This is a genomic window from Agrobacterium pusense (assembly GCF_900102105.1).
Classification (GTDB): domain Bacteria; phylum Pseudomonadota; class Alphaproteobacteria; order Rhizobiales; family Rhizobiaceae; genus Agrobacterium; species Agrobacterium pusense.
In genome coordinates this window covers 788016-843997 of record NZ_FNBB01000001.1, presented here as the reverse complement: position 1 = coordinate 843997, position 55982 = coordinate 788016, and the positions used below count along the sequence as shown (strand labels likewise).

The 55982-nt window shown below is 59.3% G+C and carries 56 protein-coding genes (2 of these 56 cut by a window edge); 20 read left to right on the top strand and 36 right to left on the bottom strand.

Going from position 1 to position 55982, the window contains the following annotated elements:
- The 6 genes in view from BLU28_RS04260 to deoA are tightly spaced (at most 31 nt apart) and all read left to right on the top strand, a layout consistent with a single transcriptional unit that may run on beyond the window.
- Positions 1–486: the final stretch of an ABC transporter permease gene (locus tag BLU28_RS04260; RefSeq protein ID WP_004439171.1), read on the top strand. Its footprint begins 618 nt before the window's first position; the window shows 486 of its 1104 coding nt (coding positions 619–1104); its start codon lies off the left edge, out of view; it ends in the stop codon at positions 484–486.
- A 6-nt stretch (positions 487–492) separates the two neighbouring features.
- Positions 493–1464 (top strand): ABC transporter permease, encoded by a 972-nt coding sequence (locus tag BLU28_RS04255; protein ID WP_004439173.1) that lies wholly within the window; start codon positions 493–495, stop codon positions 1462–1464.
- 31 nt (positions 1465–1495) lie between these two features.
- Positions 1496–1885, top strand: a complete 390-nt coding sequence (locus tag BLU28_RS04250; protein ID WP_220366944.1) for a cytidine deaminase — start codon at positions 1496–1498, stop codon at positions 1883–1885.
- Positions 1885–2685 (top strand): purine-nucleoside phosphorylase, encoded by an 801-nt coding sequence (locus BLU28_RS04245; protein ID WP_006699811.1) that lies wholly within the window; start codon positions 1885–1887, stop codon positions 2683–2685. Before BLU28_RS04250 ends, BLU28_RS04245 begins: the two co-directional genes overlap by 1 nt.
- Before the next feature lie 2 nt (positions 2686–2687).
- Complete coding sequence (gene deoC / locus BLU28_RS04240; RefSeq protein ID WP_035206516.1) at positions 2688–3461, top strand: deoxyribose-phosphate aldolase; 774 nt, start codon at positions 2688–2690, stop codon at positions 3459–3461.
- Positions 3458–4774 carry a thymidine phosphorylase gene (deoA, locus tag BLU28_RS04235; RefSeq protein WP_004439181.1) on the top strand — a complete coding sequence of 439 codons (1317 nt, stop codon included), beginning with the start codon at positions 3458–3460 and terminating at the stop codon, positions 4772–4774. Before deoC ends, deoA begins: the two co-directional genes overlap by 4 nt.
- On the opposite strand, the gene BLU28_RS04230 is transcribed toward deoA, so the two are convergent.
- The 9 genes from BLU28_RS04230 to cyoA all read right to left on the bottom strand — a co-directional run bounded on the left by BLU28_RS04230 (position 4767) and on the right by cyoA (position 13565).
- Entirely contained in the window at positions 4767–5288 is a 522-nt protein-coding gene (locus tag BLU28_RS04230) for a TIGR02281 family clan AA aspartic protease (protein ID WP_004439183.1), read from the bottom strand. The two genes, deoA and BLU28_RS04230, sit on opposite strands and share 8 nt — an antisense overlap.
- Before the next feature lie 131 nt (positions 5289–5419).
- Complete coding sequence (gene upp / locus BLU28_RS04225) at positions 5420–6049, bottom strand: uracil phosphoribosyltransferase (RefSeq protein ID WP_004439188.1); 630 nt, start codon at positions 6047–6049, stop codon at positions 5420–5422.
- A 95-nt stretch (positions 6050–6144) separates the two neighbouring features.
- Positions 6145–7122, bottom strand: coding sequence for an adenosine deaminase (locus BLU28_RS04220; RefSeq protein WP_077986536.1), 978 nt, complete (start codon positions 7120–7122; stop codon positions 6145–6147).
- Complete coding sequence (locus BLU28_RS04215; RefSeq protein ID WP_004439192.1) at positions 7119–8339, bottom strand: phosphopentomutase; 1221 nt, start codon at positions 8337–8339, stop codon at positions 7119–7121. The genes BLU28_RS04220 and BLU28_RS04215 overlap by 4 nt, the downstream gene beginning before the upstream one ends.
- Before the next feature lie 113 nt (positions 8340–8452).
- Positions 8453–9214 (bottom strand): SURF1 family protein, encoded by a 762-nt coding sequence (locus tag BLU28_RS04210; RefSeq protein WP_077986537.1) that lies wholly within the window; start codon positions 9212–9214, stop codon positions 8453–8455.
- 173 nt (positions 9215–9387) lie between these two features.
- Positions 9388–9783 (bottom strand): cytochrome o ubiquinol oxidase subunit IV, encoded by a 396-nt coding sequence (gene cyoD, locus BLU28_RS04205; protein ID WP_004439196.1) that lies wholly within the window; start codon positions 9781–9783, stop codon positions 9388–9390.
- On the bottom strand, positions 9783–10409 hold the full coding sequence (cyoC, locus tag BLU28_RS04200; RefSeq protein ID WP_006699805.1) for a cytochrome o ubiquinol oxidase subunit III: 627 nt from the start codon (positions 10407–10409) through the stop codon (positions 9783–9785). The genes cyoD and cyoC overlap by 1 nt, the downstream gene beginning before the upstream one ends.
- A gap of 6 nt (positions 10410–10415) precedes the next feature.
- Complete coding sequence (gene cyoB / locus BLU28_RS04195; RefSeq protein ID WP_004439200.1) at positions 10416–12419, bottom strand: cytochrome o ubiquinol oxidase subunit I; 2004 nt, start codon at positions 12417–12419, stop codon at positions 10416–10418.
- Between the two features lie 72 nt (positions 12420–12491).
- Positions 12492–13565, bottom strand: coding sequence for a ubiquinol oxidase subunit II (gene cyoA / locus BLU28_RS04190; protein WP_034496355.1), 1074 nt, complete (start codon positions 13563–13565; stop codon positions 12492–12494).
- A gap of 306 nt (positions 13566–13871) precedes the next feature.
- Between cyoA and BLU28_RS04185 the strand changes: the two genes are divergently transcribed.
- From BLU28_RS04185 to BLU28_RS04175, 3 genes are all read left to right on the top strand, one after another.
- Entirely contained in the window at positions 13872–15200 is a 1329-nt protein-coding gene (locus BLU28_RS04185) for an MFS transporter (protein ID WP_077986538.1), read from the top strand.
- Positions 15201–15603: 403 nt separating this feature from the next.
- The gene (locus tag BLU28_RS04180) at positions 15604–21108 is read left to right on the top strand and encodes a glutamate synthase-related protein (protein ID WP_077986539.1); all 5505 of its coding nucleotides are present in this window, start codon (positions 15604–15606) and stop codon (positions 21106–21108) included.
- On the top strand, positions 21105–22874 hold the full coding sequence (locus tag BLU28_RS04175) for a diflavin oxidoreductase (RefSeq protein ID WP_077986540.1): 1770 nt from the start codon (positions 21105–21107) through the stop codon (positions 22872–22874). The genes BLU28_RS04180 and BLU28_RS04175 overlap by 4 nt, the downstream gene beginning before the upstream one ends.
- A 36-nt stretch (positions 22875–22910) precedes the next feature.
- Here BLU28_RS04175 and BLU28_RS04170 read toward each other — a convergent pair whose 3' ends face one another.
- The 5 genes from BLU28_RS04170 to fabA all read right to left on the bottom strand — a co-directional run bounded on the left by BLU28_RS04170 (position 22911) and on the right by fabA (position 26911).
- A complete protein-coding gene (locus BLU28_RS04170; RefSeq protein ID WP_092651198.1) occupies positions 22911–23501 on the bottom strand; it encodes a TadE/TadG family type IV pilus assembly protein in 591 nt (196 codons plus the stop codon).
- A complete protein-coding gene (locus BLU28_RS04165) occupies positions 23501–24097 on the bottom strand; it encodes a TadE/TadG family type IV pilus assembly protein (protein WP_004439213.1) in 597 nt (198 codons plus the stop codon). Before BLU28_RS04165 ends, BLU28_RS04170 begins: the two co-directional genes overlap by 1 nt.
- A 186-nt stretch (positions 24098–24283) precedes the next feature.
- Positions 24284–25090, bottom strand: a complete 807-nt coding sequence (gene fabI, locus BLU28_RS04160) for an enoyl-ACP reductase FabI (protein ID WP_022555382.1) — start codon at positions 25088–25090, stop codon at positions 24284–24286.
- 6 nt (positions 25091–25096) lie between these two features.
- Positions 25097–26320: a beta-ketoacyl-ACP synthase I gene (fabB, locus tag BLU28_RS04155; RefSeq protein WP_006699799.1), complete on the bottom strand. Its 1224-nt coding sequence runs from the start codon at positions 26318–26320 to the stop codon at positions 25097–25099.
- A gap of 75 nt (positions 26321–26395) precedes the next feature.
- Positions 26396–26911, bottom strand: a complete 516-nt coding sequence (gene fabA, locus BLU28_RS04150; protein ID WP_003507274.1) for a 3-hydroxyacyl-[acyl-carrier-protein] dehydratase FabA — start codon at positions 26909–26911, stop codon at positions 26396–26398.
- 316 nt (positions 26912–27227) lie between these two features.
- Here fabA and irrA point away from each other — a divergent pair, with 316 nt between their 5' ends.
- Positions 27228–27647: an iron response transcriptional regulator IrrA gene (irrA, locus tag BLU28_RS04140; RefSeq protein ID WP_003493135.1), complete on the top strand. Its 420-nt coding sequence runs from the start codon at positions 27228–27230 to the stop codon at positions 27645–27647.
- Positions 27648–27722: 75 nt separating this feature from the next.
- On the opposite strand, the gene BLU28_RS04135 is transcribed toward irrA, so the two are convergent.
- Positions 27723–28361, bottom strand: coding sequence for a trimeric intracellular cation channel family protein (locus BLU28_RS04135; RefSeq protein WP_035206534.1), 639 nt, complete (start codon positions 28359–28361; stop codon positions 27723–27725).
- A gap of 77 nt (positions 28362–28438) precedes the next feature.
- Here BLU28_RS04135 and BLU28_RS04130 point away from each other — a divergent pair, with 77 nt between their 5' ends.
- Complete coding sequence (locus BLU28_RS04130; RefSeq protein ID WP_006699798.1) at positions 28439–28957, top strand: hypothetical protein; 519 nt, start codon at positions 28439–28441, stop codon at positions 28955–28957.
- Between the two features lie 12 nt (positions 28958–28969).
- On the opposite strand, the gene BLU28_RS04125 is transcribed toward BLU28_RS04130, so the two are convergent.
- A complete protein-coding gene (locus tag BLU28_RS04125) occupies positions 28970–29680 on the bottom strand; it encodes a YoaK family protein (RefSeq protein WP_077986541.1) in 711 nt (236 codons plus the stop codon).
- 205 nt (positions 29681–29885) lie between these two features.
- On the opposite strand from BLU28_RS04125, the gene BLU28_RS04120 reads away from it, so the two are divergent.
- From BLU28_RS04120 to BLU28_RS04085, 8 genes are all read left to right on the top strand, one after another.
- Entirely contained in the window at positions 29886–30827 is a 942-nt protein-coding gene (locus BLU28_RS04120) for an ABC transporter substrate-binding protein (protein WP_072493808.1), read from the top strand.
- Positions 30828–30961: 134 nt separating this feature from the next.
- Complete coding sequence (locus BLU28_RS04115; RefSeq protein ID WP_004439228.1) at positions 30962–31735, top strand: ABC transporter permease; 774 nt, start codon at positions 30962–30964, stop codon at positions 31733–31735.
- Positions 31735–32520 (top strand): ABC transporter ATP-binding protein, encoded by a 786-nt coding sequence (locus BLU28_RS04110; RefSeq protein WP_060942479.1) that lies wholly within the window; start codon positions 31735–31737, stop codon positions 32518–32520. Before BLU28_RS04115 ends, BLU28_RS04110 begins: the two co-directional genes overlap by 1 nt.
- A 34-nt stretch (positions 32521–32554) precedes the next feature.
- A complete protein-coding gene (gene hutC, locus BLU28_RS04105; protein ID WP_035206541.1) occupies positions 32555–33292 on the top strand; it encodes a histidine utilization repressor in 738 nt (245 codons plus the stop codon).
- 189 nt (positions 33293–33481) lie between these two features.
- A complete protein-coding gene (gene exbB, locus BLU28_RS04100) occupies positions 33482–34639 on the top strand; it encodes a tonB-system energizer ExbB (RefSeq protein WP_168247065.1) in 1158 nt (385 codons plus the stop codon).
- Between the two features lie 6 nt (positions 34640–34645).
- On the top strand, positions 34646–35131 hold the full coding sequence (gene exbD, locus BLU28_RS04095) for a TonB system transport protein ExbD (RefSeq protein ID WP_035206544.1): 486 nt from the start codon (positions 34646–34648) through the stop codon (positions 35129–35131).
- Complete coding sequence (locus tag BLU28_RS04090; RefSeq protein WP_060942480.1) at positions 35128–36057, top strand: TonB family protein; 930 nt, start codon at positions 35128–35130, stop codon at positions 36055–36057. Before exbD ends, BLU28_RS04090 begins: the two co-directional genes overlap by 4 nt.
- A gap of 119 nt (positions 36058–36176) precedes the next feature.
- On the top strand, positions 36177–37166 hold the full coding sequence (locus BLU28_RS04085) for an Ldh family oxidoreductase (RefSeq protein WP_022555390.1): 990 nt from the start codon (positions 36177–36179) through the stop codon (positions 37164–37166).
- Between the two features lie 220 nt (positions 37167–37386).
- On the opposite strand, the gene BLU28_RS04080 is transcribed toward BLU28_RS04085, so the two are convergent.
- The 16 genes from BLU28_RS04080 to phnG all read right to left on the bottom strand — a co-directional run bounded on the left by BLU28_RS04080 (position 37387) and on the right by phnG (position 51703).
- The gene (locus tag BLU28_RS04080; protein WP_035206545.1) at positions 37387–37632 is read right to left on the bottom strand and encodes a response regulator transcription factor; all 246 of its coding nucleotides are present in this window, start codon (positions 37630–37632) and stop codon (positions 37387–37389) included.
- 455 nt (positions 37633–38087) lie between these two features.
- Complete coding sequence (locus tag BLU28_RS04075) at positions 38088–39128, bottom strand: AraC family transcriptional regulator (protein WP_035206547.1); 1041 nt, start codon at positions 39126–39128, stop codon at positions 38088–38090.
- Positions 39129–39214: 86 nt separating this feature from the next.
- On the bottom strand, positions 39215–39811 hold the full coding sequence (phnN, locus tag BLU28_RS04070) for a phosphonate metabolism protein/1,5-bisphosphokinase (PRPP-forming) PhnN (protein ID WP_035206549.1): 597 nt from the start codon (positions 39809–39811) through the stop codon (positions 39215–39217).
- On the bottom strand, positions 39808–40944 hold the full coding sequence (locus BLU28_RS04065; RefSeq protein ID WP_006699787.1) for an alpha-D-ribose 1-methylphosphonate 5-triphosphate diphosphatase: 1137 nt from the start codon (positions 40942–40944) through the stop codon (positions 39808–39810). Before BLU28_RS04065 ends, phnN begins: the two co-directional genes overlap by 4 nt.
- Complete coding sequence (locus BLU28_RS04060) at positions 40941–41630, bottom strand: DUF1045 domain-containing protein (protein WP_077986805.1); 690 nt, start codon at positions 41628–41630, stop codon at positions 40941–40943. Before BLU28_RS04060 ends, BLU28_RS04065 begins: the two co-directional genes overlap by 4 nt.
- A gap of 283 nt (positions 41631–41913) precedes the next feature.
- Positions 41914–43263, bottom strand: a complete 1350-nt coding sequence (phnE, locus tag BLU28_RS04055) for a phosphonate ABC transporter, permease protein PhnE (protein WP_077986543.1) — start codon at positions 43261–43263, stop codon at positions 41914–41916.
- Positions 43263–44249: a phosphonate ABC transporter, permease protein PhnE gene (gene phnE / locus BLU28_RS04050; protein ID WP_004439242.1), complete on the bottom strand. Its 987-nt coding sequence runs from the start codon at positions 44247–44249 to the stop codon at positions 43263–43265. The genes phnE (BLU28_RS04055) and phnE (BLU28_RS04050) overlap by 1 nt, the downstream gene beginning before the upstream one ends.
- Before the next feature lie 70 nt (positions 44250–44319).
- Complete coding sequence (gene phnD, locus BLU28_RS04045; protein ID WP_004439243.1) at positions 44320–45225, bottom strand: phosphonate ABC transporter substrate-binding protein; 906 nt, start codon at positions 45223–45225, stop codon at positions 44320–44322.
- A gap of 86 nt (positions 45226–45311) precedes the next feature.
- Complete coding sequence (phnC, locus tag BLU28_RS04040; RefSeq protein ID WP_006699785.1) at positions 45312–46172, bottom strand: phosphonate ABC transporter ATP-binding protein; 861 nt, start codon at positions 46170–46172, stop codon at positions 45312–45314.
- Positions 46173–46387: 215 nt separating this feature from the next.
- Entirely contained in the window at positions 46388–47005 is a 618-nt protein-coding gene (locus BLU28_RS04035) for a transferase hexapeptide repeat family protein (RefSeq protein ID WP_035206552.1), read from the bottom strand.
- Positions 47002–47709, bottom strand: coding sequence for a phosphonate C-P lyase system protein PhnL (phnL, locus tag BLU28_RS04030; protein WP_004439247.1), 708 nt, complete (start codon positions 47707–47709; stop codon positions 47002–47004). Before phnL ends, BLU28_RS04035 begins: the two co-directional genes overlap by 4 nt.
- 4 nt (positions 47710–47713) lie before the next feature.
- Positions 47714–48490: a phosphonate C-P lyase system protein PhnK gene (phnK, locus tag BLU28_RS04025; protein WP_004439249.1), complete on the bottom strand. Its 777-nt coding sequence runs from the start codon at positions 48488–48490 to the stop codon at positions 47714–47716.
- Positions 48487–49389 (bottom strand): alpha-D-ribose 1-methylphosphonate 5-phosphate C-P-lyase PhnJ, encoded by a 903-nt coding sequence (locus BLU28_RS04020; RefSeq protein WP_077986544.1) that lies wholly within the window; start codon positions 49387–49389, stop codon positions 48487–48489. Before BLU28_RS04020 ends, phnK begins: the two co-directional genes overlap by 4 nt.
- Before the next feature lie 133 nt (positions 49390–49522).
- The gene (locus tag BLU28_RS04015) at positions 49523–50632 is read right to left on the bottom strand and encodes a carbon-phosphorus lyase complex subunit (RefSeq protein WP_077986545.1); all 1110 of its coding nucleotides are present in this window, start codon (positions 50630–50632) and stop codon (positions 49523–49525) included.
- 1 nt (position 50633) lies between these two features.
- Positions 50634–51242 (bottom strand): phosphonate C-P lyase system protein PhnH, encoded by a 609-nt coding sequence (gene phnH, locus BLU28_RS04010; RefSeq protein WP_035206557.1) that lies wholly within the window; start codon positions 51240–51242, stop codon positions 50634–50636.
- On the bottom strand, positions 51242–51703 hold the full coding sequence (gene phnG, locus BLU28_RS04005; RefSeq protein ID WP_004439260.1) for a phosphonate C-P lyase system protein PhnG: 462 nt from the start codon (positions 51701–51703) through the stop codon (positions 51242–51244). The genes phnH and phnG overlap by 1 nt, the downstream gene beginning before the upstream one ends.
- 82 nt (positions 51704–51785) lie before the next feature.
- Between phnG and phnF the strand changes: the two genes are divergently transcribed.
- Positions 51786–52523: a phosphonate metabolism transcriptional regulator PhnF gene (gene phnF / locus BLU28_RS04000; protein WP_035206558.1), complete on the top strand. Its 738-nt coding sequence runs from the start codon at positions 51786–51788 to the stop codon at positions 52521–52523.
- Between the two features lie 21 nt (positions 52524–52544).
- Here phnF and dapB read toward each other — a convergent pair whose 3' ends face one another.
- The 4 genes from dapB to mepA all read right to left on the bottom strand — a co-directional run.
- Positions 52545–53372, bottom strand: a complete 828-nt coding sequence (gene dapB, locus BLU28_RS03995; protein ID WP_035206559.1) for a 4-hydroxy-tetrahydrodipicolinate reductase — start codon at positions 53370–53372, stop codon at positions 52545–52547.
- 126 nt (positions 53373–53498) lie between these two features.
- Positions 53499–54521 carry a glucokinase gene (locus BLU28_RS03990; RefSeq protein ID WP_035206560.1) on the bottom strand — a complete coding sequence of 341 codons (1023 nt, stop codon included), beginning with the start codon at positions 54519–54521 and terminating at the stop codon, positions 53499–53501.
- Between the two features lie 22 nt (positions 54522–54543).
- On the bottom strand, positions 54544–54927 hold the full coding sequence (locus BLU28_RS03985; protein WP_004439265.1) for a methylglyoxal synthase: 384 nt from the start codon (positions 54925–54927) through the stop codon (positions 54544–54546).
- A 99-nt stretch (positions 54928–55026) separates the two neighbouring features.
- Positions 55027–55982, bottom strand: the 3' portion of a protein-coding gene (gene mepA / locus BLU28_RS03980; RefSeq protein ID WP_006699777.1) for a penicillin-insensitive murein endopeptidase. The gene runs 100 nt beyond the window's last position; 956 of the gene's 1056 nt are visible here — the last part of the coding sequence; the start codon falls outside the window, past its right edge — the gene reads right to left on this strand; its stop codon occupies positions 55027–55029.

Genomic DNA, 55982 nt, shown 5'->3' with positions numbered 1-55982 from the left:
AACGTCTCCTTCCTGATAGCGTTGGTGATGTGTTTTCTGGTCTGGGTGCTCATCTGGCGCACCAAGCTCGGTTATGAAATGCGCACGCTCGGCATCAGCCCCTCCGCCGCCATTTATGCCGGTATTCCCTATGCACGCACCGTCATCATCGCCATGCTCATCTCAGGCGGTCTGGCGGGCATGATGGCGCTGAACCCGGTTATGGGCGCGTCGGCCCGTCTGCAGGTGGAATTCGTCGCCGGTGCGGGCTTCGTCGGTATCGCCGTGTCGCTGATGGGCCGAAGCCATCCGCTCGGCATCATCTTCGCGGCATTGCTGTTCGGCATTCTCTATCAGGGCGGCGCAGACCTTTCCTTCGAGATGCCCAACATTACCCGCGAGATGATCGTGGTCATTCAGGGTCTTGTGATCCTTTTCGCCGGCGCGCTGGAATATATGTACCGGCCTGCAATCGTCCGCATTTACCAGCGTCTGGCAAAGGGGTGAGCTGATATGGATTTCTTCGATATGCTGGTCAGCATTCTGGGCTCGACCGTTCGTCTCACCATTCCGCTTCTCTTTACCGCACTGGCCGGGCTCTTTTCCGAGCGGGCCGGCGTGTTCGATATCGGCCTTGAGGGCAAGATGCTGGCAGCGGCCTTCGCTTCCGCCTGCGTTGCCTATATCACGGCGAATCCCTGGGCCGGCCTCTTGGCCGGTATTGCCGTCTCGATCCTGTTCTCGCTGATCCACGGCTTTGCTGTCATCACCAATCGCGGCAACCAGATCGTGTCGGGCGTGGCGTTGAACTTCATTGCCGCCGGCCTGACCGTGGTGCTGGGACAGGCCTGGTTCGGCCAGGGCGGACGCACACCGCAGCTTCCGGGCGAGGGGCGTTTTGCCCCGATCATCCTGCCCGGTGCTGATGCCATGCGCGAGGTTCCCTTCATCGGCCCGCTCTATGCAAACGTCATTTCCGGCAACAACATCCTCACCTATCTTGCCTTCCTGGCGGTGCCGCTGTCCTGGTGGGTGCTTTACCGAACGCGTTTCGGCCTGCGCCTGCGCGCGGTCGGTGAAAATCCAGGCGCTGTCGATACGGCTGGTATCTCGGTGACATGGATGCGCTTCCGCGCTGTCATTGTCGCCGGTTTTCTCTGCGGTTTTTCGGGCGCCTATCTTGCTGTGGCTCAATCCGCTGCCTTCATCGCCAACATGTCGGCGGGCAAGGGCTACATCGCGCTAGCGGCGTTGATATTTGCGAAATGGAAGCCGGTGCCGGTCATGTTCGCCTGCCTTCTGTTCGGTTTTCTGGATGCTGTCGCGAACTTCATGCAGGGTAAATCCGTGCCTGGCATCGGCGAAGTGCCGGTGCAGATATTCCAGGCCATGCCCTATATTCTGACCTGCATCCTGCTTGCGGGTTTCATCGGCGTTGCCAAGCCCCCGAAGGCCGGTGGTGTTGCTTATGCGAAGGAGCGTTAACCCCATGTCCTCCGACCCGAAATACGATCCGCTGGCCCATTCCTTGTTTGAGGCGGCAGTAGAGGCCATGGCCTTCGCCTATGCCCCCTATTCAAAATTTCCGGTCGGTGCGGCAATCCGCGCCGAAGACGGCAAGATCTACAAGGGCGCCAATATCGAGAACATCTCCTTCCCGCAGGGCTGGTGCGCAGAACCATCAGCCATCAGCGCCATGATCATGGGCGGGGCGAAAAAGATCAATGAAGTCGCCGTTATCGCCGAGAAGCTGCCGCTCTGCTCTCCTTGTGGCGGCTGCCGCCAGAAGATCGCCGAGTTCGCCACGCCGGAGACAAAGATCTATCTTTGTGATGAAACCGGCGTCCAGAAGGTCATGACCATGGAAGAGCTGCTACCCTCCGTCTTCAAGACCGAGCTGCCCTGATGACCGACGGTTTGATCGACATTCTGGTGGACCGCCTGAACGGCCTCATGCCGCGCGTCGCCATCGTGCTTGGCTCCGGCCTGGGATCGCTGGTGGAAGAGGTGAGCGAGCCGATCCGTATTCCTTACGCCGAGCTGCCTGGCTTTCCCGCTGGCGGCGTTTCCGGCCATGCGGGCGAACTGGTGGCTGGTTATCTCGGCGGTGAGCCCGTCATGATGCTGTCGGGTCGGGTCCATTTCTACGAAAAGGGTGATCCCGCAGCGATGCGCCCGGTCATCGAAGCGCTCGCCGGCCTGGGGGTGCAGTCGCTCATCCTCACCAATTCGGCGGGCTCGGTCAGGCAGGATATGCCACCCGGCTCCGTCATGCAGATCACCGATCACATCAATTATTCCGGCATGAACCCGCTGATCGGCGAAGAAAGCGACCGCCGCTTCGTCGGCATGACGACGGCTTATGATCCTGATCTTATGCTTGCCATGCGCAATGCCGCCATCCGTGCGACGGTGCCATTGTTCGGCGGTGTCTATATGTGGTTCTCTGGCCCCAGCTTCGAGACACCGGCGGAAATCCGCATGGCGCGGCTGCTGGGGGCGGATGCCGTGGGCATGTCTACCGTGCCGGAAGTCATCCTTGCGCGCTTTTTCGGGATGCGCGTCGCTGCCGCATCGGTTATTACCAATTACGGTGCCGGCATGACCGGCGCGGAACTGAGCCATGAAGAAACCAAGGACATGGCTCCCGTGGGTGGCAAAAGGCTTGCCGCCATTCTGAAGGAAATGATCGCAGGAGGAGCGTGACCATGGAACTCCAGCGTCCGCGCGAAGCGGCTGCCCTCACTTTGTCCTTGCTGGACCTCACCAACCTCAAGGAAGACTGCACGCCACAGCAGATCGCCGCGCTCTGCCAGCGGGCGCATACGGAGTTTGGCAATACGGCCGCCATCTGCATCTGGCCGCGTTTCGTGGCGCAGGCGCGCGCCGCCTTCGGAAAGGACCACACGATCCGCATTGCAACGGTCGTCAATTTTCCGTCGGGTGATCTTGATGTCGCAACCGTGGTCGCGGAAACCGAGGTGGCGATCCGCGACGGTGCGGATGAAATCGATCTTGTCATTCCCTATCGCAAATTCATCGCGGGCGATGAAACCGCGGTTTCCGACATGGTGGCCGCCGTTCGCAAGGCCTGCGCTACACCCGTGCTGCTCAAGGTCATTCTCGAAACCGGCGAGCTGAAGGACAAGGCCCTGATCCGTCGGGCTTCCGAAATTGCCATTGCCGAAGGCGCCGATTTCATCAAGACCTCGACAGGCAAGGTTGCCGTCAACGCCACGCTGGAGGCGGCTGACATCATGTTGCAGGCGATCCGCGACAGCAAACAGAAGGTGGGCTTCAAGCCGGCCGGCGGGATCGGTACCGTGGAGGACGCGACACTTTACCTGCGGCTGGCGGAAACCATCATGGCGCCGAACTGGGCCATGCCTTCGACGTTCCGTTTCGGCGCTTCAGGTCTCCTTGACGACGTGCTGAACGTTCTGGCCGGCGGAGAGCCCGCCAGGACCGCCAGCGGGTATTGAGCTTGATCCCGCAGGAAACCATCCGCCGCAAACGCGATGGCCTGGCGCTCTCGCCGCAGGAGATCGCCGCATTCATCGAAGCGCTGTCGAAAGACGGCATCTCGGAAGGGCAGGCGGCGGCTTTTGCCATGGCGGTGTTTTTCCGTGGCATGAACCGGGATGAGATGGTGGCATTGACACTTGCCATGCGTGACAGCGGTGATGTCCTGTCCTGGAGTGATATCGGCAGGCCGGTTGCCGACAAGCACTCGACCGGTGGCGTTGGAGACAATGTCTCTCTGATGCTCGCCCCGATCGTAGCCGCCTGTGGTCTCGCTGTGCCGATGATTTCCGGCAGGGGCCTTGGGCATACCGGCGGCACGCTGGACAAGCTGGAAGCGATTCCCGGTTACAATGTCATGCCGGACGAGGTTCTGTTTCGCCGGGCGGTGAAGACGGTCGGCTGTGCCATCATCGGTCAGACGGGTGACCTCGCCCCCGCTGACAGACGCCTCTATGCCATTCGCGATGTGACCGCGACGGTCGATTCCATACCGCTAATTACGGCTTCCATCCTGTCGAAGAAGCTGGCGGCCGGGCTGCAGACGCTTGTGCTTGATGTCAAGGTCGGCAACGGCGCCTTCATGCAAAGCATTGACGATGCACGGACGCTCGCCCGCGCGCTGGTCGATGTGGCTGTTGGCGCAGGTTTGCCGACAACGGCGCTGATAACAGATATGAACCAGCCGCTTGGCGATGCTGCCGGCAATGCCGTTGAAATCGTCAATTGTCTCGATTTTCTGGCTGGTCGCAAGGCTGGCAGCCGTCTGGAAAACGTGGTTCTGTCTTTCGCGGCGGAAATGCTCGTGCAGGCTCAAAAAACGGCCACACTGGAAGAAGGCGCAGCACTGGCGTCGGCCGCCCTCTCCTCCGGCCGGGCAATGGAAATTTTCGCGCGAATGATTTCGGCATTGGGCGGGCCAACGGATTTCGTTGAAAATCCTTTCCTTTATCTGCCGTCCGCGCCAGTCACTCTTCCGGTCCAGGCCGTAAGCAGCGGCTGGCTGACATCCTGCGCAACGCGCGAACTCGGCATCGCCGTCGTCGGACTTGGCGGCGGCAGACGAAAACCCTCGGACAGGATCAATCCCGCCGTTGGTATTTCGAATATCCTGCCGCTTGGGATGAAGGTGGAAAAGGGAGAACCGATTGCCATTGTCCATGCAGCGTCCGGAGAAGACGCAGCCTACGCCATTAAAGCGATAACGGCCTGCTATGGAATCAGCGACGACGCGCCGGAAGTCGCTGCACCCGTTCTCGAGCGGATCACCTGACCAGCCGCATTTCGCCGCCAGAAACCTTGAACGACGATAATTGCTTCAGGAAGCTCATGCCGACCAGCATGTTGCTCAGTGCATTGTCCTTCAGCACCATGGCGTCGACATTCTGCACGCGGATCGTGCCTATCTCCACCCGGTCGAGCTTCACATAGGCGGCCATGGTCTGACCGTTGGCGGTTGAGATCGCGTATTTGAAATCCAGACTGTTGACGCCGTATCCGAGCCGACGTGCAATCGTCTCATTGATGGCAACCGTTGAAGCACCGGTGTCGATAAGTCCGTCGAATGATTTGCCGTTGATACGAAAGGTGGCGTTGAAGTGGCCGCGGGCGTCAGCTTTCAGATTGACTCCGCCCAACGAAACAGGCTGGGGTTTGGCTGCTTCGGCCACAATTTCGGTTTTTGCTACGCTGCTTTCCGGGCGCGGCTGAAATTTGTCCATCAGAACGGGTATTTGCGTGGCGCCGATGGAAAGGCCAACAAGCAGAAAAATCGCGCGCGCCAGCAAGTCTTCACTCCTCCGAGGGCCGGTTACCCCTGGCAAGAATAGACGCAAAACATGCCGAAATCTTAAAAGAAAAAGCCATCCGCCGCTGATCGGGCGGCGAATGGCGTAAAAGGTTAAGCGATGATGAATGGTTACTTGGTGCCGTACATGCGGTCGCCGGCATCACCGAGGCCGGGGACAATGTAACCCTTCTCGTTCAAATGCCTGTCGATCGCGGCGGTGTAGATCGGCACATCGGGATGTGCCTCACGGAAATTCTTGATGCCTTCGGGGGCTGCCAAAAGACACAGGAAGCGGATGTTCTTCGCACCACGCTCCTTCAGCTTTTCCACGGCGGCGATGGAGGAGTTGCCGGTCGCCAGCATGGGGTCGACAACGATGACCAGACGGGCATCGAGGCTTTCCGGAGCTTTGAAATAATATTCGACGGCCTCGAGCGTATCGTGGTCGCGATAGACGCCGACATGGGCAACGCGCGCCGAAGGCACCAGTTCGAGCATGCCTTCCAGAAGGCCGTTGCCTGCGCGCAGGATGGAGGCGAAAACCAGCTTCTTGCCTTCCAGCACCGGTGCCTGAATGGTCTCGAGCGGCGTATCGATGGTTTCCATCGTCATTTCAAGATCGCGCGTCACTTCATAGCAGAGCAGCGTCGAAATCTCCCTGAGCAGGCGGCGGAAGCCGGCTGTGGAGGTTTCCTTCTTGCGCATGATGGTGAGTTTGTGCCGCACCAGCGGATGTTCGATGACTGTGACGCCGTCCATGAAACTGGCCTTCCTTTTTTCTTGTGCCCCTGTAATTGACCGAAAGTCGGCTTTTCGCAAGCCTTCTTCGTGGTTTTACCCTGCCAACAGCTGCATCAGGCGCCGTCGAGTTTTTTAAGCAGCCTTCCGCGCGTTGCCTCGTCAACGAAGGCACATTCCAGTGCGGTGCGGGTCATGCTGTTTATCTCGCCATCGCTGAAGCCGAACTCGTCGGCGGCCAGCGCATATTCTCGTGCAAGTGATGTAAAGAAGAATGGCGGGTCGTCGGAGTTGATGCAGACCCGCACTCCCGCGTCGCTGAGGGCTCTCAGCGGATGGCTGGCGAAGTCGGGATAGACCTTGAGCGCAATATTGGAGCCGGGGCAGACTTCAAGGACTGTTCCGGTTTCGGCGAGCCGTGCAACGAGACCGGCATTCTCGATTGCCCGCACGCCATGCCCGATGCGGGATGGTTTGACGAGATCGAGTGCATCGGCCACGCTTTCCGGCCCGCAAACCTCGCCGGCATGAATGGTCAATCCGAGGCCGGCATCGCGTGCGATATCGAAGGCGCGCGCATAATCGGCGACGCGGCCCATACGCTCCTCGCCCGCCATGTTGAACCCCGTCACCAGCGGATGTTGGGTGCGCGCCGCATATTCGGCCGCGGCGATCACCCGCTCCGGACCGAAGTGCCGTTCGCCGGTGATGATGATGCGGGTTTCGATACCCGTCTTGTCCCTTGCAATCCGGATGCCTTCGGCAATGCCGGCCAGATAAGCGTCGGCGCCAAGCCCGATGCGGTCGCCATGGTCGGGCGAAATGATCAGTTCGCTATAGATCGTATTGGCTTCCGCGAGTTCGGTCAGATAGGCTTCGGTGAGAACGGCATAATCCTCATCCGTCTTGAACACTTGCGCCACCGCATCATAACAACGGATGAATTCGGCGAAATCCGACCATAAATATTGGCCGTTCCGCAGAAAGCTGCTGGTGTCGATTCCGTATTTTTCAGCCTGTTTCGCGACGAGGGCGGGCGGGGCCGCACCTTCGATGTGGCAGTGAATTTCCGCCTTCAGCAAATGCGATGTCAAATGAAGCTCCTGCCGTGAGAACCGGCCTCGATACCTAGATGGTGGGCGATGCTTTCGCCGATATCGGCGTAGCTTGAACGAATGCCGACATCGCGCGAGCGAATGCCCGGGCCGAATGCCATGATCGGCACCCTTTCCCGTGTGTGGTCCGTGCCCCGCCATGTGGGGTCGCAGCCGTGATCGGCGGTAAGAAGAGCGATATCGCCAGGCGCCATCTTGCGGTGGATTTCGGGGATTCGCGCATCGAAAGCCTCAAGGGCGGCGGCGTAACCGGCAACGTCGCGCCGATGGCCATAAAGCATGTCGAAATCGACGAAATTGGTAAAGACGAGATCGCCGTTTTCTGCCTCGTCGATAGCCTGCAGCGTCGCATCCATCAGGGCGGCGTTGCCGTTTGCCTTGATGACGCGTGAAACGCCTTGGTGGGCATAGATATCGCCGATCTTGCCGATGGCGTGCACTTTTCGGCCGGCCTCCACAAGCCGGTCGAGCAGAGTAGGCTCCGGTGGCAGCACGGAAAAATCACGGCGGTTGCCGGTGCGTTCGAAGGTCGCGACCGTTTCGCCGATGAAGGGACGCGCGATGACGCGGCCTATGTTCAGCGGATCGAGCAGCTTGCGTACCGTCTCGCAGAGCGCGATGAGCCGCCCCAGGCCAAAATGCGTTTCGTGCGCGGCAATCTGGAACACGGAATCCGAAGATGTGTAACAGATCGGCTTGCCGCTCCGGATATGTTCTTCGCCGAACCGCGCGATGATCTCGGTGCCGGAAGCATGGCAATTGCCGAGAATGCCCGGAAGATCCGCCTCCTCGCAGATCGCTTTCACCAGTTCCGGCGAAAACGCATCGCCCTCCGTCGGAAAATATCCCCAGTCGAACGTCACCGGCGTCCCCGCGATCTCCCAGTGACCGGACGGAGTGTCCTTGCCCTTCGAAACTTCGCTGGCGCAGCCATGCAGGCCAAAAATGCGTTCCGGCGCCTCCATGCCGGCGGGAATGTCACCACTTGCCTGCCTTGCGATCTCCAGCAGGCCGAGCGAACACATGTTAGGCAGCTTCAGCGGTCCGGACCGTAGTCCCGTTCTGTCAGCTGCACCGGCAGCGCAGAATTCCGCGATGTGACCGAGCGTATTCGCTCCAAGATCGCCATAGTGCTCCGCATCGGGCGCACCGCCGACGCCGAAGGAATCCAGAACGAGAAGAAATGCTCTTGCCATAACTCACCGAAACGAAGCTGCGCCGACGGGCATGTCAGGCCGAACTGTCGTTATAGATCAGCAAAACGTGAAGAAGGAAGGGGTTTTGTGAACCATTCGGTAAAACCGGCCGCTCAATCCTTGCCCTGCTTTGACCTCGGGGCGTTCAGATTGCGCAGCACATACCAGCCCGCCGCGACGACCATGGCCGCGAGAATGTACCAGGTAATGGCGTAGGAGAGATGGTTGTTGGGGAAGGTAAGCATGGTCTTGCCGCCGACCGGCAGACCGCCGGGATTGGGTGCCGCATCGGCATCGACATAAAACGGCGCGACGCCCGAAAGGCCGGAGGCCTGCGATATCTGCGGAATATTGCGGGAGTACCAGCGTCCATTTGCGGGGTCATTGGTGCGGAGGAAAAGCCCGCCTGTTTCGGGGGCACGCATCAGCCCGATGACCTCCGCGCGGCCTGTCGGCTGACCTTCCTGTCGCGATGACGGATCTCGCCTGTCGGACGGGACAAAGCCGCGATTGACGATGATGCTCGTGCCATCATCTCGTCTCAGCGGTGTCATGATCCAGTAACCCGGGCCGAGATCGGTAACGGTATAGACCTGGACCTCTTTCTCGTTGAGGAAAGTGCCCGAAAGTCTCACACGGCGATATTCGTACTCCGTTGGCTCGCCGAGCGCCGGCCACTCCCCGGCGGCGGGCGCATCGGTGGGCTCCGCGTGCACACGGGCCTCGACACGCTCAATCAGGTCGAGCTTCCAGGAAAGTCTTTTGACCTGCCAGGTTCCAAGAGCCAGCAGCAGCCCTGTCAGGGCGACGGTCAGAAACAGAACGACGATGGCTGCGGGGCGAATGCCGCGCTTGGGGGGCGTTGTTTTGGTCATGTCACGGTCCTTGAGAAGCGTGTATGGCGGAGGTGTCGTCCACCCGACCGGGCCTCATCGCCCCGAATGCGCTTCTTCCAGCAGATAACCCCATAAATCGCGCCACGATTCATGGGGTTATGTGTTGGCGCGGAAGGCGGCCTGCCGGGCTTCCGGCAGGCCGCAATTTCTGATCAAGGCAGGTTTTTCACATCTTCGATGTGCAGCGGCATCATGTTCTTGTTCATGTTGTACATGACCCACAGCGAACCGGAGAGCGTGATCAGCAGCACCACGACGGTGAAGATCAGCGCCATGAAGGTCCAGCCGCCTTCCGACTTGGTGTCCATGTGCAGGAAATAAATCATGTGCACGAAGATCTGGATGACGCCGAGGCCCATGATGGCGATGACGAGCAGCGTCTTGTTTTCAAGGACGTCGCCCATGACCAGCCAGAAGGGGATCGCCGTCAGAATGACCGAAAGGATGAAGCCGATCATGTAGCTTTTGAACGTGCCGTGGCTCGCGCCATCATGGTGATGATGGTCGTCGCCATGCGCGTCGTGATGTGCGTGTGCTTCGGAACTCATCAAAGAACTCCCATGAGGTAAACGAAGGAGAAGACGCCGATCCAGATGACGTCGAGGAAGTGCCAGAACATCGACAGGCACATCAGGCGACGCTTGTTCGCCGCGATCAGGCCATGCTTGGCGACCTGCACCATCAGCGTGACGAGCCAGATGATGCCGAAGGTGACGTGCAAACCGTGGGTGCCGACCAGCGCGAAGAACGACGACAGGAAAGCCGAACGGTGCGGACCGGCTCCTTCTTCGATCAGGTGATGGAACTCGTAAAGTTCGACGGCAAGGAAGGCGAGGCCGAAGAGACCGGTGATTCCGAGCCAGACCAGGGTCGTCTTTACCTTCTGCTTTTCCATTTCCAGCATGGCGAAGCCATAGGTGATGGAGGAGAAAAGCAGGAAGCCGGTGTTGATGGCGACGAGCTTGAGATCGAACAGATCCGCGCCCGAAGGTCCGGCCGCATAGCTGCGGCCGAGGACGGCGTAGGTGGCGAAGAGCACGGCGAAAATCAGGCAGTCGCTCATCAGGTAGAGCCAGAAGCCGATCGAAGTGCCGTTCTCCGGATGATGGTCTTCCTTCAGGTAAAAGACCGGTGGTTCAGCGCCGTCGACGCTTTGTGCAGGTGTATGAGCCATGTTTCGTTACGCCTGTTTCGCGAGCAGCTTGGTACGCTCCGCCTCAACCGTGGAGACGTCGGAGGCTGGAATGTAGTATTCGCGATTGTAGTTGAAGGTATGGGCGATCGAGACCGCGACGATGCCGATGAACGACAGAACTGCCAGCCACCAGATGTGCCACACCAGGGCAAAGCCCAGCACCACGCTGATGGCGCTGATGATGACGCCCGAGCCGGTATTCTTCGGCATGTGGATTGGGATGAAGCCTTCCAGCGGGCGGCTGTAACCGCGCTTCTTCATGTCCGTCCAGGCGTCAACATCGTGAATGACGGGCGTGAAGGCGAAATTATACTGCGGCGGCGGCGAAGACGTCGACCATTCCAGCGTGCGGCCATTATAGGGGTCGCCGGTGACGTCACGCAGCTTGTCGCGCTTCAGGAAGCTGACGATGAGCTGGATGACGAAGGAGGCGATGCCGAGCGCGATCAGGAAGGCGCCGAAGGCGGCAATCAGGAACCAGATCTGAAGAGAGTTGTCTTCGAACTGGCTGAGGCGGCGGGTAATGCCCATCAGGCCGAGAATATAGAGCGGCATGAAGGCAAAATAGAAGCCGGTGAACCAGAACCAGAAGGACAGCTTGCCCCAGAACGGATCGAGACGATAGCCGAAGGCCTTCGGGAACCAGTAGACGATGCCGGCGAGAACGCCGAACACCACGCCGCCGATGATCGTGTTGTGGAAGTGGGCGATCAGGAACAGCGAGTTATGCAGCACGAAGTCCGCTGGCGGTACGGCGAGAAGGACGCCGGTCATGCCGCCGATGACGAAGGTGATCATGAAGCCGATCGTCCACAGCATCGGCACGTCGAACTTGATGCGGCCCTTATACATGGTGAAGAGCCAGTTGAAGATCTTCGCACCCGTCGGAATCGAGATGATCATCGTCGTGATGCCGAAGAAGGCATTGACGTTTGCGCCCGAACCCATGGTGAAGAAGTGGTGCAGCCAGACGATATAGGACAGGATGGTGATGACGGCAGTGGCGTAGACCATCGACGCGTAACCGAAGAGGCGCTTGCCCGAGAAGGTGGCGACGATTTCGGAGAAGATACCGAAAGCCGGCAGTACCAGAATATAAACTTCCGGATGGCCCCAGATCCAGATGAGGTTGACATACATCATCGGATTGCCGCCGAGGTCGTTGGTGAAGAAATTCGTACCAGCGTAGCGGTCAAGGGTCAGAAGCGCGAGCGTTGCGGTCAGGATCGGGAAGGATGCCACGATCAGGATGTTCGAACACAGCGACGTCCAGACGAAGATCGGCATACGCATCATGGTCATGCCCGGCGCGCGCATCTTGATGATGGTCACGATCAGGTTGATGCCTGACAGCGTCGTTCCGACACCCGCGATCTGCAAACCCCATATATAATAGTCGACCCCCACTCCCGGGCTTCCGTCGATGCCGGAAAGCGGCGGATAGGCAAGCCAGCCCGTCTGCGCATATTCACCGATGAACAGCGAGATCATGGTGATGACGGCGCCAGCCGTGGTCATCCAGAAGGAGAAATTGTTGAGGAACGGGAATGAAACGTCGCGGGCGCCGATCTGCAGCGGCACGACGAAGTTCATGAGACCGGTGATCATCGGCATGGCCATGAAGAAGATCATGATGACGCCGTGGGCGGTGAATATCTGGTCGTAGTGATGCGGCGGAAGATATCCCTCCGATCCGCCGGAGGCGATGGCCTGCTGCACGCGCATCATGATGGCGTCGGCAAAACCGCGCAGAAGCATGATAAGCGCCAGAATGATGTACATGATACCGATCTTCTTGTGATCGATGCTCGTGAACCATTCATTCCAGAGGTAGCCCCACAGCCTGAAATAGGTGATGGCGCCGACGACGGCGATGCCGCCCAGAGCCACGGCCGCGAAGGTGGCGACAAGAATGGGCTCGTGAAGCGGGATTGACTCCCAGGTTAGCCGTCCGAACAGGAACGACGTTTGATCGGAGTTGACGACCATTTTAGCCTCTTGCGATTCAAAGACGTAAATTCGGCGCGGACAGGCCGCGCCGCAGAATGCCGGGACGTATCGTCAGCCAGCGACTTGTTTGGTTTCCGGCAGCGCCGCAGGTTCGAAAGTCTGGCCTTCGATAGCAGCCGGAGTGGATTGTGGACCGCTGGCGACGCCATAAGGCGCAAGCGGGGTGCAGACGACGGAGTTAAGCGCCTTGGCGATGTCGATGCCTTCCTTGCCGCCGCCGCCATTGGCGTCGATATGCATCATGTCACGCATGCAGAGCTTGTTGGGCTCCACACAACGGTTGAGGATGGCGCTGTAGAGTTCCGGATCGACCGAAGCGAAATATTGCACCGGCTCGCGCTCCGAAGGCTTGGCGAATTCGAGATATTCCTGGCGCCCGAAGCCCTTGCCGCCTTCCTTTGCCTTGGCCACCCACTGGTCGAAGCCCTGCTGGCTGAGGCCGTGGAATTTGAAGCGCATATGCGAGAAGCCGGGGCCGGAGAAGTTGGCCGAGAAGCCGTCATAGACGCCTTCCTTGTTGATCACGGCATGCAGCTTGGTCTGCATGCCGCCCATGGCATAAATCTGGCCGGCCAGTGCTGGAACGAAGAAGGAGTTCATCGCCGTCGTGCCGGTGATCTTGAAATTGATCGGAACATCGACCGGAGCGGCGAATTCATTGACGCTGCCAATGCCGAGTTCAGGGTAGAAGAACAGCCACTTCCAGTCCATGGCCACAACTTCGACGGTGATCGGCTTGATATCGGCGGTGACCTGACGGTTCTCGTCGATGCGCTCCAGCGGCCGATAAGGGTCGAGTCGGTGGGTGGAAATCCAAGTCACGGTACCGAGCATCAGAATGATCGCGACGGGTGCCGACCAGATCACCATCTCAAGGCGCGTGGAATGGTGCCACTCGGGATCGTAATCCTCGGCCTTGGCCGACTCGCGGTACTTCCATGCGAAGAACAGCGTCAGGGCAATGACGGGAACGATGATCAGCAGCATCAAGACCGTGGACGTGATGATAAGATCGCGCTGCTGGATGGCGACGTCGCCCGAGGGATTCATGACAACAAGGTTACAGCCGCTAAGCAGCAGCATTGCCGGAATTGCCAGAAGGGCGGATGGGAGTTTTTTGATCATGCGCACGTTCTTTGAACTCGTACAGTTTGGATTATGCCGCGAATAATTGCCGAACATCATTTTTCAAATGAGGTATATTGTCGCGGTGCAGCGAAATCTTTGCGATGCACCATGTGGCGGTCAAAGCTGCGTTTACAGGCGGAGCGCGTGCATTATCGCATAGGAAGCCCGTGGGGCAAGCCTTTCTTCTCAAACTTCAATTGACGTTACGTAGGGTGCGTGTGACAATCCGTCGCATCGTAACGCAACGGAAGAGGAGCCTGCGCGTTACATGAAATGGTTCGTCCATGACGCAGGAGGAATATTATGAGTTATACGAATGCTGCTTCATCTTTTGGGCAGGCGCCAGAGGCGAACGGACACGGTGCCGGCCCCGTAAAGGTCGATCCGGATCGCATTACGATTGCAGTCATTCTTGCGAGAATGACGGAGTTTTTTGATTTTTTCATTTACGCCATCGCCTCCGCGCTCGTTTTTCCGCATGTCTTCTTCTCTTACGTGGATCCGCTGACGGCCACGCTTTATTCCTTCGCTGTCTTCTCTCTCGCTTTTATCGCAAGGCCGATCGGTTCTCTGATCTTCCTCCAGATCGACCGCAGGTTTGGCCGCGCCGTCAAGCTGATGGCCGCGCTCTTCACGCTCTGCGGTTCCACCATGGCGATCAGCTTCCTTCCATCCTATGCCGAGGCTGGCATGCTGGCCCCCTGCCTGCTGGCGGTTTTTCGTATCGGCCAGGGCCTTGGCCTCGGCGGCGCCTGGGATGGCCTTGTCTCGCTGCTCGCCATGAACGCTCCGCCGAGGCAGCGCGGCTGGTACGCCATGATGCCGCAAATCGGGGCGGCCATGGGTTTTGGCCTCGCCAGCGCCTTCTTCATCGTTTTCGTCACGCAGCTTTCCAGTGCAGAGTTTTTGGCCTGGGGTTGGCGTTTCCCCTTCTTCGTGGCGCTGGCGCTGAACGTGCTTGCGCTCTTTGCCCGCCTTCGCATGATCGTGACGCCGGAATTCCAGGCCATGCTGGAACAGCATGAACTGGAGCCGCGTCCCATGTTCAGAATGCTGCGGTCGCAGTTCCCGGTGGTTGTCACCGGCGCATTCGTGCCGCTGGCGAGCTTTGCGCTCTTCCATCTCGTCACCGTCTTCCCGCTGAGCTGGGTTTCTCTCAACACCAGCCAGCGCGTGTCGGACTTCCTCTTCGTGCAGTTCGTCAGCGCCATCATTGCCGGCGGCATGATTGTCGTTTCTGGTATTCTGGCGGATCGCATAGGGCGGCGGAAACTTCTCGCCATCGCGGCGGTCCTGATTGGTCTCTTCAGCCTTGTGGCCCCCGTTCTCCTCAGTTCCGGTGATATCGGCCGTTATCTTTTTGTGCTGATCGGCTTCTCGCTGCTAGGCCTGTCCTTCGGTCAGGCGGGTGGCGCTCTCGCCTCCCGCTTCAGCCGCGAGTACCGCTACACCGGCGCATCTTTGACCTCGGACATTTCCTGGCTGATCGGTGCCGGCTTCGCGCCGCTCGTGGCGCTCGGGTTTTCGTCCAAATTCGGTCTTTTCGCGGTCGGCATCTACCTCATGTCGGGCGCCCTGTGTACGCTTATTGCCCTCTGGTTTAGCCGCACGCTCGAAATGCCGTCTGAGTGATCTCGGCAATTTAAAAAACTCCTGAAGCAGTCACGCCGCGGAATCCTTTCGGATTTCGCGGCGTTTTTGTTTTTTTATTGCGCCGGATCGATTTTAATCTTGACTTTCCTAATCATGAAATATTACGTAAGCAATACTGACGTAATTCGGCGTATTTTTGCGCTTGAAAATCGACCATCAGGGAACGCGATGCGAACGAACACGATCATTATTTGCGAAAATGCGGCGATTGCCGCCCAGCCGTTTGACGGCCGCAAAACGACCGTTCTCGCCATCAAACGCCGATAGCAGAAGAAGAGGAGCAGCCAGGTCGCCTGCGGCTCCGCCCGCAGAGCGCCGGCTGACGCGCCGGATTCGGGAAAAAGGCGATGCCGCGCGAATTGCGCAATGAGAGGAGAGAGCCTTGAGCGTGACGGAGCAAAAATTCGGCCTTTACGATGCCGCTTTTGAAAAAAGCAGCTGTGGCGTTGGTTTCATCACCCGCAAGGACGGCGTGCAGACTCACGATGTGTTGAAGCGCGGCCACGAGGCGCTCTGCGCGGTCCCGCATCGCGGTGGCATGTCGGCAGAAGGTGTCGGCGATGGTGCCGGGGTGTCGCTGGATTTGTCGCTCTCCTTCTTTCGGAAACTGACTGGCGAACACGGTTTGCAGACCGGCCAGTTCGGCGTCGGCAATTTTTTCCTGCCGCAGAACTCCGCGTTCCATGATGAGGCGGTTGGCATTATCGGCAGCGCGCTGCAGGAGCAGGGATTTTCGGTCCTCACCGTCCGTGATGTACCGGTAAATGACGCGGCCATCCGTGCTGCCGCCATCCCTTACCAGTTGCCGATCCGCCAATGGGTTTTCTCTGCTCCGGCCGAATGCGCAACTCCGGCCGAATTCGACTGGCGTATCCACAAGGCACTGATTGCCATTGAGGCGCTTGCTTATACCGTGCCTGATCTCGCCGGCTTTTATCCGCTCTCGCTCAGCGCCCGCACGCAGGTCCTGAAGGGCCGCCTGAACTCCCATGAGGTGATGCCCTATTTCTGCGACCTGACGGATCCGCGCCATGAAGTGCATACGATGTATTTCCACACGCGGTTCTCCACCAATACCGATCCGCACCCATCCATGGCGCAGCCTTTCCGCCTGATGGCGCATAATGGCGAACTCAACACCGACAAGAAGAACCGCCTGTCGGAAGCGGCAGTCGCCCTGGCGAAGAATGCCAGCATCGTCAGGCCGAAAGGCCAGTCCGATAGCTGCCGTCTGGACCAGACCTTGCAGGCGCGGGTTATGGAGGACGGTCTTGACCTCGTTACCGCTGTGGTCTCGATGATGCCGCCAGCCTGGGAAAACGACGACACCCTGTCGCCGGACGTGAGGGCGATGCTGGAATATTTCTCTCTCTATGAGGAGAAAAATGACGGTCCGGCCGCGCTGATCTTCGGCGACGGCACTATCGTTGGCGCGCGCCTCGATCGGCTTGGCCTGCGCCCGCTACGCACCGTCGAGACGGACGAATATCTCTGCGTCATGTCGGAGGCCGGGCAGATCGCCTTTCCGGCGGAGAGCGTTATCCGGCGCGGCCGCATCGAGGCGGGCGGCATGCTTTATTACGACCACGCCGCGCGCCGCGCCTTTTCCACCGTCGAGGCGCTGGAGCTTCTCGCCGCGCGCCGCGACTATTCATCCCTGCTGCGCGAAGCCCGTGTCATGTTGGAGGATCTGCCGGAAGTGCCAGCGGAAAAGCAGGGCTCACCGCTGCGTTATAATGGTGATCTCAAACGTCACCAGCGTTACGTCGCCTATTCGCACAATCAGGAAAGTTTCAAATTCCTGATGGACCCGATGCTGGCTTCCGGTTCCGAAAAAATTTCGGCGATGGGATACGGCAATGCCATCAACGCGCTTTCCGATCAGGAAGGTGGGGTCGCCAAGTATTTTTCGCAGCGTTTCGCGCAGGTCACCAATCCGCCGCTAGACAGTATTCGCGAAGCTGATGGCATGACGCTACGGGTGGCCCTGGGTGCCAAGCCGAACAGCGGCGCTAAGAAGGCCCGCCAGATCGTCGTGCGCTCGCCAATCCTTAGCCACCTGGACATGCTGCGCATCCGCGAGCAGACCGAGACGCCGATGCGCCGTTTCGAAATGCTCTATGCGCCCGTCTTCGATACAGGGGAGGCCAATGAAGCGGCATTGAGAGAGGCGATAGACGGACTGTGCGCCGAGGTCGCCGCTTTTGCCGCTGGCGAAGGTGGCATTGCCGTGATCACTGACCGGCATGTTTCCGCACGTCGTGCCGCTTTGCCGATGATCATGGTCGTTTCCGCCATCAATCAGCGGCTGATCGAGGAAGGCCTCAGGCTGCGTGTGTCGCTGATCGTCGAAAGTGGACAATTCTCCTCCTCCCATCACATTGCAGCCGGTCTCGGCTTTGGCGCTTCGGCGGTCTATCCGCTCGCCGTGCAGTTCCGCGCCGAGGAGAAATTCGGCAGCGAAGCCGACAAGGCCTTCAAGCGCTTCGCCAAGGCGGCGGAAAAGTCGCTGATGAAGACCATGGGCAAGGTGGGCCTGTGTACGGCGGAAAGCTATATCGGGGGCGAGTTCTTCGAGCCGAACTTCCTCGATACGGAAGATGACGTGCTGAAGCGTTATTTCCCGAATGTGAAAACGCCGGTCGGCGGCGTGAGCTTCGCCGTCATCGCCCAGGCCGTGGCGGACTGGCACCGCAAGGCGCTGTCTGTAAAGGGAGAAAGCGACATTCCGCTGCTCGGTCTTTTCAAGGAGCGTGCCGAAGGGGCCGGCCATTCCTATGGCACGACGGCCGTCCGCGGTTTCGTGGATATGACGGAGGAAAAGATCGGCTTCGACAAGGGAACCGAAAACGAAGAGGCGTTACGTCTCCTGCCGCTCAACCGCTTGGAAGATGCCTTCGGTCTCGACGACGCGGCCTATTATCACACCAGTTTTGACCGGTTGACCCCGGAGGCGATCGATGCCTTCGAGGTGACGACCGGCTACCGCGCATTTGCCCGTATGATGGCGGAAGAAAGAGCACGTCGCCCCGCCGCCCTGCGCGATGTCCTGGAATTGCCGGCGGATGTGACGTTCGCCGGTTCGGCGGAAGAGTTTCGCCGTGAAATGGGTCGGTTTTCCCGCAAGGGCAATAACAGCTTCATGGTACGGGGCTTGCTCTGCGAAGGCGCAGAGGAAGGCGCCTTCCGGCTGCAATTGACCGGCCCGCACGGCCATGAGCTTGCCAGGCTCGCAGCACTTGGCCAATCGCTGATCGATCGCTTCGGCGAGGACATAGTTGGACATTGGCTTGAAGGGGGCGCTCTTCTGGTTCAAGCGAGGGGCGAGGCTTCCGATTACCTCTCGCTTGTTCGCACCGCGCCGGCGAACATTTCGCTCAATGCCGTGCAAAAAGCCAGCGAGATCACCATGACCCTCGCCTCTGGTGCAATGAGCCATGGCGCGCTTGTCGCGGCCGCTCATGAGGCTGTGGCGCATGGCACCAACATGGTTGGCGGCATGTCAAATTCCGGTGAGGGCGGCGAGCATATATCGCGATACGGCACCATTCGCGCCTCGCGCATCAAGCAGTTCGCATCGGGCCGCTTCGGTGTCTGGGCCGGTTATCTTGCCGATCCGATGCTGGAAGAGATCGAGATCAAGATCGGCCAGGGCGCAAAGCCTGGCGAAGGCGGACAATTGCCGTCTCCAAAGGTCACGGTGGAAATCGCCGCCGCGCGTGGCGGTACGCCGGGCGTCGAGCTTGTCTCGCCGCCGCCGCATCATGATACCTATTCCATCGAGGATCTGGCCCAACTCATCCACGATGCCAAGGCAGCCCGCGTGCGGGTCATTGTCAAGCTGGTCTCGTCAGAAGGCATCGGCACGATCGCGGTCGGTGTCGCCAAGGCGGGAGCGGATGTCATCAACGTCGCCGGCAATACCGGCGGCACGGGGGCGGCGGCCGTCACCAGCCTCAAATATACTGGTCGCGCCGCAGAAATCGGCGTTGCCGAGGTGCATCAGGCGCTTTGCGCCACCGGCTTGCGCGCCAAGGTGCTGTTGCGCTGCTCCGGCGCGCACCAGACGGCGAGCGATGTCGTAAAATCGGCTCTTCTCGGCGGGGATAGTTTCGAATTCGGCACCACGGCGCTGATGATGCTGAAATGCGTCATGGCGAAGAACTGCAACATCAAATGCCCGGCCGGTCTCACCACCAATCAGGAGGCGTTTAACGGCGACCCGCGGGCGCTGGCGCAATATCTCATGAACATCGCCCATGAAACGCGCGAGATCCTGGCCGCACTTGGGCTGCGTTCGCTGCGGGAAGCGCGGGGCCGCTCAGATCTTCTTCACCTACTCGATCATCCCGCAAGCGTTGGCCAGCTTGACCTCCGGGAAATGCTAACCGTGGTCGAGGAAGTGAAGATCGACAGCCCGGTCTATATGGAAAAGGACTTCGCGCTGGACGATGCTTTCATCGAACTCGTGCGCTCGGCACTGGTCGACGGCGGGCGCGAGAGCATCGAGCTTGGCGGCAACCGTTTCCTTAACAATTGCAACAAGAGCGTCGGCGGCCAGCTCGCCGTCGATATCGAACGTATGCTGAACCATGAGCTTTCCGACGAAGAGGCGGATGCCCTGCCGGCCGTCAGGCGGGACAGCCGTGGCCGTCGATTTCTGGAAGCGGGTTCCGTGCGCATCGATACATCGGGTTCGGCTGGACAATCCTTTGGCGCTTTCTGCAACGACGGCATGATCATGGTCCATACCGGTACCTGCAATGACGGCGTCGGCAAAAGCGCCTGCGGTGGCACCATCGTCGTGCGTTCTCCCGGCGGCGGTTCGCAGGAGGCGGGCGGGAATGTGCTGGTCGGTAATTTCGCACTGTTCGGCGCAACCGGCGGCCGCACCTTTGTGGAAGGGCAGGCAGGCGACCGTTTTGCGGTGCGCAACTCCGGCGCGACCGCCGTTGTGGAGGGCGTGGGGGATTTTGCCTGCGAATACATGACCAACGGTGCGGTGCTTAACCTCGGCAGTTTTGGCAAGGGCTTCGGCAACGGCATGAGTGGCGGTTTCGTCTATCAATACGACCCCTATGGCGACCTGCCGAAGAAAGTCAGCCACGATTCGATCCTGCTTGGCTCCATCATCGGCGAGGACGAGCAGGCGGCGATCCATCGTCACGCCGTTCACCAGCTTCTGAACTGGCACGCGGTGGAGACTGGCTCAGCGAAGGCCGCATGGCTGCTGGAAAACTGGGAGAGCGAACAGCACAATTTCGTTTACGGCATGCCACGCGCGCTGCTGCTTTATCAGGACAGTGACGAAATTCTCAAGGCCAAGCCGCGCAAGGAATTGCTGGAGGAACTGGCTTCCGCACTTGCTGCCCATCAGCTGCGGAAGTTCAAGCTGGCCTATCGAGATCGCAAGTCCGTATTGAACGGCACCGTGCCGGCCTATGGCCAAACGGATACGGAAGACATGTACGCACTGATCAACAATTACACTGTGTTGAGCATGGCGCAGGCCATCGCCTTGCAGCGATTGCCGATGGCATCGGGTCCTTCCGACGCCGCCATCGAAAAAGCGGTGCGCAATCTCATTCTTACGGAAGATTATGCCCTGATGCAGCGTCTGCTGAAATATGCGCGCGAGGCTCTTTCCGACCATAGCGACGGACAGCTTGCGGTGATGATCGCCGCCAAGCGACTTGATGACTACAAGCAGGCACTGGCGCGCCGCAACATCTGGTCGGTGGACAGTCCAGGCACCTATGGCTGGATCATTCAGCAGAGCCGCAAAAACATCGAGAAGATCGGTCGTCTGCCGGGCTTCGAAGAGCTTTTCGCGGCCCGCGCCATTCCTGACCTAACCGCCGCATCCAGCCAGAACAGGGCAGCATGATGAAGATACCCTACATTCCCGAAGACGCGCCCTTTAACGGCGACCAGCGCGCCTGGCTTGCAGGTTTTTTAGCCGGGCTCCACTCCCGCGCGGCCATTGGCCTGGAGGCATCTGTCGCCGCTGCCGCTCCCGAGACGGCGGCGAGCGTGCTGAACATCCTCTTCGGCACACAGACCGGCAATGCCGAGGCGCTGGCGATGGATATCGCCGCCGCCGCCCGCACGCAGGGTATGCAGCCGGCGGTGATGGCGCTTGACGACGTGTCCATGGAACGCCTCGGTTCGATGAAACGGGTCATTGTCGTGACCTCGACCTATGGCGAGGGTGAAATGCCCGATAATGCGCAGCTATTCTGGGAAGCGCTTGCCGCTGATGGTGCGCCACGACTGGAGGCGATGAATTTCGCCGTGCTGGCGCTGGGTGATACGGGGTATGACGGATTTTGCCAGGCCGGCAAACTCATCGATACGCGCTTTGAGCAGCTCGGCGGCAAACGTATGAAAACGCGGATTGATTGCGATATCGACTTCGAGGACGCTGCCGCCGCCTGGATCGATGAGACCCTGCCCATTGCACTTGCGCTCGATGGCGACCAGGCGGCGACTGTCGTGATGCCTCGTCCGGCCCAACTCCCCAGGCGGGTGACACAGGAATGGAACCGGAAGAATCCCTATCTGGCGCGGCTAAGCGTCAATCACCGTCTTTCCGGTCCGGCTTCATCGAAGGAAATCAGGCATTACGAATTCGATCTCGGGGAAAGCGGCCTCAGCTATGAGGCGGGTGATGCCCTTGGTGTCGTTCCCGTCAACTGCCCGAAACTGGCTGGTGCGTTGCTCGACCATTTCGAGGCGGAAGCCGATAGCGAAGTGGCCGGGCTGGATCGTTCGGTGGGAGACGCATTTCTCCGCATGTTCGAAATCTCGACGCCCTCGCGTGAACTGGTCGCCGAAATCGGCAAGCGCGCGGGTCATGACGAACTGGCGCATGTTCTTGCGAACGGCGACAGGGAGCAGCTGGCCGCCTTTCTCTGGAGCAAGGATATTCTCGACCTGCTCAATCTTGGCGGCAGGCGTCTTTTCGATCTTGCTGAATTCGTGACTTTCCTGAAACCGCTGCAGCATCGGGCTTACTCCATCTCCTCCAGCCCCCTTGCCGCGGGAAACAGCGTGCATCTGACGATCGCCAGCGTGCGTTATCGCGCTCACGACCGCGAGCGCGGCGGCGTGTGCTCCACCTATCTGGCAGATCGGGTGGAGGCAGGGGCGACTGCCGGGGTTTTCGTTTCGCCCAACAAGGCGTTCCGTGTGCCGCAGAACGACGATGCGCCGGTTATCATGGTGGGTCCGGGCACGGGAATAGCGCCGTTCCGGGCCTTCCTGCAGGAACGGCTGGCGCGGGGCGCCACCGGCCGGAACTGGCTGTTTTTTGGTGACCAGCACCGGCAGTCGGACTTCATTTACGAGAGTGAGCTGGGTGAAATGAGCCGTGCGGGCGTGCTGACGCGTCTCGATCTCGCCTTTTCGCGCGATCAGGCGGAAAAGATCTACGTGCAGACGCGCATGCGGCAGAATGGCAAGGCGCTTCATCAGTGGCTCGAAGAGGGGGGCTATTTTTACGTCTGCGGTGACGCGACCCGCATGGCGAAGGACGTAGACGATGCCCTGCACCGGATCATCATTGACGAGGCCGGCCTCTCTGCGGAAGCAGCAAGCGAATATGTCAGCCAGCTGAAGCGCGAAAAGCGCTATCTTCGCGATGTCTACTAGTCGTCAGCGCGAGGGGATCCGGATGCAACGGTGCATTCAGCAATTGCTGCAGACTGTCTCCGCATCGCGCTGCTTGAAGAAATAATCGCGGCCGATGGTGATCGACTTGACGCCCGAGGAGGAGATGTCGGTCATGAACATCAACAGTTCATGCGGGACAGAAAGTTCGACATGGATGAGGAAGCTGTCAGCAATCAGCAGGCGGGTCGGCACCACCACCGCAGAGCCGACCGCATAGGGCCGCTGGTTCTTCTCATCCCAGGACCAGGTGATTTTCGCCTGTTTCTGAGCATCGATCTTGATACCGCTGATCTTCAGCCGGAGACCCTTCGTGCTATAGGGCGCGAAGACTGCGGATGCTACATCCCCCATGCCTGCAAGATAGGTCTTGTCTACAGAACCCGTTTTCGAAATCAGGTCGTTGATAGTCGCGGCGGCGCTGCTTGCCCGCTTGTAGGTATTGTAGCCGATGGTGAGTTCGAAGGACGTCACATAAAGTGCGAGCAATATCGGGAAAATGATCGCGAATTCCACCGCGCCAACACCGCGGCGATCTCTTGCGAAGCGTGAAGCAAGCGCAATGAAACGCAGCCTGCCGTGCGTCACGGCGGCAATCAGACCTGCCATTAGGAGCCCCCGCTTGTCGTGTATTTTTCATTCATGAAAGCGTCGGTCGCGACGATCAGGAAGTGAGAAGGCATCGATCCATCGGCCGGGCGAATTTTTGTAAGATAGGGGCGAATGATATCGGCCGTCACCCGCCAGCGATAATAGACACGCAGCATGTTGATCGTTTCCGGCCCACCCGGCTTGAAGCCGAATTGCGCCGTATCAAGATCGTAATATTCTCCGAAGGCCTTCAAAGGTATGGCGGTGGGGATATCCTTGAAGGTGGTGAAGGAGCGAAGATCGATATAGAGCTTCTGTTCCGTTTTGATCTCATCCGCCGAGCAGGTGATTATCACCGAGACTTCGTTGCAGAAGTTCTTTCGGAAATCTTCTTTCGAAATCGAACTGCTGATCTGCCCCGTCCTCAGCCGCCGGGCCATGCTTTCGGTGGCATTGACGACCACCTGCTCCGCGATCATGGCGATGAAGGTTTCGATGATTGCGAAAACAACCAGGAAATAAGGGATGGCGAGGATCGCGAATTCGATGGCTGCGGTCCCGTCGCGCGAAACTCCGAATTTTTCCAGCAATGGCTTCAGTTTGGCCAGTCGCATGAGGCAGTGTCGATCTCTAAGCATATGCGGCAAGCGCAACCGTTGAATTGTTGCGGACCATAATCAACCGATGTTTAAAATCAGTTACCTCGGTGATTTATACTTTAGTGATTTATGAAAATGACACAGACGCCAAATGAAAAAAGCCCGGCACGGTGCCGGGCTTTAATAAACGAGGGACGGTGATTATTCCGCGTCCGCTTTGGACAGAACCTCGAGCGTGGGTGTCGAGGTGATATTATAGCCGCAGTCTACGTAATGGCACTCACCCGTCACGCCGCGCGAGAGGTTGGACAGAAGGTAGAGCGCAGACCCGCCGATATCGTCGATATCCGCCGTCCGTCTCAGCGGCGCGTTCTTCTGGTTCCATGCGTAAATGGCGCGCGCGTCGGAGATGCCGGCACCCGCAAGCGTGCGGACCGGACCGGCCGAGATGGCGTTGACGCGAATGTCCCGCGGGCCGAAATCGGCAGCGAGATAACGCACGGAAGCCTCAAGCGCCGCCTTGGCAACGCCCATGACGTTATAGTTCGGAATGACGCGCTGCGAACCGTTATAAGTCAGTGTCAGCATGGAGCCGCCATTCGTCATCAGCTCGGCGGCGCGCTTGGCGATTTCCGTGAAGGAGAAACAGGAAATGACCATGGTGCGGCTGAAATTCTCGCGCGTCGTATCCGCGTAAAGGCCCTTCAGCTCGTTCTTGTCGGAGAAGCCGATGGCATGCACGACAAAATCCAGCGCGCCCCATTTTTCGCGAATCGTCTGAAACAGCGCGTCCACAGAAGCGATATCTTCGACATCGCAAGGCACGATGAAGTCGGAGCCAAGTTCCGCAGCGAGCGGTTTGACACGCTTGCCGAGCGCTTCACCCTGATAGGTGAAGGCCAGTTCCGCGCCCTGTGCCGCAAGTGCCTTGGAGATACCCCAGGCGATGGAGTGATTGTTAGCGACGCCCATGATGAGGCCGCGTTTACCCTGCATGATGCCGTTCATGGGCAATTATCCGTTATGACGCTGGAAGACGAGCGTGGCGTTGGTACCGCCGAAGCCGAAGGAATTGGATAGGATGGTGTCGATCTTGGCATTGTCGATGCGGCTGCGAACGATCGGAACGCCCGCAAATTCCGGATCGAGTTCGGAAATATGCGCGCTCTCGCCGATGAAACGTTCCTGCATCATCAAGAGGCCGTAGATCGATTCCTGCACCCCGGCCGCGCCAAGCGAATGGCCAGTCAGCGACTTGGTCGACTGGATGTGCGGGATCTTGTCGCCGAAGACTTCGCGGATCGCGCCGATTTCCTTGCTGTCGCCAACCGGCGTCGAGGTGCCGTGGGTATTGATGTAGTCAATGTCGCCCTTGACGGTGGAAAGAGCCTGCCGCATGCAGCGGATCGCGCCTTCGCCTGAAGGGGCAACCATGTCGTAACCGTCAGAGGTCGCGCCATAACCGACGATTTCGGCATAAATCTTGGCACCGCGTGCCTTTGCGTGTTCCAGCTCTTCGAGAACCAGAACGCCCGCACCGCCGGCGATGACGAAGCCGTCGCGGTTGACGTCATAGGCGCGCGAGGCGACGTCCGGGGTCTCGTTGAATTTGGACGACATGGCGCCCATGGCGTCGAAAAGGTTCGACATCGACCAGTCGAGGTCCTCGTGGCCGCCAGCGAACATCACGTCCTGCTTGCCCCACTGGATCATCTCGGCGGCGTTGCCGATGCAGTGCGCCGAGGTGGAGCAGGCCGAAGAGATGGAGTAGTTGACGCCGTGGATCTTGAACCAGGTCGCGAGCGTGGCCGAAGCGGTGGAGGACATCGCCTTCGGCACGGCAAACGGACCGATGCGCTTCGGGCTGTTGTTCTTCAGCGTAATATCGGCAGCTTCGACGATGGTGCGGGTGGAAGGACCGCCCGAACCCATGATGATGCCGGTGCGCTCATTGCCGCTGATATCGCTCTCTTCCAGACCGGAATCGGCGATTGCCTGCTTCATGGCAACATGGTTCCACGCGCCGCCCTGCGACAGGAAGCGCATGGCGCGGCGGTCGACCAGATCGGTGGGGTCGAGAGAAGGCTTGCCCCAGACCTGGCACTTGAAACCATGTTCGGCAAAATCCGGCGAAAAAGAAATGCCGGATTTGGCATTGCGCAGCGACGCGGTGACTTCAGCGGCATCACCGCCGATGGAAGAAACAATACCGAGGCCGGTGACAACAACTCGTCTCATGAAAGGGACCTTTTCTTAAGATTTCGGCTGGACAACCGAAGCCGCCCGGCGTTTGTCTGAACTATTCCGTCTGCCTCAGGCAGCCTTTTCCTTGGACAGGCCGACCCGCAGGTCTGTCGCCTGATAAATGGTTTCGCCGTCCGCCTTCAGCCAGCCGTCAGCAGTTCCAAGCACCAGACGGCCACGCATCACGCGCTTGAAATCAATACCATATTGAAGGAGCTTGGTGTGAGGGCGCACCATGCCCTTGAACTTCACTTCGCCGGTGGAAAGCGCCATGCCGCGGCCTTCTTCGCCCAGCCAGCCGAGGAAGAAGCCGGTCAGCTGCCACATGCCGTCAAGGCCGAGGCACCCCGGCATGATCGGGTTGCCCTGGAAATGGCAGGGAAAATACCAGTCATCGGGGCTGACATCATATTCGGCACGGATGAAACCTTTGTCGAACGCGCCGCCGGTTTCTGAAATTTCGGTGATGCGGTGAACCATGAGCATGGGGGGCAATGGGAGCTGTGCATTTCCCGGGCCGAACAATTCGCCGCGACCGCAGGACAGGATCTCCTCGTAATTGTAACTTGATTGCCTCGTTGCCATACCGCTTTCACTTCCCCAATTACTGGTGTTGATCGACTTCACTAGAGCAAGTTAGGTTCAAAATGAAGCGCTGCAAGGGCAGAGGCGGTTCCGCCCCCATTCTTTGTCTTCGAACCTTCTTTGCAGAAGTCATTACCTCAATATGCCGTCCGCATACAGGAACCATCCGGTCGGAACCAGAGGAAATTTGCAGGAATGGCCGGTTTGCGGCCATTTGCGACACTCGGCGGCGCTGAAACTATTGAAAGCATTCCCTGCAAAAGATATATGCTATTGCAATTGACGGGTGGCATACCTCTGTTTGGAATGGGATTGCATGGCATTTGACGCCACATTGGATATCGGAACGAGGCTGCGGCGCTCTGGGCTGAGGCCCACGCGCCAGCGCGTGGCTTTGGGCGATCTTCTCTTCGCAAAAGGTGACCGCCACCTCACCGTCGAGGAACTGCATGATGAGGCTGTGACAGCTGGCGTGCCCGTTTCTCTCGCCACGGTCTACAACACGCTGCATCAGTTCACCGAGGCCGGTCTCATCCGGGTTCTCGCCGTGGAAGGTGCCCGTACCTATTTTGACACCAACGTGTCGGATCACCATCACTTCTTCGTGGAAGGCGAGAACGAGGTTCTCGATATACCTGTCAACAATCTCCAGATTGGCAATCTGCCGGAAGCGCCTGAGGGCATGGAAATCGCCCATGTGGATGTGGTGATCCGCCTCCGCCGCAAGCGCGGCTGAAGTTCTTCGGTTCGACAATGGATGTGCAAATGGCGCCCGCGGGCGCCATTTCTGTTTTCAGCGTCGTTCCATGGGTCACTTCATGACATCTTCCGGGCGTCTGCCGGGCTTGCCTTTATAGGGCGGGAAAGTCCAGCCGAAGATCAGCGCGCCGGACCGGATCCCAAAGGCCATCAGCACGCCCGCTGCCGAAGCGGCATAAAGCGGCGCGCCGAAGAAATAGACGACAATGAAGGTGGAAGAGCCCAGAAGCGCGCAGGTGATGTAGATTTCCGGCCGCAAGAGCACGGAGGGATCACCGGCGAGAATATCGCGCAAAACCCCACCAAATGTTGCCGTCAGAACGCCGGTGACAATGGCGACAGTGGCCGAACCGCTTGCTGCAAGGCCCTTGGCCGCTCCCATGACGCAATAGGCAGAAAGGCCGAGCGCATCGAGCCAGATCAATACGCGGTAACGGGATTCGAACAGATGTGCCGTGAAGAACAGCAGCACCGCCACCGAGACGCAGACGAGAATATAGGTGGGGTTGATGACCCAGAACACCGGCGTTCTGCCGAGCACGAGATCACGCACCGTGCCACCGCCGATACCGGTGGCCGCCGCAAAAAACAGGAAGCCGATCAGGTCGAGCTGCTTGCGCGAAGCGGCAAGCGCACCGGTTGCGGCAAACACTGCCACGCCGGCGTAGTCGAGAAAACCCAGAAGTGTCATGAAAAGGTTCCCCCCGGAACACGGGCGGCGAACACGTCAGTGTCGCGCAAGCACTAAACTCTAGGCTGGCCGCCCGGATGATCGCAACATCCATAACCCAAACGGATGCAAAGGAAAATGCCGTGCGAATCGCTCTCGTTGCCGCTCTTCAGGCGCTGGTTCTCTTGATGTTCCCGGTGGCGCTCTCGGCGCAGCAGCAGCTGGTGAGCGATCCGGAGATTTACGAGAAGGATCATTTCCGCAACGAGTGCAAGGTGGCAGCATTCGGCGACGATTTCGTCACACGGCTGGATATCAACAATGACGGGTTGATGGATGCCGTCGTCAATCACGGGGTTCTGGATTGCGATGGCGAAAAAGGCCGCGCCTGTGATGACGAGGGATGCCCCTATAATTTTTACGTGCAGGTGAAAGAAGGCGGCTACCTGATGATCGCGACGGCCCGCATCTACGGTTATGACTTCATCAAGCGGTTCGGCAACATGGTCTTCGTGCTGAAGATGCATCCGCGTTATTGCGAGCGTACTGATAAGGAGCCCTGCCTGATGACAGTGCGGGTGCGCGGGACAAAATTCGTCACGATCTCGCGAAAGTGAGCGCAACGGTTGCTACGGCGTAATCCGCCGGATTTTCACCCTCTGATTATAGCGCTGTCGGAGTGAGCGCGGAATGATGAGTGTGGCGATGGCGACAACGAAGACAGCGACCGCCACGACCCAGAGAGCATCCGACTGCATCTTGGCCCCGAGAACGGCACCGCATATCGCACCGCTCAGCATGCCCAGCCACGGCACGATCTGGATGCCCCAATCAAAGCTCCGGTCACCGAGAAGAAAGCGGCCGATGCCTCGGCCGAAACGGGAAAGGGCACCCGTCACATAGGTTAGGCCGATCGGCAGTCCCTCGATATGCTCGACGGCCGCGTTGACCATGCCCATGGCGAAGACCACGAGGTAAAATTGCACGAGGCCCGAGCTCTCGCCACGAAGCAGTGCCGCAATGGCCACAAGCGATCCGACCGCCATGAGGACTGCAAATATACGCCGCTCGAACTTGTGGGCCACCACGATCCCGCCCGCGTTGCCCGCCACAAAGGCAATGATCGCGACAAGGAGTTTCACGGCGTGGGAATAGATGCCCGCTTCCGCTGAAACCGCGGCGCGCGTGGTATTGCCGGTCATGAAGGATACGAAGTCGCCGGAAATATGCAGTCCAACCGCATCCGTCATGCCCGCGATGAAGGAAATGGCGGCAACCAGCGCGATACCCGTGCCGGTCCTTCTGGCCTTGATGATATTACGACGTCTCTGTCTGGTCATGGAGAGCTCGATACGGGAAATCGTTGGGCCTGCTCGCCGGCCGCGTTCTCTATGTCTAGAATGGCTGGCCGTGCATTTGCAATCACTTCAGGGATGTGCGTGCGCTTTCTGTTTTGTCTAGACAAATACAAAATGCCTGCCTACGATGCCTCAAATAAAGCGAAAAACAATGTCGCACAAAAATAAATCAAAAGGGGTTCCGATCATGAAAAAAACCTGGGTTTTCGCCGCTCTGGCGGCACTTTTCTCATCCGCTTCCGCCTATGCCGAAACGTCCGTGACGATAGGCATGTCGGGCTGGACGGGTTTTGCACCACTGACGCTTGCAAAACAGGCCGGCATTTTCGAAAAGAACGGCCTGAAGGTCGAGATCAAGAAAATCCCGCAGGCCAGCCGCCATCTCGCTCTCGCTTCCGGCGACATCCAGTGCGCCGCCACCACGGTGGAAACCTGGATCGCCTGGAACGCCAATGGCGTGAAATCCACCCAGATTTTCCAGATGGACAAATCGCACGGTGCCGATGGCATCGCGGTGCGCAGCGATGTCGCAAAGGTCGCGGACCTCAAGGGCAAGACGGTGGCCGCGTCCGCACCGGGCACCTCTCCTTATTTCTTCCTCGCCTGGATCCTCAAGGAAAACGGCCTGACACTGAAGGATGTGAAGGTCGTCAACCTTGAGCCGGGGCCGGCCGCGCAGGCTTTCGTCGCCGGACAGAACGATGCAGCCATGACCTATGAACCCTATCTCTCTACCGTGCGCGCCGCTCCCGACAAGGGTAAGATTCTTGCCACGACACTGGATTATCCCGCGGTTATGGACACGTTTGGCTGCACGCCAGACTTCCTGAAGGCCAATCCGCAGGCAGCCAAGGCTCTGGCGGACAGCTATTTCCAGGCACTTGATCTTATCAAGGCCGATCCCGAAAAATCCTATGCGACGATGGGCGCGGATGTGAAACAGTCCGGCGAGGCCTTTGCCGCTTCGGCAAAATTCCTCGAATGGCAGGACAAGGCCGCCAACCAGAAATTCTTCGAGGGCGAGTTCAAGACTTTTTCCGAAAAATCGGCTGACCTGCTGCTCGAAATCGGCGTGATCAAGTCGAAGCCCGATCTTTCGACCCTCGCGGACACGTCCTTCATCAAGTGACGGAAACAGCCAGCTGCATTTCCCTCTCCGGATATTGCAGCCAGTAAGAAGCGCGACAGTGTTCCCGCGTCTTGAGTGCGGGAACATGTTGATGGCGTGGCGAAGTGCCGCGCCGGTTCGGGACAGGCGACAGAATGCAACCACTTCAACCCATAAAGAACAGCACGAGGATAGCGCTCGGCATCCTGTTCTTCGTGCTTTTTTTCTCTGCCTGGGGCTTTGCCACGCTGGGCGGTTTCGTGTCGCCGACCTTTCTGGCCGACCCCGTTACCATGCTGAAGGATGGTATCTATCTGCTGACGGATCAGGGTTTTGCCAGCGATATCGGCATGACGATCTGGCGTGTCGTGGGCGGTTTCGTGCTGGCCTCCATAGTCGCCGTCCCTCTCGGTATCGCCATGGGGGCTTATAAGCCCATCGAGGCGCTGCTTGAGCCTTTTGTCTCCTTCGCGCGTTACCTTCCGGCTTCCGCCTTTGTGCCGCTGCTCATTCTCTGGGCCGGCATCGGCGAGATGCAGAAGCTGCTGGTGATCTTCATCGGCGCCGTCTTCCAGATCATCCTGATGGTGGCTGTGGCCGTCGCCGGCACGCGGCGGGATCTGGTGGAGGCCGCCTATACGCTGGGCGCGAGGGATCGGGGCGTGGTGCGTCGAGTCCTAATTCCCGCCAACGCACCTGACATTGCCGAAATCCTCCGTCTCGTCCTCGGCTGGGCCTGGACCTATGTCATCGTCGCGGAACTGATCGGCGCCTCCTCCGGTATCGGCTACATGATCATCAACAGCCAGGCGCTGATGGCGACCGGCCAGATCATCTTTGGCATCATCGTCATCGGTGTTATCGGCCTTATCTCTGATTTCGCGTTCAAATCGCTGAACCGGAAGCTTTTTGCCTGGAGGCTTGCCTGATGAGCGAACTCGTTATCAACGGCGTCAGCCGCATCTTTCCAGGCGTACACGGCGGGCAGCCGACGCTGGCCCTGCAGCCCACCAATCTGGAAATCCCGCGCAATGATTTCGTTACCATCCTCGGTCCTTCGGGATGCGGAAAATCGACCCTGCTGCGCATCATCGCCGGGCTTGACCGTCCGACAACGGGCGAGGTGCTGTTGTCAGGCAGGGCGGTGACTGGCCCGGGGGCGGACCGCGGCATGGTGTTCCAGTCCTACACGCTGTTCCCTTGGCTGACGATCCGTGAAAACGTCGCTTTCGGCCTGCGCGAACGCGGCGTTGCCGAGAAGGAAAAATGGGAGGTCGTTGACAGCTATATCGACAAGGTCGGCCTGCGTGGTTTCGAAAACCATTGGCCGAAACAACTCTCCGGCGGCATGCAGCAGAGAACGGCCATTGCCCGCGCCCTGGCAAATGGCCCGAAAATCCTGCTGCTCGACGAGCCTTTCGGCGCTCTCGACAATCAGACCCGCGGGCTGATGCAGGAATTGTTGCTCGGCATATGGGAGCGTGAGCAAAAGACGGTCATTTTCGTCACGCACGATATTGAGGAGGCGGTTTTCATGGCGTCGCGCGTGGTGACCATGTCTGCGAGGCCGGGCCGTATCAAATCGATCACGCCGGTCGACCTGCCGCATCCGCGCCACTACACCGTCAAGGCCAGCCCGGAATTTTCCGAACTGCGTGCAAGGCTGACGGAAGAAATCCGCAGCGAAGCGATCGCCGCCGCCGCTCACGGATAGCAGGGTATGGAACGGGGAGGATAGAAGCATCGGGATGAGGGGCACAGGCGCCGATCTTCAGGAAAAGTCACTGCACGAGCGAATCCGCAACGATGTGGAGCGCCACATCATGTCAGGCGAATGGCCGCCGGGATATCGTATTCCATTCGAACACGAAATGACCCGCCAATATGCCTGTTCGCGCATGACGGTGAACAAGGCTTTGGGAGAACTGGTGCAGCGGGGTCTTATCGAAAGACGCCGGCGTCTCGGTAGTTTCGTCCGTCAGCCCCACGCGCAATCGGCCGTGCTGGAAATCCACGATATCGAACGCGAGGTGCAGGCACTTGGCCTGGTTTACAGGTATCGCCTCGATCAGCGGCGTCTGCGGCCTGCGGGTAAAAACGATGGCGCGGCTATGGCGCTTGCGGCCGACGCGCCCGTGCTGGAACTCACCTGCACGCATTTTGCCGGTGGCGTTCCATTTTGTCTGGAAGAGCGCCTCATCAATGTCACTGCTGTTCCGGAGGCCGAGTTTGCCGATTTTTCGCAGATCGGCCCCGGAACGTGGCTGCTGAAGATGGTGCCCTGGAGCGCTGCTGAACATCGCATCAGCGCCGTCTCGGCCGACCGCAAAAATGCCGCTGCGCTGGGTATCGGATCGGGAGCCGCCTGTCTGGTCATCGATCGCCGGACCTGGCACGGAACGGATTACATCACCCGCGTGTCGGTCACCTATCCCGGTGACCGACACGCGCTCGTTGCGCAGTTTTCGCCTTCGCAGAGCAGCTGAAGACGGTAGATCGGTCAATTTTTTGTAAAGAAGAGTTTACGGGTCGTCTTTTGGCAATATAATAGTTGTCAAAAGAACTCAGGTTTATTATCGGAACGTCAAGCTTTTACGACGGCATCCGTTATGACCCCGGTTTCAAACCGGTCAATCTGCGGATGGGTTCATCGACGGAAATCCGGGATAAAAAACATGTCAGTTGCGACCACCACTTCTTCCGCGTCTCTCAACAAGGCAAGCAGGACACGGCGCATTTCCCTTGCCACGACGGTTACCTTACTGGTTGGATTGAGCGCCGGTGCGGTTTTCGCTCAGACGGCATCCGAACCCCAGATTCAGTCCGCACCGCAAGCGGAAACGGTCCAGCCGGCACAGCCGTCCCCACAAACCCCGGCGGCGCCGGACGCTCCGGTCGTTCAGCCGAACCAGCCTTCCATGCCCGCACAGGAACAGCCGGCAGCCGTGGCGCCTGCACAACCTCAAAACAATGAAGCCGCGCCTGCACAGCCCGCACAATCTTCAGTCGCTCCCGCCCTGACACCCGAAGGTGCCGCGCCGACCAACGAGGTTTCAACCCCGGTAGAGCCCGTCGGCGCCGACCCGGCAAGTGTTGAACATCGCGCGGATATCCCACACAACCTGTCCCCCTGGGGCATGTTCATGGCGGCGGACTGGGTCGTGAAGGGTGTCATGATCGGTCTGGCCTTCGCCTCGCTGGTGACCTGGACGGTGTGGGTTGCAAAGTCGGTTGAACTTGCAGGTGCGCGTGTTCGGGCCGGCGCAACGCTGAGGGTCATTCGCAAGGCGAAAACTCTTAACGAGGCTACCGAGGCTGTCGAGAAGAAGGGCGGACCTGCGGCGCTCATGCTGCGCATGGCAACTCATGAAATGCAGCTTTCCGATGCTGTGGTCGAACACACCGATGGCGGCGGTATCAAGGAACGTGTCTCCTCGGCGCTGTCGCGTATCGAAACCCACGCCGGTCGCCGCATGTCACGCGGGACGGGCGTTCTGGCAACGATCGGTTCCACCGCCCCCTTTGTCGGCCTGTTCGGCACCGTCTGGGGCATCATGAACTCCTTCATCAGCATTTCGGAATCGCAGACCACCAATCTCGCCGTCGTCGCGCCCGGCATTGCCGAAGCGCTTCTGGCCACCGCCATCGGCCTCGTTGCCGCCATTCCCGCAGTGGTGATCTATAACGTCTTCGCGCGCTCGATCACCGGATACCGCCATCTGCTGGCGGATGCCGCAGCGGGCGTGGAGCGCCTCGTCAGCCGCGACCTCGATTTTCGCCGCATTCCGCCGGGCAGCACCAGCAAACCCGCAGTATCGCTGGTTGGACGGTGATCGGACATGGCTGGAGGAATTCGCGAAAACAGCGGTGACGATCTCTCCGAAAACCATGAGATCAATGTCACGCCCTTCATCGATGTGATGCTGGTTCTGCTCATCATCTTCATGGTGGCCGCGCCACTCGCCACCGTCGATGTGAATGTCGATCTTCCCGCATCCACCGCAAAACCCGCGGAGCGACCGGAGGAGCCGCTGTATCTTACGGTCAAAGACGATCTCTCGCTTAATCTGGGCAATGATGCGGTGGCCCGTGACGCCTTGGCGGCCGCCATCGACCGCCAGACGGGTGGCAAGAAGGATACCCGCATCTTCCTGCGTGCAGACAAGGCGGTTGATTACGGCCACTTCATGGAAATCATGAACCTGCTGAGAGATGCCGGTTATCTGAAGATCGCCCTTGTGGGGCTGGAAAATGCCGCTGCCGTATCGCAGCCTCCGGCTGCTGGCCAGCCCGCCCCGTCGGCGGTGCGGGAAGCGACGCCATGAGTGAAAACGGCTATCCACAGGCCCGACACTCCCGCCTTTGGGAGGTGACGCTGTGGTCCGCCGCGGCGTTGCTGATGCTCAGCGTCCATGCCGGGTTCGCCTATTATCTGATGCAGGAGCCGGACGAGCTTGAGGCCGGCGGGCCGCCCCCCGCCGCCATCATGATCGAAATGGCGGCGATACCGGAAGCCGTCCAAACTGAAGAAACGACGCAGGCGCAGGATGTCGAGGACGCAGAAGAAGTGAAGAGCGACAGCAGCGAACCGGTTGAGGAAGCTGCTCCTGAAGAGACCCCGCCACCACCTGAACCGGTTGCGGAAACGCCGCCGCCGGAGCCGGTGCAGCCGCCTGAGCCACAGGTCGAGGAGATCGTCGAACCGCAGGAAATTCCCGAGCCGGTTGAGCCCGTCGACCCCGTTCAGGAGCAGATGATGGCGGAACTTGAAAATGTCGAGGTCCCCTTGCCCGTCATGCGGCCTCCGCCTCCGCCCGTCGAAAAGAAGGTGGAAAAGAAAGAGCCTGAAGAGAAAAAGAAGGTCGAGCGCCAGCGCCCCAAACCGCAGCAGGCCTCGGAACTGCGTGAAACTGCGAAGGCGGAAGCCCAGCAATCCGACCGCACGGCCGCATCGCGCAGCAATGCCGGCTTCTTTTCTTCGTCATCCGCCTCCCCGGCAAAATGGGGATCGAAAGTCCGCTCGCATATTCAGCGGCGCAAACCACGTTCACTCCGCAGCGATGCGATGACTGCGACGGTGCGGTTCCGCGTCAATGATGCCGGTGCCATCAGCGGTGTCAGCGTTGTTCAGTCCACCGGCGATTCGTCCGTGGATCAGCAGATCGCCGCCTGGATTCAGAGCGCGTCGCCCGTGCCCGCCCCGCCGCCGGAAGCAAACAGGACGATCACGCTGCCGATCAGCATCCGCTAGCAGCTCCCCTGGCGGGACCGATTTTTTCCGACCTGTGCCGTGGTGTGGCCTCAATGATATTTCGCGAATGTTTTCGATGGTGTAGGTCTTGACGACATCACAAGCAGAGGCATTCCGGAATGAAATTCTCAATCGCAGAGGCGGAGGATCTCGTATCCTCTATCTTTGAGCGCAACGGCGTTCTACCGCAAAACGCCCGCTCGGTGGCAAAGGCGCTCGTCGCCTCCGAGGCCGCCGGGCAGGGTGGTCATGGCTTTCGCCGTATACCCGTTTACGTGCGTCAGGCCCGTGTAGGCAAGGTCGATGGCAAGGCGCGTCCGGTGGCCACACGGGTGAAGCCCGGCGTCCTCTCGGTCGACGCCAATCATGGTTATGCCTATCCGGCGATCGATCTCGCGCTTGAGGAATTGCCTGAAATGGCGCGCCAGCAGGGGATCGCGCTCGCCGCCATCCACCGTTCCCATCACGCCGGCGTCATGGCGCTGACTGTCGAACGTATTGCCGAAACGGGCCTCGTGGCGCTGATGTTCGCCAATGCGCCTGCGTCCATGGCGCCATGGGGCGGCAGCAAGCCGCTTTATGGTACGAACCCGATTGCCTTTGCCACGCCCGTTGGCGGTGCCGATCCACTCGTCATCGATCTGGCTCTCTCCAAGGTCGCACGCGGAAAAATCATGGCGGCGCGCCAGAAGGGGGAGACGATCCCGGGCGACTGGGCGCTTGACAGAAATGGCCGACCGACCACCGATCCGGAGGAGGCCATAGAAGGAACCATGGTTCCTGCGGGCGAAGCCAAGGGCGCAGCGCTGGCGCTGATGGTGGAAATCATGGCCGCTGCAATTACCGGCGGAAACTTCGCCTTCGAGGCCTCCTCCCTTCTGGACGACAAGGGTGCGCCCCCCTCGCTCGGACACACCATCATCGCAATAGACCCTGTATCATCAGGCGGCTCTGCCTTTACCGAAAGGCTGGCTCTTATCGCCCAGGAGATAGAAAAACAGGAAAACGTCCGCCTGCCCGGTCGCCGCAGCCAGGGTATCCGTAAACAGGCGTTGGAAAGCGGTATCGTGATCGAAAGCGATATTCTTGGCGAAATTCAATCGCTTTGACCGGACATTAAAAACCCGGCGGGTCGACCGTGACCCGCCGGGTAAACCGTAAATGGCTGCGTTTATCTGCGTCGATGGGACCGGACATCATGTCCAGCCGCCATTTGGTCCGCCGATCCCGCCATTGATATGGAAGGATTTTGACGCAGAAAGCCGCTCATTCGGTTTTCAGCTTCCGGAAAGGACTTTGTCGCGGAAGCTTGAGTTGAGCAGGTGGCGATTATGCCTCCTGTTCGATCAGGCCGCGCAGCAGGGCAATACTGACGGTATTCAGCAGATTGGTCGCACCGAGCCTGTGGCGCACCTTTTCCAGAGTATCCTTGACGTCCGCTTCGTCGGCGCCGACTATCACGGCGACGTGCGAGGGATGTTTGCCCCGCGCGACCAGCCCCAGATATTGCCGCTCACGCTCCGAGAGGACGACTTCATGCGTCTGGCGATGTTCATGCGGCGTATTTGAAGACATTTCTTTCAGCCTCAAAAAAGATTGGCCTTCCCGGGCAGGAGCAGGCAGTGTTCATTCTCCGACACCAGCTCGTTGGCCGCTCCGTCCACACGCGAACAGAAACGCCAATTTCGCCAATAGGTTTCATCTGGCCTCAGGAGTTTTGCGGTAAGCGGCCGCTTTCGCAGCCTGTAAATCCGATGCGGACGTTCTATTCCAGCCATCGAGGGCCTGCGACAACGACGCCCAGCGACGACAATCTGTCTGGCGTGAAATGCAGTTTCAAAGCTTTGGAATGTTTTCGTCACACCCGAAGGAGATCGGCGCTCTAATAATCGATGTGTTCCACCGATAAAATAACATGACGCGCCAAGTTTTTCATTTTATTGTTATGTTTCGGCACACATCCCAATAACGGTCGACATATTCATCAGCTTTAATGCCTCGTTCCGAAATATTGATGCTGTAGCCATGTATTATCCGGCGGAATGATGCGCGTGTTTCCGGCGAATATCCGTAGGTGTTGCCCCGAACCAGCGGGAAACGGAGCGGGAAAATGCACCTGGGGTCGAATATCCAAGCCGGTAACTGATGTCGGAGACCGGAAGATCACTTTCCACCAGAAGCTTGAATCCGGCATTCTTGCGAATGGCATCCTTTATCTCGTTGAGATTGGTCCCGAGTTCGGCAAGGCGACGCTGAAAGCTGCGTTCCGAAAGGTTGAAATAAGGGGCAATCTCGCTGAGCGAAAGCTCCGCATCGGAAAGCCTCATCTGCATATACCGCTTCACCTGATCGATGAAATGCGTCGCGTCGGCCGATGTCTCCGGTCGAAGCATCCGGCATTGCAAATTCATCAATTCGAACAGGCGTTCATCGGCGTTGGGATTGGCCACATCAAGGAGAGATAGGGGAAGGCGCATGGTATGGATCGGTTGGGAAAAGCTGATCCGCTTCGTCATTCTTTCTTTAAATAATTGAATATTATCGGGTTTCTGTCGCTCCATCCCAATCTCGATCTGATGGATGCGCTCTCCCAGAATATCGCGGAGTCGCTGTATCAGGATTGCCAGGGACAGATCGACATATTGATCACGCTTGACAATCACCGGTGCAAAAGACCATGACAGCGTCACCCCGGTCGCATCTGCAACCATGGTGAAATTGCTGTTATTGGTCGCATAATAGACGTGATCCTGAAGAAAGCGCAGAAACGCCCGCACCGTCGGGGCGCTGATCAGGCCATATCCGAAAGCACCGGACGCGCCGGCGGGAAAAGTGGAGGCGCACTGCAATCCGAAAGCGTCGTCGCCGGATATCAGGGCGCAGGTTTCCAGCAGACGGCATAATCTATCGAGGCTGATGCGCTCTGTGAGACTTCCGAAATTGCCGGGATCGATCTCAAGAGCCTTGCAGATGGGTGCGATATCGATGCCACGCCCCCGCGCATAATTGCTGACGCCGGCGGCCAGACCGGCCACCACAGTTATTTCGTCGCTGAGCCTCTTTTCGGGCATCCCTAGCCTTGGCGTACCATGTTTGGAAATTGTCGCCTGATGGTAAGCCTCGCGCACCCGTTTGTCGAGCAGCGCGGCCGGGGATTTTATATACGGTTGCGGACGCTTTGCTCCAGAAGCTCCATCATTGTTCTTCCCGCATCTTCGATCGCGCCGCTGTTGTCCACAGTGATGACGTCAAAATCGCCGTCGACACAGAGAGCACTACGTTCCAGCCGTCGCAGGATATCGTCGCGGCTCTCCCGTCCTCGCTGTTCCAGCCTTCGTGCCAGAACCTCCGGTCGCGCCACGATATTCACGACCTTCAGGCGGGAAAATGCAATGCCGAACTGAGGCAGGGCCGACCGGGAACCGTTGGCGATAACGACGTCCCCGGCGTCCAGCTGACGATAGACAGCGGCCGGAATGCCATATTTCAGCCCATGCGCCTGCCAGGAGACTGCGAAAGCGCCTTCACTCTCAAGCCGGTTGAATTCCTGCATGGAAACTGCGTCGTGGTTTTCACCGCCCGCGTCGCCACTGCGGGTAATGACGCGGCGGGTGAAGTGAAAGCCCGGCCGGCCGGACAGCTGCATTGCCGCATAATCCATCAGCGTATCTTTGCCGGCCCCGCTGGGGCCGACAATGACGATCATGGTTCCGGGCGATCCCTCGCGCCGGCTATCTTGTCCGTCGCCGGTCATGCCACGCGCTTGCCCTGACGCCAGACGGAACGTGCCACGGGAACGCCATCTTCGCGGTGAACCCGGACCAGATCGGCCCGCAGACCGCCGGCTATGCGGCCGCGGTCATGAAGACCAACGGTCCGTGCCGGTGTGGCGGTGACCATACGCAGAGCTTCCGGCAGCGTGATGGCTTCCACCTGATCGGCAAGCAGGAACGGCGCGAAGAGCAGGCTGAAGGGCACGTAGTCGGAAGAGAGAACATCCAGAACACCAATTTCGGCCAGATCGCGGGCGGCGATGTTGCCGGAATGGGATTTGCCGCGAACGATGTTCGGGGCGCCCATCAAGACACTCATGCCGGCGCTGTGCGAAGCTTTTGCCGCCTCGACGCTGGTGGGAAATTCCGCCAGCTTCACGCCGTGACCAATCGCTTCGCCGACATGCGCTTCGGTTGCATCGTCGTGGCTCGCAACGGTGATTCCACGCTCGGCGCAGCGGGCAGCCAGATAATCACGATGTTTGGCGGAATATTCCGCCGATGCCGCCTGCCTGCGCCGCACGAATTCGGCGAACGCCTCGTCGCTCAGACCGCGCTTCTTCTGATAATAGAAAATATACTGATCCATCGACTGGAACTGGCGCTGGCCCGGGGAATGATCCATCAGCGAAATCAGCCGCACGCGCGGATCGGTTTCGAAATCTTCAAAATGCTCCAGCACATCGGCGGAAGCGACCTCACAGCGCAGATGCAGCAGGTGGTCCGAGCGCAGGCGGTTCTGATCCGCCGCCGCCTCGATGGCGTCAGCCATTTCCCGCATTTCACCTTTTTTGAAACCACCGTCTTCATCTGAGCCAAGTCGCAGGCAATCGAATACGGTGGTGATGCCGGAGGCCGCCACCTGTGCGTCATGGGCCTGAATGGCGGCAATCTTGTCCCAGATGACACCGGGGCGCGGCGAATAATGCTGCTCGAGATGGTCGGTATGCAGTTCCACCAGGCCGGGAATCAGGAAATCGCCTTCAAGATCTTCTCCGGTCTTGGAGGCGCCTTCGCTGATATCGGCGATCTTGCCGTCGCGGATCAGAACGGAGCCCAGAATAATATCGTCTTCCAGAACGATACGGGCGTTGGAAAGGGCGTGCTCAGTCATGGTGTCGCATCTTCCTTTGGCTGCTGGCCAAGCGGGTGCCAGCTGTGAACGGTGAAGGGGGCGCCGCGCGTTTCTTCAATGAACAGGGCGAGGCCGGAAACGGTGAGGGGTTTGTCGGTGAATTCGGCAAATCGTGCGGAGAGAAGCTCACGCACGGCGGGCTGTTCGCTTTCGTCGATCCGGCCGGTCAGCGTCATGTGAAAACGGAAATCATCCATGACATGCGGATAGCCCCAGAGCGAAAGATTTTCCCGCTGGCTTTCGGTCAGCATCTGCGGCCGGCGGCGGGCAATATCTGTTTCGGACAGGGGGGCGCGGAACCGGTCGAAATGATCCACGATCTCCGCTGCAAAGTCTTGCAGCGGCTGGTAAATGCGATCCGGCACCAGGGCGAAGAATGGCCCGAGTGCACCAACCACGATACGCGGAATGTCAAAGGCCGGCTGGCTTGCAGCAAAGTCCGCGACGGCCGCCAGCAGCTCTGCTTCGCTGTATTTCTCGGACAGCTCGAAAGGCGCTTTCAGGGTTGCGTGGAAGCCATAACGGCGGGGCTCTTCCGTCATCTCCGCATAGTGGGCATGGTCATCATGCAGTCTGCCGGAAAACGCGTTTCGTCCAAGCCAGCGGGATGCCGTTTCGGTCAGAGGATGATCTTTAGCCGGAGAAAAATAGATGGCATAGCGCACGGCAAGCACTCTTCGGTGTCATGGAAAACCAGGGATGAGAAGCTATTTGGCGTGACTCGCCCGCCTCCCGCAAGGTCAGGAGTGCGAAGTAATCTCTTTCCGTGACAGAATGATGATGCTGATGGAAAAAAGCGCGTCCGGAACCTCATAGAGGTTAAGGGTGCGCTTGAGGATAAGTTAGCCCTACGGACGCGGAACGGAGAAAGGATCAGTCGCTTCTCCTGATGTGCGGGGCGGGATGACGAACGCTTGCGGCGTCACGTGAAGTCCCGCCTTGCCGGATTTAATGATGCGTTTTTCCGATGAGACGCGAACGCAGCGAGTTAGAAATGTGGTCGAACAGGAAAACGACGAACAGGATCAGCAGGACCATATAGGCCACCTTGTCCCAGTCGGCATTGGTGCCCATCGCTTCCAGCAGTTTCAGGCCGATACCCCCGGCTCCCACCGCACCGATGATGGTGGCGGACCGGGTGTTGCTCTCCCAGAAATAGAGTGACTGTGAAATAAACACCGGCAGAACCTGTGGCAGCACGCCGAAGCGATTGACGGCAATCGGGGAGGCGCCGACCGATTTGACACCCTCGCGCTGCTTGTCGTCGACATTCTCCAGCGCCTCGGCATAGACCTTTCCGAGCGCGCCGGTATCGGTGAAGAAGATCGCGGCAATGCCGGGGATCGGTCCGGGGCCGAAGCTGCGGGTGAAGAACAGTGCCCAGATGAGCATGTCGATCGAGCGCAGAAAATCGAAAAGGCGCTTCATGCCCCAGTTCGCCGCCCTGTTCGCGGTGATGTTGCGTGCGGCGATAAAGGCGAGCGGCAGGGCAACGACGGTGCCGAAAAGCGTACCCACGAAAGCCATGACCAGCGTTTGCATCAGCTTGGACAGGATGTCGGCGTGTTGCCAGACACTGTTGTCGAGAAAATCATCGACCATATGGCCGAGATTGGAGCGCGCGGGATCGAGCCTCTCTCCCCAGAGAGCGAGAGCGGCAAGCTCGCCATAACCCTTGCCCCAGAATTCCGATTTCGTATCGAACAGGAAGTTCGCCCATCCAAAGAAACGGCGCTGCACATAAACCTGACTGGTGCGGATTTCCGCCTGACCGGCGAAGCCGTAATGCACCAGCACCTTCTTGCCGTCCTGCTGGATTTCGGCAGGCAGCCCCTGTGGTGCAACAGCGCCGTCGTCGTTGATCGTGACGGGATAGTTCTTGCCGTCGACATAGACATCCACGCGGGTTGGCGTCACATCGAGGCGGTTATCCGAACCCGCATAAACAACGTTGTAACCGCCATCGGGCAGGGGTTGCAGCCAGTCGATCTTCGCATCGACCGGATATTGACCGCGGCTCGACCATTGCGGTTCAACCTTGCCGGCTTCGAAACGGAGGCGCGGTTGGGCGCGCCAGGAATACCAGTCCTGGATGTAGCTGGAGGCGCGATCCCATCGGCCCTGCATGAAAGCCGGACCAACATTGAAGAGGAAAAAGCAGCCGACGAGATAGGCGGTGACGGCAAGAAGTCCGACAAGCAGACCATATCGCTGCATGAAACTGCGGTTGAATACCTCAGGATGCGCAGCCGTCAGCCTCTCGCGCTCGGCAGTGTTGAGAATGAAGCTGGAAGACATCAGGCCGCTCCCCGTCCGAATTCGAAGGATTGATGGCCGATCAGCCTGCGGCGCAGCCAGCCGGAAAACTGATCGACGGCGATGATGGTGATCAGCAGCAGAATGATGATGGCATAGGTCTTCGACGCATGATCATTGCCGATGGACAGCCGGAACACTTCGCCGATGCCGCCCCCGCCCACGGCGCCGATGATGGTGGAGGCGCGCACGTTGATTTCGGCGCGCAACAGCGCATAAGAAACGAAATTTGGCAGCACCTGCGGCACGATGGCGAAACGCACCCGCTCCAGCCAGTTGGCACCGGCGGCGCGCAGGCCTTCATCCGGCTTCATGTCGGCATTTTCCACCACTTCGAAGAAGAGCTTGCCGAGAGCGCCGATGGTATGGACCGAGATTGCGATGATCGCCGCGATCGGACCGATCGACAGAATGGCTGTCAAAAGCCCGGCGACGACGATTTCAGGAAAGGCGCGCAGCACTTCCATCACCCGGCGCACCAACCAGCGCACAAGGCCGGCGCCAACGAGATTGGTGGAGGCGAAGAAGCAGAGCACGAAGGCGAAGCCCGTGCCGATGATTGTCGAGACCAGCGCAATATTGAGCGTGATGATCAGCTGGTAGATGAAGTGCGGGATATAGAAACCGCTGGTGATGTAAACGCGATCCGCGACATAGTTGTATTTCAGCGAACCGTCCGCATAGGGCGACGGCAGGTCGAACATGGCCCGGAAGATTTCCAGCGGGCTATCGGGTACGAAGGTCTTCATGAAATCGAAGAAATAGGGCAGGCGCTCGAAAAATTTGCCTGAATTGGCCGCATTGGCGAAATTCAGGGACGCGGCAAGGATGACGAGAAAGATCACGAGCGAAATGACGGTATAGATTCGCCGAGTCGCAAGCTGCTGTTGATAATGACGCATGACCGTCTGGGACGATGCGCTCAATCCTTCTGGCGAGAAGGTACCATGGTGCAGTGTGGTCGCCATGCCGCTTTTCCTTTATTTGCAAAAGCGGCGGCGCCGCAAGGCACCGCCGCTTCCGGATATGATCTGAGGATCAGCCGCCGATAACCGACTTACGGGCGTCGATGATCGTCTGGTAGAAAGACGGATCGACCTTGATGTAGGCGGTGTTCTTGCCCTGGGTGAAGCCCTGGAAGCAGGCGAGGTCCTTCTTCGGCAGTTCCATGAAGAAGTTTTCGACCTTCTGCTTCATCGCGTCGCCGAGCTTGTTGGTGACCATCAGCGGGCCGTTCGGGATCAGTGGCGACTTCCAGACTTCGACGATATCGTCCATGTCAAGGTTGCCCTTCTTGACCATCTGGTAGAGGTTGCCGGCCGTGTAGCCTTCTTCCCACTTGCCCACGCCCGAACCAAAGGTGGTGCCGACATCGAACTTCTTGTCGAGAACGGCGAGAACGAGGTTCTCATGGCCGCCGCCAAAGCCGGTTTCGGAGAAGTATTCCTTGACCGGAACGCCGGTTTCCTTCGGAATAGCGACGTTCGGAACGAGGAAGCCGGAGGTGGAATCGGGGTCCGCGAAGCCGATCTTCTTGCCCTTGGCATCAGCCAGCGTCTTGATGCCGCTGTCCTTGCGGGCAACCATGATCGTGTAGTAACCGGTCGAGCCGTCAGCGCCGGCGGTGGTCAGAATCGGATCAACGGCCTTCGGATCGGCCAGGGCGATCTTGGCGTAGGAAGAAGCGCCCATGGAGGCGATGTCGATGGTGCCGCCGAGCAGACCCTGGATGACGCCGTTATAGTCCGGCGATGGGAAGATCTGAACTTCGGAAACGCCGGTCGCGGCCTTCAGGCCGTCGGCTACGCACTTCGTGTTGCGGATCTGGTCCGCTTCGTTTTCGGAACCGTCGAGACCGATGCGCAGGACCTTGACGTCCTGGGCCATGGCGGAACCGGCCAGAACGCCAAGGGCGACTGCCGAAAGAAGGATTTTCTTCAACATGGACTTTCTCCTGTTTCCCGGCAAGCCGGAGTTTGTTGTGAACCATCGGCCCTTGACGCGGGCGCAAACGATGCTGGGCGGTTCCCTCAGAGCCCGGCGAGAGCGAGCGGTTCGGGACCGGCAGATTGCTGCACCGGACGCGCGGCAAGCTGCGCGCCGGGAATATTGATGCTGGTCGAGGTCATGGTCTCGTCGATGCCGGATCCCTGAGAATCGGTTCCGTAAATCTCAGTAACGGCTGCGGCCGTCAGTTCGGCGGGCGTTCCGTCGAAAACGACGCGGCCCTGAGACATGCCGATGATGCGTTCGCAATAGTTGCGCGCGGTATCCAGCGTGTGCAGGTTGGTAATGACGGTGATACCTTCACGCTCATTGATGTCGCGCAGCGCGTCCATCACGATCTTGGCGTTCAGCGGGTCGAGCGAGGCGATCGGCTCGTCGGCAAGGACCATCTTCGGAGACTGCATCAGGGCGCGGGCTATGGCGACGCGCTGCTGCTGACCGCCGGAAAGCGTACCGGCCGCCTGCATGGCCACATGCTCGATGCCGAGCCGCTCCAGCGCGGCGATGGCCATCAGGCGCTCTTCATGTGTGAAGATATTAAAAAGGCTCAATGCCGTGGAACGGTGGTTGAGGCGTCCAAGCATGACATTGGTGAGCACGTCGAGGCGCGGAACAAGATTGAATTGCTGGAAGATCATGGCGCAGTCGCGCTGCCAGTTGCGCAGTGCAGCCCCCTTCAGCGACGAGACTTCCGTGTCATTGAAATAAATGGAACCCGAGGACGGATCGACGAGGCGGTTGATCATGCGCAGCAGCGTCGACTTGCCGGCGCCTGAACGTCCAATCACGCCGACCATCTGGCCCTGCGGAATTTCGACATTCACGGAATCGACCGCGGTGTGATTGCCGAAACGGCGCGTGACTTGCTTCAGGTGAAAGCTCATTTCCCCGTCCAATCTTCTTTTGACGGGGTTCGGCGTAACAGCGGTGCGTGAAGTGCGAATGTCAGTTTGATGAAGAAAATATTACAAAGAGCTCAAGTGTTGCGGCCGCATGTTTGCCGGCGAATGTCTGGGAACCGGCCCGCCGCGTCTTCAGGACACCAAACTGAAAAAGCAAACCCCGGGAACTTCCCGGGGTCGATCAGGTCCGTAATGTTTCAGCCGCGATATTTTATGATGAAATCCTCGGCCGCCATGCTGCGAAAATCATCGAGCGCGTCGCGCAGTCTTCTGTGATCCCAATCCCACCAGCGGAGGTCATCCATCTGCCGGCCCAGTTCTGCGGGGAAACGCTCCCGGATCAGTCTTGCGGGTACACCTCCCACGATGGTGTAGGGCGCTACGTCCCTCGAGACGACAGCACCTGCTCCGATCACCGCGCCGTTTCCAACGGCGACCCCAGGCAGGATGGTGGCGCCGTGGCCGATCCAAACATCGTGACCGATCACAACGCGTCTGGCGCGGCGAGCGGCAAAAAAATCGGTCTCGTCTTCCGCATCGTCCCAGTAATTGCGCGCGCGATAGGTGAAATGATGCAAGGTCGCCCGCTGCATGGGATGATTGGTGGCATTGATGCGGACGGAGGCAGCGATGTTGACGAATTTGCCGATGGTCGCGCACCAGATGGCGCCGTCCTGCATGACATAGGAATAGTCGCCCATCTCGACCTCCTCGATCCGGCAGCGCTCCGAAATTTCGGTGTAGCGGCCGATCGCGCTGTTGGTGACGCGGGCGGTTTCGTGGATGACGGGCTCAAGGCCGACCTTCACACTCATGCTGCAGCCTTCCGCGGAGAAAACTGCGAAACGTCGAGAATGCGGTCGGCCACGGCTTCCCGCACTTCTTCATCATGAAAGATGCCGAGCAGTGCCGTGCCCTTTTCCTTTTTCTCCCTGATCATCTCGACGACGACACGCCGGTTGGTGGCATCAAGGGAAGCAGTTGGCTCGTCGAGGAGCAGGATCGCATGATCGGTGATGAAGCCGCGGGCGATGTTGACGCGCTGTTGTTCACCACCTGAGAAAGTGGCGGGCGGCAACGACCACAATTCGCGCGGCAGGTTAAGTTTCGAAAGCAGAGCGGCCGCCTGCTCACGTGCCTCTTCAGTGGCAATCCTGCGCGCCAGAAGCGGTTCGGCAACAACGTCTATGGCGGCGACGCGGGGCACCGTGCGCAGGAATTGGCTGACATAACCGATGGTGCGATGGCGAATGTCGAGGATCGTGCGAGGGGAAGCGCTGCCGATGTCGACAACTTCACCCTCATGGCGGATCAGAATCTGTCCGCTGTCTATGGCATAGTTGCCATAGAGCATCTTCAGGATCGAGCTCTTGCCGATGCCGGAGGGCCCGCCGAGCACGACGCATTCGCCGCTGCAGACAGAGAAATTGACATCGCGGACGACAGGCAGTTCGATGCCGTCGCGAAGATGCATGGTGAAGCTTTTGAAGACTTCCGAAACGATGAGAGGCGTCGGCATGGCGTCAAACCTGCAAGATGGAGGAAACAAGCAATTGCGTATAGGGCTCGCGCGGATCGTCCAGCACCCGGTCGGTCAGGCCGTGCTCGATGACGTCGCCGCCCTTCATCACCATCATGCGGTGAGACAGCAGCCGGGCTACCGCGAGGTCGTGGGTGACGACGACGACGGCGAGGCCGAGATCGTTGACGAGGCCACGCACAAGATCAAGCAGACGCGCCTGCACGGACACATCGAGACCACCTGTTGGCTCATCCATGAAAACCAGGCGCGGCGAGGTGACGAGATTGCGGGCGATCTGCAAACGCTGGCGCATGCCGCCTGAGAAGGCGCGCGGCTGATCATCGATACGGTCGGTGCCGATTTCCACCCTCTCCAGCCATTCGCTGGCAGATTGCCTGATATTCCCGTAATGCCGGTTGCCAACTGCCATCAGCCGCTCGCCGACGTTTGCACCGGCCGAAACCGCCATTCGCAACCCGTCTGCCGGGTTCTGATGCACGAAGCCCCAGTCGGTGCGCATCAGGAAACGCCGTTCGGCCTCACCCATATGGTAGAGATCGCGCATAGAGCCGTCGCGCATGCGATATTCCACGCTGCCTGCCGTTGGCATCAGCCGGGTGGAAATGCAGTTGAGGAGCGTGGTTTTGCCGGAACCGGATTCGCCGACTATGGCGAGAACTTCACCTGGATAAAGTTCGAAAGAGACATTGCGGCAACCGGCTCGGTCACCGTAATATTTTGAAACGTCACGGACTTTGAGAAGCGGTGCGTCGCTCATTCTGCGGCCTCCTTCACATCCGCCAGCATATGGCCCTTGTGGCCATGGGCGCGGCGGTCCTCGCAATGATCGGTATCGGAGCAGACGAACATCCGTCCGCCTCTGTCATCAAGCACCACCTCGTCGAGATAGACATTTTCTGCGCCGCACAGCGCGCAGGGCTTGTCGAAGCGCTGGATTTCAAAAGGATGATCCTCGAAATCGAGGCTGACGACGTCGGTGTAGGGCGGTACGGCATAGATGCGCTTCTCGCGCCCGGCGCCGAACAGCTGCAACGCGTCCGACATGTGCATTTTCGGGTTGTCGAATTTCGGGGTTGGCGATGGATCCATCACATAACGCCCGGCCACCTTCACCGGATAGGCGTATGTGGTGGAGATGCGGCCGTTGCGGGCAATGTCCTCATAGAGCTTGACGTGCATCAGGCCATATTCCTCCAGCGCGTGCATGACACGCGTTTCGGTGTCGCGCGGCTCGAGGAAACGCAACGGCTCGGGAATGGGTACCTGATAGACAAGCACCTGGCCCGAATGCAGTTCCTCTTCCGGAATGCGGTGCCGCGTCTGGATGATGGTGGCATCCTTCGTTCGGGTCGTGACGGCAACATTAGACACCTTCTGGAAGAAGGCGCGGATGGAAACCGCATTGGTCGTGTCATCGGCTCCCTGGTCGATTACCTTCAGCACGTCGTGGGGGCCAAGAATGGAGGCGGTCAATTGCACACCGCCCGTGCCCCAGCCATAGGGCATGGGCATTTCACGGGAAGCGAAGGGAACCTGATAACCCGGAATCGCGATGGCTTTCAGGATTGCCCGGCGGATCATCCGCTTGGTCTGTTCGTCCAGATAGGCGAAGTTGTAGGCAGCCAGTCCGTCGTCAAATGAAACTTCTTCAAGCATTGCGCGTTAGCCTTGTGAAAAAAGGAGTACAAGCTCATGGAGATTGGAATTCTTGTAGCCGTGTTCTTTGCTGTCTTTGCAGCAACGACCGTCTTTTGTGCTTACTGGTTCGGCGAGCAGCACAGCCGCTGAGTCATTCGGCCGCATCGCCCATCCATTCCGCGCCAGTCGCGTTCGTCGCTTCGAAATCAGCACGCATTTTTCGGACGAGCCCGAGTTCAGCCTGGAAATCCACGTAATGCGGCAGTTTCAGATGTTCGACAAAGCCAGTTGCCTGCACGTTGTCGGCGTGTGAGATGACAAATTCTTCGTCCTGCGCTGGCGCTACGACATCTTCGCCGAATTCGCCGGCGCGTAGTGCACGGTCGACCAGCGACATCGCCATCGCCTTGCGCTCGCTCTGACCAAACACCAAGCCATAACCTCGCGTGAATTGCGGAGGGGCCTTGGACGAACCCTTGAACTGGTTCACCATCTGGCATTCGGTAACCTGGATATCGCCCAATGAGACCGCGAAGCCAAGTTCCGGCACGTCTAGCTGGATTTCAACTTCACCGATGCGAATCTCGCCGACAAAAGGATGTGTCCGGCCGTAGCCGCGCTGCGTGGAGTAAGCGAGCGCCAGAAGAAAACCCTCATCGCCGCGTGCCAGTGATTGCAGGCGCAGATCGCGCGACATCGGGAATTCCATCGGTTCCCGCGTCAGGTCACCGGCAATATGGTCGTCCGGCAATTCGCCATCGCTTTCGATCAGCCCTTCCTGGGCGAGAATATCGGAAACGCGCATGACATGTTCCGGCTCGCTATCCCGCTGGGTTGCTGCTTCGACCGTTTGGTCTTCGAGAAGGGAGGGGTCGAGCAGGCGGTGGGTATAATCGAAGGTCGGCCCCAGCAATTGTCCGCCCGGCAGGTCCTTGTAAGTCGCGGAAACGCGCCGCCTCACCGTCATATCCGCTGTGTCCACCGGTACCGAGTAACCGAAGCGCGGCAGCGTGGTGCGGTAGGCACGCAGCAGAAAGATGGCTTCGATCATGTCGCCGCGCGCCTGCTTGATGGCAAGGGCCGCGAGCGACTGATCGTAGAGAGACGCTTCCGCCATCACCCTGTCGACAGCGAGTGAAAGCTGTGAAACGATCTGCGCGACCGTCATGGCCGGCAGGTCCCGGTCTCCGCGCCGCTTGTCGGCCAGAAGCCGGTGGGCATTGGCGATGGCGGTTTCACCGCCTTTGACAGCAACATACATCTTATGACTCCACGAGTTTGATGCGCGTCGTGCGCGGCAGGCAGACGAATTTATCGCCAGCCGTCAGGATCACGTCGACGCCGCGCGGGAAGAAGGCGTTGTTCTCCGCCCAGAGCCTCGGGAATATGTCGGGCAGACCGGAAGGACTGATCACGTTGACGTGGCGGATGCCAGGGCCGGAAAGCTGCAATTCCCGACCGCCATCGAGATCAGGCAACTCGATGATGAGCGTGGTGGAACGGTCGGGATATTCCTGGCTTCCCAGAGCGAAGAGACCGAAGGACGAAACGGCGCTGCCGGCCTCGAAGACCGCGAAATGTGCCGTGCCCTTTTCTTCTGTCGCAGCTGCGCCAGTGTGAAAACCGATCCAGCCGGGGACCGCGGTTTTTCGTAGTGCACCGCTTAGCCAGACCGGAGTGTCATGGTCACAGAGCGCCAGCAGAACCGCTCCGGTCGCCGCGGCAAGCGGCAGCGGCGGAAAGACTGCTGTTTCGACCGCCTGTGTGGTGCCCGGACGGGCCATGCCGTCCATCAGTTTTTTGAAAACCCGTTGGGAATCGAAGACGGCGTTGGAGAAACCGCCCGTCAGTGCTTCGGCCTTGACACCCATCAATCTTCTCCTCGAACCATGGTAAAGAAATCGACCCGTGTGGCGGCAGTCTCTTTCATTGTCCGCTCTTTCTCTGCGGTCAGCCTTTTTTCGAGAGGCGAGAGAAGCTCGGTCTCGATGAAATCCCGTGTCGGGCTTTCCTGCCAGAGCGCATCGAAAACGGCGGCGTACCAGGCTTTTTTGCGACCGGTGCCGAGAACATGCGCATGACCCACGGTGCCGGAGGCCAACTTGATCGTCGCCCGGGTGACTGTCGTTTCACCGAGGTTGAAAGGAGCGCCGCCACCGCCGATCCGGCCCTTGACCATCACCAGCCCGGTTTCCGGCCCGCGTACGGTTTCCGTTTTGGGGTTCTCACCCTGGCGGTTCCAAGCCGTTTCAAGTTCCTGAACCGTGGCGCGGGCAAGAAGCGCTGCCGCTCTTTTTCTGCCTGCGTGTATGTCTGCCGTATCGTTCGTCATCGCTTGACCTCTAATGTCTATTGATATAGACAAATATACAATATAAGCTATAAGTAATGGCGATGAATGACAAGCGTGTGACATGAGCCCTTCGGCAACGATGAAAAGAAAGAATGGAGTGGCGCTCTGGCGGCAGATTGCCGACCGGATCAGAGGCGAAATCGCCGCTGGTGATCACGACGAAACCGGAATGTTACCGCCAGAAATGACATTGGCGCAAAAATTCGGCGTCAACCGCCATACTGTCCGGAGTGCCATTGCCGCACTGGCGAGCGAGGGCATACTCGAGCCGATGCAGGGACGCGGCACGATCATCGCCCGCAAGGAGCGTTTGAGCTTTCCGATATCGCTACGCACGCGCTTCACGGCTGGCATCGGCGATCAGGTAAGGGAAATGGAGGCGCTGCTGCTTTCCCACATCACCGAGCCAGCCAATGCCGATCTGGCGGCGCGATTGCAATTGCCGCTGGGTGCGCCGCTCATACGTCTCGAAACGCTCCGCAAGGCGGACACTCGCCCGGTCTCCCGCTCGACCACGTGGTTTCCCGCCGACCGTTTTGCCGGAATAGGAGAGGCTTATCAGAAAAGTGGCTCCATTACGGCTGCGTTCAAGATGCTTGGCGTGGCTGACTACGTGCGCATTTCGACCGTCATTTCCGCTAGTCACGCGGATACGCGCGATCTCGCCGATCTCGAGTTGTCACCAGGCGCCATCCTGCTGATAACACAGGCACTGAACGCAGATATGGACGGCGTGCCGGTGCAATACGCCATCAGCCGCTTTTCGGCCGATACGGTCGAATTCACGGTGGAAAACTAAGGTCAAAATCGAGGTGGAAGACTATTCCGCCTGCGACAACCCCAGCACATCCAGCATCGAATAGAAACCGGGCTTCTTGTCGAAGGCCCAGACCGCTGCCGTGATTGCGCCGCGCGCGAAGATGGAGCGGTCGCCAGCGTAATGGGAAAGTTCGACGCGCTCGCCTTCGCCGGCGAAGATGACAGAATGTTCACCGATCACCGAACCACCGCGCAGTGTGGCAAAGCCGATGGTTCCGGTCTCGCGCGCCCCGGTATGGCCGTCACGCACACGAACGGATGACGTGGAAAGATCGACGTTGCGGCCGGCGGCGGCGGCTTCGCCCAGCAGCAGCGCTGTGCCGGAAGGTGCATCCACCTTGTGCTTGTGGTGCATTTCCAGGATTTCAATATCCCAGGTCTGCGCATCCAGCGCCTGCGCCGCCTGCTGCGTCAAGACGCTGAGCAGGTTGACACCGAGGCTCATATTGCCCGACTTGACGATGCGGGCATGGCGCGACGCCGCCTTGAATTTTTCCTCATCTTCCGGCGCGCAGCCCGTGGTGCCGATGACATGCACGATGCGGGCCTGTGCAGCGAGACCGGCAAAGGTGACGCTGGTTGCCGATGAAGTGAAGTCGATCACCCCTTCGGCGTGGAGAAATGCCTGCAGCGGATCGCTGGTGATTTCGACGCCGATGGGGCCGAGACCGGCAATCTCCCCGGCATCGCGGCCCACAAAGGCCGAACCCTCGCGCGCGACCGCAGCATGCAGCTGAACGCCCGGCGTCTGGTGAATGAGGCGGATCAACGCCTGTCCCATGCGGCCCGCCGCGCCGACCACCACCAGTTTCATGCCGCTGCTGCCCATGCTGTCACTCACTTCTCATGTCGGGCGGATCGGAACCCGCCGGTATCGGATGTTTGATGTGTTCCGCATTGACGTTAAAGACCGTCCGCCCGCTTCGCAAGCATCACGTCGTAACGGTTCGGGCGATCAGACCCTCCAGCGCCGCCCGTCCAGCGCCAGGCCGAAATCGGAAGGTGTTCTCGCATAGGTGGCGAGGCCGGAAAGGGCCGCCTGCGGGTGGGTGACGACGAAGGTGGGGATGGTCCGCATCAGCGCGCTGTGCGGCGCCTTGTCTTCAAAGGCGGTCCGGAATTCCGGGCTCTTGAGCGCCGGAATGATCTTCTGCGAAATGCCGCCCGCGAGATAAACGCCGCCCTTGGCCATGAAGATAAGCGCGAGGTCGCCCGCCACGCGGCCGAGATAGGTGCTGAAAAGCGAAAGCGTTTCTTTGGCCTGTGCATTCTCGCCCGTGAGCCCCTGCGCGGTAATATCGGCCGGATCGGAAAAGACGGCTTCGATGCCATCGGCCTTGCAGACGGCGCGGTAAAGATTGACCAGCCCGCGCCCGCACAGAATCTGTTCGCCAGCGACGCGACCTTCGATGGTTTCGATATGCGGGAAAACCGCGTAGTCACGCGCGCTTCTCGGGCCGATATCGATATGGCCGCCTTCGCCCGGAACCGGAAACCACATATGGCGCGCATAAACCAGGCCGGCCACACCAAGTCCCGTGCCCGGTCCAAGAACGACGCGGGAGGCCAGCACGTCTTTTTTGCCGGAGCCGATGGCGTCGCGGTTGTTGTCGTCCAGAGCCGCAATCGCGAGCGCCTGCGCCTCGAAGTCATTGATGACGATGACGTCCTTCAGGCCGAGATTGGCGAGCATTCCCTTCGGCTTGACGACCCAATGGCAGTTGGTGAGCGGTATCTCGTCACCTTCGATCGGGCCGGCAATGGCAAGAATGGTCGAGACGGGCTGAAGCGAGGTCTTGTCCAGAACAGCCTGCTGGATGGCGTCGTCAATGGTTGGGTATTCCGCCGTCTTCACCGTCGTGAGGTGCACGGGCTCCGCAAAGGAATCGATCAGGATGGAAAAGCGGGCATTGGTGCCGCCGATGTCGCCAAGAAGGATTGGAAAGGACAGATATTCGGTATCGGACGTCTTCGGCATTGCCTGTTCCATGGTGAGAGGGTCAGTTGGCGACGTGGAAGTCGATGAGATTTTCTGCGGTGGCGCGGTTGAGCGCCATGGGAATATCATAGACCGTGGCAAGCCTCGTCAAAGCCTTCACGTCGACATCATGCGGCATTGCCGTCAGTGGATCGGTGAAGAAGATCAGCATGTCCACTTGGCCAGTGGCGATCATCGCGCCGATCTGCTGGTCGCCGCCGAGAGGGCCGCTTTTGAGGCGAATGACTTCAAGCCCGGGGCAGGCTTCCTGCACCCGTCCACCGGTGGTACCGGTTGCGACAATCTTGAAATTGGCAAGCGCCTTCTGGTGATGACGGGCGAAATCCGCCATATCGTCCTTTTTCTCGTCGTGAGCGATGAGCGCGATACAGCGTTGTCCTTCCATGGTCCCAGCCCGTCCCCGTAGAATTAAATCGATTTGAAGCCTTCTATAACAGCTTGCCGCCATTTGAAAAGGGAAGCTGTTGAATGCCTCATTTCTGTTTCAGTTCAATGTCGGGCGCTGGGTCGGAAGTGGAATATCCGAAGGCGGCTGCAGGGCGGGGGCCGCCTGAATGACCTGTTCCACGCTTTGCTGGCGCACGGCGTGGGTCGGCGAAGTTGAATAAGCCTGGGCTGCAATCCCCTCGGGGTTGGCGGAAGGAGCGGCGGCCACGGCGGCGCAGGCAGCGGGCAGGTCGGAAACCATGACGGGACGCGGTTTCACCGGCTTGGCATTGGGGTCCTTTTTCGGCGGCGCCCATGGCTCCTTGGTGAACCACCAGGCAAGAGACTTGTCGCAGCCATCGCCCTTGCCGACGGCGGCCTGCGGCTTGCAGTTCGGCGCGCCGGGCGGGCATTCGAGACGGATGTGGAAATGCTCGTCATGGCCGTAGATCGGCCTGATCTTGCCCATGAAGGTGCGATCGCCGGTCCAGGTCTGGCAGAGCTTCTGCTTGATCGCCGGGTTGACGAAAACACGCTCCACCTGCGGGTAACTTGCCGCCATCATCACCAGCCGTGCATTCAGCGGCGACCACTTGCGGTCGTCAACCGTCAGGAACTTGCTCTTGTCCAGCATGGAGATAAAGGGCACCGTTTCGCGCTGTTCGACAGTGAGCCGAGGCGTGGGCATGGGCCGCCACCAGACATCTACATCGAGGCCGATCTGGTGCGAGGCATGACCTGTCAGCATCGGACCGCCGCGCGGCTGGGAAATGTCGCCGAGCAGCAGGCCCGGCCAGCCGATTTTCTGGGCGTCCTGCGAAAATTGCTCAAGGAAGGAAATCAGCTGCGGCTGGCCCCAGCGCCGGTTGCGCGAAAGGCGCATGGCCTGCCAACCGGGACCATCCGTTGGCATGGCGACTGCGCCGGACTGGCAACCTTTGGCATAGGAGCCGATCGGCTGGGATGCTGCGGCGGAAGGCAGCGCCATGTGGCCGAACACTTCTTTTGCGGGCC

What these genes read in the sequence shown, in the direction of transcription:
- BLU28_RS04020 (WP_077986544.1), bottom strand. Translation starts at nt 49,389, where the DNA reads ATGCTTGAAGAAGTTTCATTTGACGACGGACTGGCTGCCTACAACTTC.
- BLU28_RS04130 (WP_006699798.1), top strand. Translation starts at nt 28,439, where the DNA reads ATGATCGCAACATCCATAACCCAAACGGATGCAAAGGAAAATGCCGTG.
- phnG (WP_004439260.1), bottom strand. Translation starts at nt 51,703, where the DNA reads ATGACGAACGATACGGCAGACATACACGCAGGCAGAAAAAGAGCGGCA.
- phnF (WP_035206558.1), top strand. Translation starts at nt 51,786, where the DNA reads ATGAGCCCTTCGGCAACGATGAAAAGAAAGAATGGAGTGGCGCTCTGG.
- exbB (WP_168247065.1), top strand. Translation starts at nt 33,482, where the DNA reads ATGTCAGTTGCGACCACCACTTCTTCCGCGTCTCTCAACAAGGCAAGC.
- BLU28_RS04075 (WP_035206547.1), bottom strand. Translation starts at nt 39,128, where the DNA reads ATGCCCGAAAAGAGGCTCAGCGACGAAATAACTGTGGTGGCCGGTCTG.
- fabB (WP_006699799.1), bottom strand. Translation starts at nt 26,320, where the DNA reads ATGAGACGAGTTGTTGTCACCGGCCTCGGTATTGTTTCTTCCATCGGC.
- BLU28_RS04125 (WP_077986541.1), bottom strand. Translation starts at nt 29,680, where the DNA reads ATGACCAGACAGAGACGTCGTAATATCATCAAGGCCAGAAGGACCGGC.
- dapB (WP_035206559.1), bottom strand. Translation starts at nt 53,372, where the DNA reads ATGGGCAGCAGCGGCATGAAACTGGTGGTGGTCGGCGCGGCGGGCCGC.
- phnE (WP_004439242.1), bottom strand. Translation starts at nt 44,249, where the DNA reads ATGGCGACCACACTGCACCATGGTACCTTCTCGCCAGAAGGATTGAGC.
- exbD (WP_035206544.1), top strand. Translation starts at nt 34,646, where the DNA reads ATGGCTGGAGGAATTCGCGAAAACAGCGGTGACGATCTCTCCGAAAAC.
- irrA (WP_003493135.1), top strand. Translation starts at nt 27,228, where the DNA reads ATGGCATTTGACGCCACATTGGATATCGGAACGAGGCTGCGGCGCTCT.
- phnH (WP_035206557.1), bottom strand. Translation starts at nt 51,242, where the DNA reads ATGGGTGTCAAGGCCGAAGCACTGACGGGCGGTTTCTCCAACGCCGTC.
- BLU28_RS04065 (WP_006699787.1), bottom strand. Translation starts at nt 40,944, where the DNA reads ATGACTGAGCACGCCCTTTCCAACGCCCGTATCGTTCTGGAAGACGAT.
- BLU28_RS04120 (WP_072493808.1), top strand. Translation starts at nt 29,886, where the DNA reads ATGAAAAAAACCTGGGTTTTCGCCGCTCTGGCGGCACTTTTCTCATCC.
- BLU28_RS04255 (WP_004439173.1), top strand. Translation starts at nt 493, where the DNA reads ATGGATTTCTTCGATATGCTGGTCAGCATTCTGGGCTCGACCGTTCGT.
- BLU28_RS04185 (WP_077986538.1), top strand. Translation starts at nt 13,872, where the DNA reads ATGAGTTATACGAATGCTGCTTCATCTTTTGGGCAGGCGCCAGAGGCG.
- phnE (WP_077986543.1), bottom strand. Translation starts at nt 43,263, where the DNA reads ATGTCTTCCAGCTTCATTCTCAACACTGCCGAGCGCGAGAGGCTGACG.
- fabA (WP_003507274.1), bottom strand. Translation starts at nt 26,911, where the DNA reads ATGGCAACGAGGCAATCAAGTTACAATTACGAGGAGATCCTGTCCTGC.
- cyoB (WP_004439200.1), bottom strand. Translation starts at nt 12,419, where the DNA reads ATGGTCGTCAACTCCGATCAAACGTCGTTCCTGTTCGGACGGCTAACC.
- BLU28_RS04165 (WP_004439213.1), bottom strand. Translation starts at nt 24,097, where the DNA reads ATGCGACTGGCCAAACTGAAGCCATTGCTGGAAAAATTCGGAGTTTCG.
- BLU28_RS04115 (WP_004439228.1), top strand. Translation starts at nt 30,962, where the DNA reads ATGCAACCACTTCAACCCATAAAGAACAGCACGAGGATAGCGCTCGGC.
- phnC (WP_006699785.1), bottom strand. Translation starts at nt 46,172, where the DNA reads ATGAGCTTTCACCTGAAGCAAGTCACGCGCCGTTTCGGCAATCACACC.
- BLU28_RS04175 (WP_077986540.1), top strand. Translation starts at nt 21,105, where the DNA reads ATGATGAAGATACCCTACATTCCCGAAGACGCGCCCTTTAACGGCGAC.
- hutC (WP_035206541.1), top strand. Translation starts at nt 32,555, where the DNA reads ATGAGGGGCACAGGCGCCGATCTTCAGGAAAAGTCACTGCACGAGCGA.
- BLU28_RS03990 (WP_035206560.1), bottom strand. Translation starts at nt 54,521, where the DNA reads ATGCCGAAGACGTCCGATACCGAATATCTGTCCTTTCCAATCCTTCTT.
- cyoD (WP_004439196.1), bottom strand. Translation starts at nt 9,783, where the DNA reads ATGAGTTCCGAAGCACACGCACATCACGACGCGCATGGCGACGACCAT.
- BLU28_RS04035 (WP_035206552.1), bottom strand. Translation starts at nt 47,005, where the DNA reads ATGAGTGTGAAGGTCGGCCTTGAGCCCGTCATCCACGAAACCGCCCGC.
- phnN (WP_035206549.1), bottom strand. Translation starts at nt 39,811, where the DNA reads ATGACCGGCGACGGACAAGATAGCCGGCGCGAGGGATCGCCCGGAACC.
- BLU28_RS04215 (WP_004439192.1), bottom strand. Translation starts at nt 8,339, where the DNA reads ATGGCAAGAGCATTTCTTCTCGTTCTGGATTCCTTCGGCGTCGGCGGT.
- fabI (WP_022555382.1), bottom strand. Translation starts at nt 25,090, where the DNA reads ATGAACGGCATCATGCAGGGTAAACGCGGCCTCATCATGGGCGTCGCT.
- upp (WP_004439188.1), bottom strand. Translation starts at nt 6,049, where the DNA reads ATGGACGGCGTCACAGTCATCGAACATCCGCTGGTGCGGCACAAACTC.
- phnK (WP_004439249.1), bottom strand. Translation starts at nt 48,490, where the DNA reads ATGAGCGACGCACCGCTTCTCAAAGTCCGTGACGTTTCAAAATATTAC.
- BLU28_RS04210 (WP_077986537.1), bottom strand. Translation starts at nt 9,214, where the DNA reads ATGACCAAAACAACGCCCCCCAAGCGCGGCATTCGCCCCGCAGCCATC.
- phnD (WP_004439243.1), bottom strand. Translation starts at nt 45,225, where the DNA reads ATGTTGAAGAAAATCCTTCTTTCGGCAGTCGCCCTTGGCGTTCTGGCC.
- BLU28_RS04090 (WP_060942480.1), top strand. Translation starts at nt 35,128, where the DNA reads ATGAGTGAAAACGGCTATCCACAGGCCCGACACTCCCGCCTTTGGGAG.
- BLU28_RS04110 (WP_060942479.1), top strand. Translation starts at nt 31,735, where the DNA reads ATGAGCGAACTCGTTATCAACGGCGTCAGCCGCATCTTTCCAGGCGTA.
- BLU28_RS04135 (WP_035206534.1), bottom strand. Translation starts at nt 28,361, where the DNA reads ATGACACTTCTGGGTTTTCTCGACTACGCCGGCGTGGCAGTGTTTGCC.
- BLU28_RS04015 (WP_077986545.1), bottom strand. Translation starts at nt 50,632, where the DNA reads ATGTATGTTGCTGTCAAAGGCGGTGAAACCGCCATCGCCAATGCCCAC.
- phnL (WP_004439247.1), bottom strand. Translation starts at nt 47,709, where the DNA reads ATGCCGACGCCTCTCATCGTTTCGGAAGTCTTCAAAAGCTTCACCATG.
- cyoC (WP_006699805.1), bottom strand. Translation starts at nt 10,409, where the DNA reads ATGGCTCATACACCTGCACAAAGCGTCGACGGCGCTGAACCACCGGTC.
- BLU28_RS03985 (WP_004439265.1), bottom strand. Translation starts at nt 54,927, where the DNA reads ATGGAAGGACAACGCTGTATCGCGCTCATCGCTCACGACGAGAAAAAG.
- BLU28_RS04080 (WP_035206545.1), bottom strand. Translation starts at nt 37,632, where the DNA reads ATGTCTTCAAATACGCCGCATGAACATCGCCAGACGCATGAAGTCGTC.
- BLU28_RS04245 (WP_006699811.1), top strand. Translation starts at nt 1,885, where the DNA reads ATGACCGACGGTTTGATCGACATTCTGGTGGACCGCCTGAACGGCCTC.
- BLU28_RS04085 (WP_022555390.1), top strand. Translation starts at nt 36,177, where the DNA reads ATGAAATTCTCAATCGCAGAGGCGGAGGATCTCGTATCCTCTATCTTT.
- BLU28_RS04170 (WP_092651198.1), bottom strand. Translation starts at nt 23,501, where the DNA reads ATGGCAGGTCTGATTGCCGCCGTGACGCACGGCAGGCTGCGTTTCATT.
- deoC (WP_035206516.1), top strand. Translation starts at nt 2,688, where the DNA reads ATGGAACTCCAGCGTCCGCGCGAAGCGGCTGCCCTCACTTTGTCCTTG.
- cyoA (WP_034496355.1), bottom strand. Translation starts at nt 13,565, where the DNA reads ATGATCAAAAAACTCCCATCCGCCCTTCTGGCAATTCCGGCAATGCTG.